Genomic DNA, 56750 nt, shown 5'->3' with positions numbered 1-56750 from the left:
TCCACTCACTGAATGCTTCCATCTCGTACCAAAGGTCTACCAAACTAAGCTCTGCCCTTGCCGATGGTTGCCGGCCTGAGGATATGGAGCGAGAGAAGGGAATCGTCTTGATGCTTCCTGGAAGGCAGTCGAGCCAGAACGTTTTTGCTTTGCCGAACAGCCGCTCAACCTCACATCCGAACCTTCCGTTTCCCGGTGGGCGAAACATGATGGACATGTTCAGTTGCGCCGCCATTGTCGAGTAATGAACAGATGTGAAGTCTGATCCGTTGTCACTGATGATCGTTTCGGGAAGCCGCTCGTGCCTGCGTGCACAGTCGCGCAGCACTTGTGAGCTGGTGCCTTTATTGGGAGCGCGTAGTGACATCACGAATGCGAGGACACATTGGGTGTAGCAGTCGATGAGGACCGTGATCCAGGGACGCGCGGTGTAGTTCTTGCCGTTGGCCCTCCCGACCACCACTTCGATGTCTGCTAGATAGTGGTCACATTGAGCGAGCTCGAAGGGACGCATGGCTTTCAGTGCTCTCACTTCTACCGAGGACGGCGATGACGTTGAATTCACTAGGCGTTTGCCGCCTCTGGATTCAGCCGTTTCCTGTTCAAGCTCGGCAATGATCTTCCGAGCCGTCGTCTTTCCGACAGGACGGTAACCCGGATGGTGAAGTTCCGCGTGAACCTGGTAGCGGCGGTACACCGAAAGTGGACCAGGGTTGCTATCACTTTCAAGGCAACGCTTGAGTTCCTCGCGAGCAAACTGCAGGACCGACGCTGGCCGCTTGAGCGTCCTGTTTCCGCTTGATGCGTAACGAGGTGTCAACGCCGCGATTGCAGATTTTCCCTGTGATTCACCATCTGCACGGCGGAGTCGGAGCCGTCTTGCGTGCTCCTTCTCACTTCTTGTGCGGATCTCGCCTTGAAGGAAGTTCAGGTTTGCGAGTCCCCTCAACAGGTGCGAGCTGCTCGGTACGAGGTCTCTGCTCGCCGTGCCTTCGCTGGAAGGAACTATGTGCCTTGAGCGCTCGATCTCCTCGACTAGCTCAGTAGTCAGAAGCTCTGGTGACGCTGCGAGCAGACAAGTGGAGGGACTGCTTAGCGAATGATTGGAAAGATCAGCAAAGATTCTTCCAGACGCAACAAGATGTAACAGTGATGTGCAATCTTGAGTGTGAATCTTCTGCATCACCTCGGACATCGTCACGACTCTTCTCTGAAGAACATGCGACAGGGCAGCCCGCTCTACCGCCGGATCTGCAGCGGCCAACTCGACCCGACGGAGCGTTAGAAGGTTCTGGGTAACTTGCTTGCAAAGGCTGCTGGACGGGATGACGACATGGCGGATACCGAACGACGCGAAGAGGTCTCGAGCTGCCAGGTCAACATAGTTGTTGTCACATTTCTTCCAGGAAAGGCGGGTCTCCACCAAATCTTCGAGCTCGGAGGTGTCCTTGACCTGTGCGACGAATAGCCCTGTCTTCCCCAGCACAATGAAGTCAGGCGTGTAGGGATACGGGCGTTTCCCCTTCGGGGTATCACGCACGCACTCCACCGTTGGAGGCTGCTCGTAATAGGCTAGGACGTCTCGGTCGCGCTCTAGCTCTACGGCGTAACAGTGTTCATGCCGACTCTCCAGATTTATCGTGCAGCCCATCTTGAACGACGGGAACTCCACGAGCATAGATGGTCGATTCGGGGCGGTACCGATGTTCCGGCTCACTCCGATGCTCGCCCTCTCGACATAGTCGGCTGCGGCAAATGTCAGCTGATGAGTAGCTGCGTAAGCCTTTCGGTCTTCTTCAGTGAACTTCATAGCACCCCGGCCCACAGCAGCTAGCTGTAAGGGTTCTTGGGATCAGGCACGGTGATACAGGCCCGTGGGGGACGAGACTTGCGGCCTGATGCGTTGGGGGCTAAAGTTGGACCAGCTTCGCTAGAAGTGCTGTTCCCAGAGATGCCTCGGTTCCTGCCGGGGCATTTCCTTTTTTAGCCAATGATTTTTCAATGGCTATGTCATTGCTTGGTCTCCTCGGTCGCTGTCTCCTCTGCCGCGGGATGACTGGCGCCAAGACTCTCCACCCATGACGCAACGTCAGCCGAGGTGGCGAAGAGACCCTTTCGACCCGGAATGCTGAAGAGCGCTATTGGTAGCGCATCCCTTCTGCGTGCCTTCATCAGCGCATCTTTGCTCTTAAACCTGAGCACGCGCGCGACTTCTTCTGAGGTAAGAAGAGCGCCGTAGCGTGTGAGAAGGTCTTGTCGTAGCGCCGAAATAGCGGCCATGGGAGGCGTAGGGCTTGGGTCAGGTAGGCCTACAGTAAGGCGCGCGCTTTGTGTTCGCAAGCGGCTGATATTAAAGAAAAAAAAGAATCAAATGTCTTGGCAAATCGGAAGGATTGCGGGTGGTTGGTTCTAATCCACGATCCGGTTTATTCGATTCGATTGGGATGCTCACAGGTGCTCTGACTTAGGCGCACGCCGCCTTCTCGACCCTCGTGGTGCTCCTAGGTAAAGACCGACCACCATCTATGGCGACCGGTCCGGTCTCTCACTAACTATGCTGAGCCGCACAGAAACCTTGGATGCGTTGGCGGAGGAGCCTGGCCAGCTTGCACTCAACGCGGAGACGTTCCGGCCGGCTCCAGGCACGCGCTCACTGATGAACAGGTGGCTGGTGCAAGAGAACTGATGGACTCGATCCTGTAGCACAACATCAGCGGGTAGGCGCATTGTGGGGAGGGGGCTGGATAATGAACCCAACGCGGACCGTGATCGTCCGCTGACAGTCTCTACACCATCAGTGTTGGGAATCAGAGGGACAGGCCGCCGTAGCGAGCGGGCAAGGAGTTTGAATTGGCTTGGAGAGATTTCTGGCACAACGGAACGTGCTACGGCTTGACCCATCTCAACGACGTGGAATGCGTGATCGACCTAGACGGCACGCCTGTAACGGTGCGCTATACGTTCGGCCCGCACACTTTTACCGATGAGAAGGAGAACGGGCCGCACTTCTACCCCGTAAGGCACGAGCGGCGGTATATCTGCCGCCGGCGACACGCCTTGAGCTTCGAGGTGGCGCCCTTCATGCAACAGCAGTTCCTGGAGGGCCACGTTCGGCAGCACTTCAGCCGCAACGGCGAGCAGTGGTTCACCACCGAGCTGGACGGAGCGGCGGTCTTCACGGCCATCCAAAAATCGGTGGATGCAGATTCGGAAATCAAGGTCCGAGTGATCTCGTCCTACCCGCTCGATCGGGGCCTTCAAACCGTGCCTACCCACGGAGCGCTCTACAAGGTGCGCACCCTGTTCAAGCGCAAGTTGGTAGGGAGATAAAAAAAGGGCGCCCCGGTAGGGCGCCCTCGGTATTTCAATATCGGTAAGCTCTTCGGCAGTTATACCTGCCTATCCCGCACCAGGCTGGGGATGGATCTAAAGATCCCTCGATGCACCACTCCTGTTTCCAGGCTCCGGTCGGTGGTGCCTTGCTATTGTCCGCCTCCCGAGCGGCTGGCATGCAGGTCATGGATAGAACAATGTGTTGCGCATGCGCAACGGCTGCGTAACGCCTGTGCCGCCACTTCGTTGGCACCGTGGAGCACTGCCGCCATGTACACGATCGGCCAGCAACGGAACACGCGTCGGCGGGAACCTTTCGTCCGGCCAGTTAGTAATTGTGCTAACACTATCTATCTCTCGCCGGGAGACTACGCCCAGCCAGAGTCCCCGCCATGCAAGCCTTTCACTAATCCCCACACGATCGCCACCTTAATCGGCGCCGCCGCCATTGAGGGGCCAGCGCATTTCGTTCCCTTGGCCGGCGCAACGCTTGGGCTTCCCCTCCCCCCGCTGACGACTTCATGGACGAAGCAGTCGATCTGCACCGTCTCTTGGTCCGGCGGCAACCTTCCTGTACCGCGCAGGCGGTTGGTCCATGCTGGGCGTCGGCATCAGCGACGGCGACCTTCTTGTGGTTGACCGATCCGTCCAACCGCTACCCGGCGACTTGGTAATTGCCATCTGGGACGGCACTCAGCCTACGTGCAAGGCGCTCCAGATGTTCGAGCACCAACTGGAGCTGCATTCCACCAACTCAGAATTTCCGCCCATCGTGCTCGAACAAAACACTGAGGTAGAGGTGTTTGCCGTAATCGATGTCGCTCGCCAGATTCAGGGAGGCGCACCAGATGACTGCCTACAGAGCCCTGGTCTATTCAGTTCTATCCACGCTCCGGTTTGATCGATTCGATTGGGGACGTCACTTTGACTTGGCGCCCGACGCCTTCGAGATCCTTGCGGTGCTCCTAGGTAAAGACTGGCCACCATCTATGGTGGCCGGTCTCCCACTAACTATGCTGTGTCGCACACGTCCCCACGGCGGCCGGTCAGGCTGGATCGCTGATGCGCAGTTGGGCGGTCAGCAACCGCGTCAGGTTCTTGCGGGCGAAGTACCCCTGCAGCTGGCGCGCCTTGATGGATTGGGCGCGAAGAAGCGGCTTGCCCTCGGCCGGGTGGTCGATCTGGTAGCAGCGTGAGGCGCCGCAGAGCTCGGCCTGGCTCGCGGTGACCGCGACAACCGTCACCTCCAGTCCGTTGAAGGCGGTTCCGCTGCGGATGGCGGGGTTTTCCGTGCACGCGCGTTCGATCAGGGTCCGGAACCGTCCCAGGTCGCGCTCTCCTCCGCTGCTCAAGGTGCCGACATTGGTCGCGCGACGCGCATCGTCGTCTTCCTCTGGCCCCTCGCTCCATCGCTCGTTCCGCTCCGGGATGACGGCGCGCACCACGTTGCCGTCGGGGTCGATCAGGTCGATCACCACATCCAGCAGGTAGACCGGCTCCAGGCCCAGGTTGGTCACGAAGCAGTGGGCATCCAGGTCCTTCCCCGCGCCGGAGGTGATCAATATCGACGGCCGCTGCTGGCGTCGGTAGCTCTGCAGGAAGACGCTGAGATACACGATCCAGATCAACGCGGTCACGCAGGTCATGGCCGCCGTGATCAAGGGCGCATAGTGGACGAGGTTCTGGATCATCACGCTTCCGCAGTCTGTCGAGCGCTCCGGTACCGGCGCTGCCAGAAGGCATGCGGCACCCGGCTGCTGAGCACCCATCATCGCGTGCGGCGCGCAGGCACGCCGTGAATGCCTGCGCATCGGCTGCAACGTATCGCGCTCAGCGCACCTCGGCGAGCACCGCCCGCACCCGCAACGCCAGTTCCTCCAGCGTGAACGGCTTGCCGATCAGGTGGACATCGGGCTCGAGCACGCCATCGTTCTCCAGCGCATTGCGGCTGTAGCCGGTGGTGAACAGCACTTTCAGCGTCGGCCGCCGCCTGAGCGCCTCATCGGCCAGCTGCCGCCCGTTGACCTCCGGCATCACCACATCGGTGAACAGCAGCGCGATGTCGGGATGGCGGTCGAGCAGGGTCAGCGCCGTGGCGGCTCCCTCGGCCGCGAGCACCGGGTAGCCCAGTTCGGTCAGCGCTTCGATGGAAAACTGCCGTACGCCGGGTTCGTCTTCGACGACCAGGACGAGTTCCCGGCCCCCGCTCAGCGCGCGGTTGTCCTCTCTTCCGGCAGGGGGCGATGGCGCGACATCCACCCTGCGGCGCGGAAGATACAGGGTCACCGTGGTTCCCTGTCCCGGGGTCGAATCGATGTTCACGTGGCCGGCCGATTGTTTGACGAAGCCGTACACCTGGGACAGGCCCAAGCCGGTGCCTTGCCCCACCTTCTTGGTGGTGAAGAACGGATCGAAGGCCTTGGCGATGACCTCGGGCGGCATGCCGCTGCCGTTGTCCGCCACGGTGATCCGGACATACTCGCCCACGGGGACCTCCGCCGCTGCCGCATCGTCATCGGCGGCGATCGTGCAGTTGGCGGTCTCCACCACCAGGCGCCCGCCACCGGGCAGCGCGTCGCGCGCGTTGACCGCCAGGTTGAGGATCACGTTCTCCAGTTGGTTGGCATCGGCGAAGGTGCACCACACCTGCGCGGCCAGCACGGTTTCCAGGCGGATGCTGCTGCCCAGCGAATGCACGAGCAGGTCCGACATCCCGGCCACCAACCGGTTCACATCCAACGGCACCGGCTGCAACGGCTGCTGCCGGGAGAACGCAAGCAGGCGCTGGGTGAGCTGCGCGGCGCGGGTCGCGCCATCGATGGCCATGTCGATGTAGCGCTTGGCGCGCGGATCGCTGTCGCCCATCCGCATCGCCAGCAGGTCCAGTGGGCCGATCACGGTGGCAAGCATGTTGTTGAAGTCGTGCGCGATGCCGCCGGTCAGCTGGCCCACCGCCTCCATCTTCTGGCTCTGGCGCAGGGCATCTTCCACGCGCGTGCGCTGTGCCACTTCTTCCAGCACCCGGCTCTCCAGGTGCTCGTTCAATTCCTGCAGCCGGGCATCGGCCAGTTTGCGTGCGGTGATCTCGATCGCCACGCCCACGACCCGCACGCAGCGGTCGCCCTCGAAATGCCCGCGTCCCTTCGCCGCGACCCAGCGCACCACGCCGTCTTCCTTGCCGACGGTGCGGTATTCCACGTCGTAGAGCGCGCGCCGCGCCGGGTCGGCGGCCGCCGCAAACGCGGCGACAGTGGCGGCGCGGTCGTCGGGATGCAGCCCGTCATGGAAGTCGCGCATCGACACCGCCACCTCGGGCGAGATGCCGAACATCGCCTTTGTCCGCGGCGGCCAGATCAGCGCATCGCGCACGAGGTCGACATCCCAGAAGCCCATGTCACCGGCCTCGGTCGCAAAGCGCAGGCGCTCTTCGCTCTGGGCCAGCGCGGCTTCGGCCGCCTGGCGGACGGTCAGGTCCAGCATCGCGCCGATCATCCGCAGCGGCTCGCCCACGCCGCCCCGCAGCACGGTCCCGCGGTCGAGCACGGAGGCGAAGCTGCCGTCGGCGCGACGGAACCGGTACTCGCTGTTCCACGCGGTTCCGCCGCCCTCGATCACGGCATGGATGTCCCGGTCCACGCGCGCCCGGTCGTCCGGATGGATGTGATCCAGCCACCACTGCGCGCTGGTCTCGCGCAGCGCATGGCCGAACAGCGTGGTCAGTGCCTCGTTCCAGATCACTTGGCCATCGGAGATGCGCCAGTCCCAGATCGCATCATTGGTGGCCTGGGCGGCCAGCCGATAACGTTCCTCTGCTTCCAGATGGCGGGCCTCGGCGGCTTTGCGGTCGGTGATGTCCAGTGACGTGCCGACCAGCCCCACCACCACGCCGTCGGCGTCGCGCAGGGGCGATTTGGTCGACAGCCAATGCGCACGCCGGCCATCGGGGAAACTCACTTCTTCTTCGAGCTGCTCGGTCTGCCCGCTGGCCATGACGCGCTCGTCGGTGGCCATCACGATGGCTGCCTGGGCAGGGTCGCCGAGCAGCTCGGCGTCGGTGCGGCCGACGTAGATCTCCGGCGGCAGGCCGATCAGCTCGGTGGTGCCGCGGTTGCCGATCAGCATCCGGCCCTGCCGGTCCTTGGCGTACACCACGCCGGGCGCGGCTTCGACGAAGGAACGCAGCAGGGTCTGGGCCTGGTCGCGCTCCGCTTCGACCCGGCGGCGCTCATCGATATCGATCAGTACCCCGGGGAAGCCGACGGCCTGCCCGTGGGCGTCGAGGTCCACCCGGCCGATCGCCTCGATCCAGCGATAGGCGCCGTCGGCGCCGCGGGTTCGATACTGGTGGGCATAGCGGCCACCGCGGCGGACCGCTTCGGCAATCGCCTCGGCCAGGCCGGCGCGGTCGTCGGGGTGGACGGCGGACACGACCTGTTCCAGGCGCAGTTCGGTGCGGGCCAGGGCCGGGTCAAGGCCGTGGGCCAGGGCGAGGGCGTCGTCGACGGTCAGGCTGTCCTGGGCCACATCCCAGAACCAGGTACCAACGATCGCCCCGGCGGCCAGTGCCATCCTGACGCGCTCGGCATCACGCTCGCCGTGGGAACCGGGGGAAGGTGAAGAGCTCAAGCTGTACTCGCGGTCGGCAGGGGGTCGGATGCACCGGCCTCGGGACGGCAGGCGGCGCGGGGCGGACACCATAGGGTATCGGCGCGAGGCGAACTGTGAAGCCGTCAGGCGGGCAGCTTGCCGGGGGACGCCGGCAAGCTGCAGCGCAGCCCGCGCAGCAGCAGCTCCAGCGCAACCCCGCTCTGTGCCAGCCGCGCATCGCCATCGTCGCCGTCGGCGATCCAGAACGCCGCCTCGGCGAGGCTGCCGTACACGAGGGAGGCGAGGGCCTGCGGATGGGCCTCGGCGACCACACCCAGATCGATCAGGTGCGCCAGCAGGCGCTGCATGGAATCGATGCAGTGGCGCTGCGATTCCGGCGAGGCACCGCCCAGCACGGCGCGCGCATCGCGCAGCACGATGCGCTGGATGGTGGGCTCCCGGGCCATCTCCAGGTACCCGATGCAGCGCAGCCGGAATCCCTCCCACGGGTCCACGGCGGCGTCGGAGATCGCCTTCAGGCGTGCGTCCATCTCTGCGTCGAGCTCATCGACGACCGCCGCGAGCAGCCCCTGCTTGTCACCGAAGTGGTGGTAGAGCGCGCCACGGGTGAGGCCGGCCTGCGCGGTGAGATCGTCCATCGAGGTATCGGCGTAGCCGCGCTCGCTGAAGACCGCGCGGGCGGTCGCCAGCAGGGTGGCGCGGGTCTGCTCCATCTCGGCGCGGGTACGACGGGCCATCGGCCTCTCCTTGGATGCGGGGGCGGACGCTGGTTTACATCCGGAGCGTATGTATATAGGATTTTAAACATACGATGTGTATGTAAAATGGAAGAGACCGGGTGAACCACCCCATGAGCCACCCTTACCGCGCGCTGTTCGCGGCCCCGGGCAGCACCGGCTTCGCCTTGGCGGGCCTGCTGGCACGGCTGCCCTTGCCGATGACCGGCATCGGCATCATCACGCTGCTCGCCCAGGTGCGCGGCAGCTATGCGCTGGCCGGCGCGGTGGCGGCCACGTTCGTGCTGACCTACGCGCTGCTGTCACCGCAGGTCTCCCGTCTGGTGGACCGGCACGGGCAGCGCCGGGTGTTGCCGGTGGCTACCGGCGTCAGTGTGCTCGGCCTGCTGCTCCTGCTCGGCGCATCGTGGTGGGCGGCACCGGCCGCACTGCTGTTCTTCGGCGCAGTGCTGGCCGGTGCCATGCCCAGCATGTCGGCGATGGTGCGGGCGCGCTGGACCGCGATCTACCGCGGGCAACCGCAGCTGCAGACGGCGTACGCGCTGGAAACCGTGTTCGATGAAGTCACCTTCATCGCCGGGCCGCCGCTGTCGGTCGGCCTGGCGGTCGCGGTGCTGCCGCAGGCAGGTGTGCTTGCCGCGGCCGTGCTGCTGCCGATCGGCGTGTTTGCGCTGATCGCGCAGCGCAGGACCGAGCCCCCCGTCGAGGCGGCACGACGGAATGCCGCGCCTGCTGCGTCCGTCATCCGTCTGCCCGGCGTGCGGTGGCTGGCCGTGCTGATGGTCGCCATGGGCGTGATCGTCGGCACCGTCGATATCGTCAGCGTCGCCTTCGCCGCACACCTGGGGCAGCCCGCTGCCGCCAGCATCGTGCTGTGCGCGTATGCCGCCGGCTCCTGCCTGTCCGGCGTGCTGTTCGGTGCGCTCACCCTGCAGACGCCGCTGCGCCGCCTGTTGCTGCTGGGCGGGATCGCGACTGCGGTGACCACGTTGCCGCTGCTGCTGGTGGGAAGCATCGGCGCATTGGCCGTGACGGTCTTCGTGGCGGGCGTGTTCTTCGCCCCGACCATGATCGTGGCGATGTCGTTGACCGAGCAGCAGGTGCCGCCGCGCCAGCTCACCGAGGGCATGACCTGGCTGCTGGCGGCGCTGAACGTGGGCGTGGCGCTGGGCGCCGCGATCTCCGGCTACGGGGTGGATGCACACGGGCCGCGTGCTGGGTACCGGGTGGCGCTGTGTGCAGGCGGCGCGGTGCTGCTGGCGGCCGCGATCGCGCACGGCGCGTTGCGTCCGCGCGATCCACGCAACCTGGAGGTCTGCTGATGCAGGTGCACGCGCCATCGACACCCCGCCACCCGTGGTGGGCGGTCACCGCGGTCAGTCTGGCGACCTTCTCGGTCGTCACCACGGAGATGCTGCCGGTCGGCCTGCTGACCCCGATCGCCGAAGCGCTGGCCACGAGCACCGGCACCGCGGGCCTGATGATCTCGCTGCCCGCCCTGCTGGCCGCGCTGTTCGCCCCGCTGGTGGTGATCAGCGCGGGCGGACTGGATCGGCGCGCGCTGCTGTGCGCGCTACTGGGCCTGCTGGTGATCGCGAATCTGGGCGCAGCCTTCGCACCCACCTTGGGCTGGATGCTGGCGGCCCGCGTGCTGGTCGGGCTGTGCATGGGAGGGATATGGGCGATTGCCGGCGGGCTGGCGGTGCGGCTGGTGGCGACCCGATCGGTCGGCCTGGCCACATCGCTCATCTTTGGGGGCGTGGCGGCTGCTTCCGTGCTGGGCGTTCCACTCGGCGCGCTGATCGGGGAGCTGTTCGGGTGGCGTTGGGCGTTCGGCAGCATGGCGCTGTTGGGTGCCGCCGTGCTCGCCCTGCATCTGGCCGTCATGCCCGGTCTGCCGCCGTCCGGCACGACTACCCTGCGCCAGTTCGGTCATCAACTGGGCAACCGCGCGCTGCAGCGTGGGTTGATGCTGACCTTCCTGCTGGTCGCGGGACACTTCATCGCCTTTACCTTCGTTCGGCCGCTGCTGCTGTCCGTCCCGGGGTTCGACGCGGGCTGGGTCGGGCCGTTGTTGTTCGGCTACGGCGCTGCAGGCATGGCCGGCAATTTCCTGGCCGGTATCGTGGCGGCACGACGTACCCGACTGACGGTGTCGTTGATCGCAGCGGGTCTGGTACTGGTGCCGTTGCTGTTCCTGTCCATCGGCGAATCGCGCCTGTGCGGTGCCTTGGCGCTGCTGGCGTGGGGGTTGGCCTACGGCGGGGTGTCGGTGGGCTTGATGACGTGGATGATGAAGGCCGCGCCGGGGGCGGTCGAAGTCGCCTCCGCACTGTATGTCGGTGCCTTCAATGTCGGGATCGCATCCGGCGCGTGGCTGGGCGGTCAGGCGCTGGATCGGCTCGGCCTGACCGCCAATCTCTGGCTCACCAGCGGCTTCGCGGTTGCCGCAGTGGCGCTGTGCATTGCTGGCCGCTCAGGCCCTACCTCGTTCCCGTCGGCTCCAGCGCCGCCTTCTCAGCCCCGGTCAACGCGCGATGGCCGTAGCTCAGCACCCGCGTGAGCTGCCATTGCCCGTCCTTGTGCTGCCAGACCATCACGAACTTCGCGCTGCCTTCGCAGTTGCCGGTCGCGACCTCGCAGAAGCGGTGCTCGCCTTCCTCGATCGCGCCGAAATCCTTGATCGGGTACACCTTGAGCGTCCCCGGAACCCGTTCGCGGCGCACCTTGTGGCAAATGTACTTCCGCGTGTTGGATACCACCGTGTCGCGATCGAAGGTGGCCCCGCCGCTGTCGTGATAGAACTCGACGGTCGGCGAAAAGTAGCCGGCGAAGGCATCCAGGTCGCAGCGGTTGTAAGCGTCGAAGACCTGATCATCCAGCGCGGTGACGGTGCGCGTGAGGGCGGCTGCGTCCACGGCTTCCTCGCCAGCGTGCGCTGACACGGGCGCGAGCATGCCGGCAGCCACGAGCACGACGGCGAACGCAGCGGGGGAGTGCCTCATCGGGGTGCCTGCTTCCATCGGGCCAGAGTGGGCACCACTTTTCGCACGGGGCGGGGGGCCCTTCAAGTGTCATTCGGAAGGATGACGTACGGGGCACGGCAGAGTGCCCATGGCCCCGGCCGGTTACAGCGTGCTGGAGTCCACCCGCTGGCGGCCGGCCTGGGTCAGGTCGATGTCGCCATCTTCCGCCTGGGCCGCATAGCCGGCCTTGACGGCCCAGTTGGCCGCTTCATCGCTGACCGGACGCGTGGCGTTGATGTCGCGGAGGATCTGCCGCTGTGCTTCGGTCAGGTGGGTTGCCGCGTTCGTACCGGTGCCGCCGCTCATGGCGCGCGGGCCTCGACGCTGACCACGCCCTGGGCCAATCGGGCGCGCTTCGCCCGCCGATGGTTCACCCACCACACCAGCCCCGGCAGGCCGTACAGCAGTGCGCCGGCGAGCAGAAAGATCTTGAAGGCGGCATTCATGGCGGTCTCTCTCCGTGCGGTATGGCGTCAAGCGTCGTGATCAACCTGATGTGCGGTAGAGGGCACACCCGGTCCTGCAGCGGCCCCGGCCGCGATCCCAGTGCTAGTTCAACGCAATCGCCGTGAAGGTGTTGTCCCTTCGTTCACTGTCGCGCGTTCATGCGTCGCGGACCGCCGCGCGCCCCGCCAAGGTCGCCAGCCGTAGTACCGCGCTTGTCGCCTGATCGTCATCACGTCGTCGCCTGGTCCCCTTACAACGGGGAGCCTCCGGGGAGGGCCAAGGGCGCGCGTCGAAATCGGCGCTAAAGTTCACCGCGCGCCCGCCGATACCGATGCGTCCTTCCGCCTGGAGTACGTGATGTCGGCCGTCCCCCGCCGCCTGTCGTTGTTCGTCACCCGCCTGGGTGACCGCTATCGAATCCGCTTGTCCCCCCTGCGCCGGCTTGCCGCCCTCGGCCGTCTCAGCGTTGCACGGAAACTCACGGCCAGCCTGCTGGTCTGCTGCCTGGGCCTGTTCGCGGTCGCGATGATGTACGGCTGGACGCGCCATGATACCGAGCGCGCGGCCGAGGCGTTCGCGGCGCACCAGCAGGAGGCGGCGCTGGCCGCGACGCTGGCCACCGAGATCGCCGATGCACGGCGGCTGCAGACCCGCTATGCCGCCACCTTCGATGACGCCGACCGCGAGGCGTTGCAGGCGGCGCAGCAGCGCCTGCAGGCGACCCTGGCCCAGCTGCAGCGCGATCCCCATGATGCCGGCAGCGCCGATGCGCTGCGTGAGGTGGCTGCGCGGGCGGGTGATTTCGCGGAAGGCATCGCAGCCCTCAACACCCGTGTGGACGAAATGGGGCGCGGCGATGCCGGCCTGCGCGCGCAACTGGAAGCGGCGGCTGCAACGCTGGAAGCCAGCGTGGAGGCAAGCGCGCGTCCCGTGCTGATCGCACAGCTGCAGAAGATGCGCCGCGAGGAGAGCCTGCTGCTGCTCACCGGGGAGTCGGCGCATACCGATCGCGCCAGCGAGCAGAAGCTGCCGTTCGATCTGTCCTTGGCCGATGCGCGGCTGGGCGTAGAAGCGCAGGACACGTTGCGGACGCAGATGGATGCCTATCAGGGCGCGCTGCTGGCCTACACCGCCGCCCGTATCGGGCTGGATGTGGAGGCGCAGTCACTGGCCGAGACCGCCGCCCAGATCGGTCCCGGTCTGCAGGCGCTGCAGCAGGCACAGGCGCAGGCCCTGGCGGCGGCGCGCGAGCGGCAGGCCGCACGTGCCAGCACCATGGGCATCGTGTTCGCGCTGACCCTGCTGCTGGTGGCGGTGGTGTTGATCGCAACGCTGCTGCTGGTGCTGCGCGCGGTCCGTCGGCCGATCGCCGATACGCTGCGTTTCGCCGAGGACATCGCCGAGGATCGTCTCGACACCGTGCTGACCATCCACAATCCGCACGACGAGATCGGCCAGCTCGCCGCGCGCCTGCGCCACATGCAGCAGCGCCTGCGCGAGCGGATCGAGGCCGAGCGCGCCGTGGCGCGCGACAACACCCGCGCCCGCCAGGCGCTGGACAGCGCCCAGACCGGGGTGATGGTGCTCGATGGCGAAGGGCGGATCGGCTTCCTCAACCAGGCGTTGCTCACCGAACTGCAGATGGTGCACGAGGACTGCAGCGGCCAACCCGCTGCCGCCCTGCATCCGGCCTTCGCCAGCTTGCTGCCCACGCTGCAGGGCGGCCAGCGTGCCAGCCGGGAGATCGAGCACGCGGGCATCCGCTACCAGCTGGTGATCACCCCGATCGTGGAGCACGACCACCTGCTCGGTGCTGCCGTGGAGTGGCGCAGCCGCGCGCTGGAAACCACGGTGGAGAATGAAGTGGCCGCGCTGGTCGATGCGGCCGCCCGCGGCGAACTGCACGGGCGGATCGCAGTGGAGGGCAAACAGGGTTTCGTGAAGACCCTGGCGCTGAGCATCAACCACCTGCTCGATACCTTCCAGAGCAACCTGTCCGGCGTGCAGGGCCTGCTCTCGGCGCTGGCGCAGGGGGATCTGCGCGTGCGCATGCAGGGCGACTTCCACGGCGTGTTCGCGCGGTTGCGCGACGATGCCAACGCCACGGTCATCCAGCTCACCGACATCGTCGCGCGCATCCAGCAGGCCTCGCTGGCGATCAACGCCGCTTCCGGTGAGATCGTCGCGGGCAACCATGATCTGTCCGACCGCACCGAGCGCCAGGCGGCACACCTGGAAGAGACCGCCTCCTCGATGGAAGAACTCTCCGCCACCGTGCGGCAGAACGCGGACTCGGCGCAGCAGGCGAACCTGCTGGCGATCCGCGCTGCCGAGGTCGCGGCCCGCGGCGGCGAATCGGTCGCGCAGGTGGTGACCACCATGGCCGACATCGCGCTGTCCTCGCGCCGGATCGGAGAGATCACCGGGGTCATCGACGGGATCGCGTTCCAGACCAACATCCTGGCCCTGAACGCCGCCGTGGAAGCCGCGCGGGCGGGCGAACAGGGGCGCAGCTTCGCCGTGGTGGCCAGCGAAGTGCGCCTGCTCGCACAGCGCAGCGCCGATGCCGCGCGCCAGATCAAGCAGCTGATCGACGCGTCGGTCGAGAAGGTCGACGCTGGGACCCGGCAGGTCGACAGCGCGGGCGCGACCATGGGCGAGATCGTCGGCAGCGTGCAGCGGGTCACCGCGATCATGGCCAGCATTTCAGCGGCGTCGCAGCAGCAGACGGTGGGCATCGAGCAGGTGAGCCAGACCCTGCTGCAGATGGATGGGAGCACCCAGCAGAATGCCGCGCTGGTCGAAGAGGCCTCCGCCTCGGCCCGCGCGCTGGAACGGCAGGCGACCGTGCTGGGCGACGCCGTCGATGCGTTCGTGGTGATCCCGACCCCAGGGGCGCGCATGTCGGCGGCGGCATGACCGTCGCGTCAACGCGGCGCTCACCGGTCTTCACCGGCGGTGAGCCGGCGCTGTGGTTCGCTATTCTTCATCCATGAAGACTTCCACGCGCACGCGCCGCCCGTCGCCCAGCACTGCCCCGGATGCCTTCGTGCGGGTCCGGGGCGCACGCGAACACAACCTCAAGAACGTGGATGTCCACATTCCACGCGATGCGCTGGTGGTGTTCTCCGGCATCTCCGGTTCGGGGAAATCCTCGCTGGCCTTCGGCACGCTCTACGCCGAGGCGCAGCGGCGTTACCTGGAATCCTTGTCGCCCTACGCACGTCGCTTGATCGACCAGGTCGGCGTGCCCGATGTGGATGCCATCGAAGGCCTGCCGCCGGCGGTGGCCCTGCAGCAGCAGCGCGGTACCGCCAGCGTGCGCTCCAGCGTCGGCAGCGTCACCACCCTGTCCAGCCTGCTGCGGATGCTGTACTCGCGTGCCGGTACCTATCCGGCACGGCAGCCCATGTTGTACGCCGAGGATTTCTCGCCGAACACGCCGCAGGGGGCGTGCCCGAACTGTCATGGCCTGGGCTACGTCTATGAAGTCACCGAACAGTCGATGGTGCCCGATCCGTCGCTGAGCATCCGCGAACGCGCCATCGCCGCATGGCCGCCGGCGTGGCACGGGCAGAACCAGCGCGACATCCTGGTGACCCTCGGCTACGACGTGGATGTTCCCTGGCGCGATCTGCCCAAAAAGCAGCGCGACTGGATCCTGTTCACCGAGGAACAACCGGTGGTACCGGTCTACGCCGGCTTTACGCCGGCCGAGACCCGCGCTGCCCTCCGCCGCAAGGAAGAGCCCAGTTACATGGGCACCTTCAGCGGGGCGCGCCGCTACGTGCTGCATACGTTTGCGACCACGCAGAGCGCGATGATGAAAAAGCGCGTGGCGCGCTACATGATCGGCGCGCAGTGCCCGGTCTGCGATGGCCGTCGACTGAAGCGCGAGGCACTGTCGGTGACGTTCGCCGGCATGGACATCGGCACCCTGTCACAGCTGCCGCTGAGCGCCATGGCGCAGGCACTGCGCCCAGCCGCCGAAGGCCACTTCGACGCGCCCAAGGCCACGGCCACGCGCAGCCGCAGCGCCGGCCGCGTTGCCACCGCCAAGCGCGTGGCGGCCGGCGGCAACGCGCATGCCGGCGGCAGCGACGTGCGCCGCACGCCGGATCTGTCCGAGGAGAAACGCATCGCCGCCCAGCGCATCGCGCATGATCTGGTCGAGCGGATCGGCACGCTGCAGTCGCTCGGCCTGGGCTATCTGTCGATGGATCGCGCCACCCCGACATTGTCGCCGGGCGAGCTGCAGCGCCTGCGCCTGGCGACGCAGATCCGCTCCAGCCTGTTCGGCGTGGTGTACGTGCTGGATGAGCCGACTGCCGGCCTGCATCCGGCCGACGGCGAGGCCCTGTACGACGCACTGGCGCAGCTCAAGGCCGGCGGCAATACCTTGTTCGTGGTCGAGCATGATCTGGAGATGCTGCGCCGCGCGGACTGGCTGGTGGACGTCGGCCCGGGCGCAGGCCAGCACGGCGGCCATGTGCTCTACAGCGGGCCCCCCGAAGGCCTGCGCGCCATCAAGGCCTCGGTGACCGCGCCGTATCTGTTCGAGGACGATCACGGACCACGCCGCACGCCGCGGGCGCCGTCCGGTTGGCTGGGCCTGCAGGGCATCCATCGCAACAATCTGCATGGCGTGGACGCGCGCTTTCCGCTGGGCGCGTTCACGGCGGTGACCGGCGTGTCCGGCTCGGGCAAGTCCAGCCTGGTGAGCCAGGCCCTGGTCGAGCTGGTCGGCGAACACCTGGGGCAGGAGCCGGTGATCGAGGAAAACGACAGCGAACTGCCGCAGCCCAGCCGCATCGAACGTACCCGCGGCCGGTTGAACGGCGCCAAGGCGATCAAGCGTCTGGTCAACGTCGACCAGAAGCCGATCGGGCGCACGCCGCGCTCCAACCTGGCCACCTATACGGGCCTGTTCGATCATGTGCGCAAGCTGTTCGCCGGCACGCGCGCGGCCAAGGCGCGCCGCTACAGCGTGGGTCGTTTCTCGTTCAACGTCGCCGCCGGGCGCTGCGAGACCTGCGAGGGCGAAGGCTTCGTCCATGTCGAGCTGCTGTTCATGCCCAGCGTCTACGCGCCATGCCCCACCTGTCATGGCCAGCGCTACAACGCCAAGACGCTGGAGGTGCAGTGGAACGGCCGCAACATCGCGCAGGTGCTGGCGATGACGGTGGAGGAGGCGTTGGACTTCTTCGCCGATGAGCCGCCGGTGCAGCGCCCGCTGCAGCTGCTGCGGGATATCGGCCTCGGCTATCTGCGCCTGGGCCAGCCGGCGACGGAACTGTCCGGTGGCGAGGCGCAGCGCATCAAACTGGCCACCGAGCTGCAGCGCAGCCAGCACGGCAACAGCCTGTATGTGCTGGACGAGCCGACCACCGGCCTGCATCCGGCCGACGTGGACAAGTTGATGACGCAGCTGCACGGGCTGGTCGATGCCGGCAACACGGTCGTGGTGGTGGAGCATGACCTGCGCGTGGTCGCCGACGCGGACTGGGTGATCGATGTGGGACCGGGTGCGGGCGAAGAGGGCGGCCGGATCGTGGCCGAAGGCATCCCCGCGCAGGTCAGCCGTGCCGCGCAGGGCGCGACCGCGCGCTATCTGCGTCGCTGGTTCGGGTAAGCCGGCCGACAGCAAAGAAACGTGCACGCGGGGACTGTGGATCGTCCCCGCGCTGCCGTCAGTGCCTCGCCCAGGCCTCGATCTCACCGGCCGCGAACGGCCCCAGCTTCTGTTTCACGATCCGTCCCCGCGCATCGATCAGCACCGAGTACGGCAGCAGGCCCTGCGCGTTGCCCAGCCGCACGCTGGCATCGGTCGGCCCGGGCGTCTCGAGCAGGATCGGGTAGGTGACCGGAATGCGGGTCAGGAAGTCGCGCACGCCCTCGGGCGTATCCAGCGCCAGCCCGAGCACCTGCACCCCGCCGGTGCCCTGGCCGGCGGCAAACGCGGTCAGCGCGGGCATTTCTTCCACGCACGGGCCGCACCAGCTGGCCCAGACGTTGATCAGCAGCGGCCGCCCGCGGAAGCGGGCCAGATCCACCGGTTGGCCGTGGAGATCGGGCAGGATGATCGCCGGCAGCGGGTCGCCGGGCCGGGCCGGGGCCACCACCGGGCGCGGCGGTGGCGGGGCGGAGGCCGGACCGGTTTCCCGTCCCGGGAGCCACACGCCGGCGCCGATACCGAGCACGGCGGCGATCACGACCACCACGACCATCCGGCGTGGTGGCCGCGTCCTCATCGCGCGGTCCGCAGCAGGGCTTCTTCCACCAGCGCCTGGGTCAGCACGGTCGGCAGCACGGTCGGCGGTGCGCCGGGGCCGTAGACCACGTACAGCGGCACGCCGACGGCCTTGTGTTCATCCAGGAACGCGGTGATCTGCGGGTCGACATTGGTGTAGTCGCCCCGCATGTAGACCGCGTTGGTCCGGCGCAGGGTGTCGCGGAAGGCGTTGGTGCCGAGCACGGCGCGTTCGTTGGCCTTGCAGGTCACGCACCAGTCGGCGGTCATGTTGACGAACACCACGCGGTTGTCCTGGCGCAGGCGATCAAGCATCTGCGGCGAGTACTCGACCACGTTGTCGCTGGCCGGTTGTGCGGCCTTGGCCGGTGGATCCAGGCGGGTCACGCCCCAGATCGGATACAGCGCGGCGAGGATCAGCAGCGTGGCCAGGAGGCCGGCCACGCGCTGGCTGCGCCAGCGGCTGCGTTCGAACCACCACAGCGCCAGCGACAGGATCACCAGGCCGCCCAGCACCAGCGCCATCGCATCCACGCCGCGCTGCTTGCCCAGCACCCACAGCAGCCAGATCGCGGTGCCGTACATCGGGAAGGCCAGCACCAGCTTGAGGGTCTCCATCCACGCGCCCGGCCGCGGCAGGCGACGGGCCAGCGAGGGCACGAAGCCGATCAGCAGGAACGGCAGCGCCAGGCCCAGGCCGAGCGCCAGGAACACCAGCATCGCCTGCAGGCCCGGGGCGGCGAAGGCATACGCCAGCGCCGGGCCCATGAACGGGGCCACGCACGGGCTGGCGACCACGCAGGCGAGCACGCCGGTGAAGAAATCACCGACCGGGCCGCTGCGCGAGGCCAGCGACTGGCCGACACCGCCCATGCTGCCGCCGAGGGTGAACACGCCCGACAGGCTCAGGCCGACGGCGAACATCAGGTAGACCAGCGCGGCGATGAACCACGGGTGCTGCAGCTGGAAGCCCCAGCCTGCGGCCTGGCCAGCCGCACGCAGCGCGATCACCAGCGCGCCGATGGCGGCGAAGGCCACCAGCACGCCGGCGGTGTACCAGAGCGCATGGCTGCGCGCGCGCTGGCGGCTCTCGCCGCTCTGCGCCACGCCCAGCACCTTCAGCGACAGGATCGGCAGCACGCACGGCATCAGGTTGAGGATCAGGCCACCGGCCACGGCGAACAGCAGCAGCACCAGCAGGTTGCCCGGTGCGGCCGTCGGGGCGACCGGCGGCGGCGTGCGCTGCGCGTTGTCCGCGCTCGCATCGGGCGTGGCGGCGGTGTCGCCCGGCACGGCCAGGGCAGGTTCGTTCGGGCGGATCAGCATCGGCTGGCTGCCGGCGTCGCCGCGGGCCAGGGCACGCTTGTCACGCGTGGGCAGCGGTGCGATGACCTCGGTCTTCTGCGCGACCTCATCGGCCTTGGCGTTGGTCGTGCCTGCCGGCAGCGCCAGCTTTACCCGGCGCGTCATCGGCGGGTAGCAGATGCCGTCGGTCTGGCAGCCCTGGAAGGTGATCACCAGGGTGGCATCGGAGGCACCGGCGGTGCTGCGGCGCAGGGGCAGCGGCACGTCGACCTGGTCGAAATACACCGCCACATCGCCGAAGTGCTCATCGCGGTGGGATTGGGCGGCCGGCCACTTCGGCTTGTCCGCGCGGATGCCCGGGGCACCTTCCAGTGCCAGCGAGGTGCGGTCGCGATACAGGTAGTAACCCGGCGCGGGGGTGAAGCGCAGCAGCACGGTATTGCCATCGCCGACGATCGCATCGAAGCCGAACGCGCGCTCGGACGGCAGCGGCAACGCCTGGGTGTTGCTGGTGCCCGGCAGGCGCAGCCCGGTGCCGGTGTTGCCGGCCAGCGGGTTGTTGAACGGGGAGGCGGCAGCGCCGGCGGCGGCCGGCGTGGTGCTGGCCGCGGCGCTGCCGCCGGCCGGCAGCTTCACCTGCAGCGTGCGCTTCTGCGGCGGGTAGCACACGCCCGCATCGGCGCAGCCCTGGTAGCGCACTTCCAGCGTGACGGTGTCGGTGCCGTCGGCGGCCTTGCCCGGCAGCACGCCGGTCAGGCGTTCGCGGTAGGTCTCCACCTCGCCGAAGAAATCATCGTGGTGCTTCTTGCCGGCGGGCAGCTGCAGCGCCTCGGCATCGAAGCCGGCAGCGGCCTTCACCGTGGTGCGATGGCGATACAGGTAATAGCCCGGGGCGATCTTCCAGCTGATCTCCACCCGGTCGCGATCGCGCGCCTGTGCGGTGAGCCCGAAAGCCTCATCGACCGGGAGCAGGTCCTTTTCGCTGACTGCCCAGGCCGGCAGGGAGAGCACGAGCAACGCGCACAGCGCGGCAACACGACGAAACAGCGTCATCAATCACTTTCCTCACGGGTCTGGGCCCGAATCCAATCCAGGTACGCCGGCAGGCCGGCGCGGGTTTCGACCGCGATGCACTCGGGGAGTTCATACGGATGCAGGGCCTGCACGCGCGCGATCGCGGCCTCCAGGCGGCTGCCGGTGGTCTTGATCAGCAGTTGGACCTCATGGTCCTCGGTGACCTCGCCCTGCCAGCGGTAGGTCGAGTGCGCCCCGTCCAGGCGCGTGACGCAGGCGGCCAGGCGTTCGTCCACCAGCGCATGCGCCAGCCGCGTGGCGCAGGCCACGTCGGGGCAGGTGGTGAACAGCAGGAAGACGGGATCGGCGATCGACATGACCGCCGAGTATAGGACCGTGCGAGGCCAATGGTCCGACCGGCGCCGCGAGGGGGCGCCGGTCGGCCGGGCTCAGTTGGCCAGCTGGCAGGTCGCCGGCTGGGCCGAGGTGAACAGCGCCGGGGTGGCCCACTCCGGGTGGTCGATGAACGGATTGCGGTTGCCCTGGAAACTGAAGATGACCTCGTTGCGGGCGCGTTCTGCCGCGTCCGGTGGGTCGGACAGGTGCCAGTCGATCAGGGTCGAGAGCAGGCCCATGTAGGCCGGCGAGGCCGAGGTCTTGACGATCCGGCTGCGGTCGTCGGTCAGCTCCAGGTCCGGCTCGGACTGCCCGGTTTTGGCATCTTTACCGCCTTCATAACGGATCGCCATGTACATCACCGCACGCGCCATATCGCCCTTGCGGTGGCCCCACACTTCGAACGAGCCGCCATTGCCATCCGGCGTGCGCACCCAGTTGGACGTGCCGGGGTAGCCGCCGCTGCCGCCGCCGAACCCGTTGTTGGCTTCGGTCGCGCGTTCCCCGCAGTTGCTGTCGCATTTGGCAAAGGGCTTGTTGCCGCGGTCCGCATTCCACTGCGCATCGGTCAGATACAGCATGTGGGTGTCGGTATAGGGCGCGTAGGGCAGGCCCTTGTCGCCGGTGGTGCTGGCAAAGCCCAGCGAGTTCGGCCAGGTGTGCTCGCGGTTGTAGGTCAGCCCGCTGCCGGTGCCCGCACGGCCGCTGACCTTGGTGTAGCTGCGGTTGCGGTAGGCATCGAGGATGTTGCCGCTGTTGTTGGGATCTTCGTCGGCGATCTCCAGGATGGTCCAGGTGCTGGTGCCCGAGCCGCTGTATGGATAGGCGGTGTGGCCCTTGATGGTTTCGTGCAGCGAGCAGCGCAGCTGGCTGGGGGTGGAGGTGTTGACCCTGCCGTAGTACTCCCCGGGCGTGCCGGGATTGCCCGGATCGGGCGTGGTGGCGGTGGCCACGGTGAAGGCGATGCGCGTATCGGCGGCCGGGCGCGCGCCCTGGGCATCCTTCACGCGGGTGGCGCGGATGTCGAAGCGGCAGGCTTCACCCGCCACCAGCGCCGTGTTGGTGGCCAGGGTGAAGCGGGTGCCGGTGGTCGGGTGGCTCAGCGCCACGGTGCCGGACTGGCCGCAGCTCAGCGCGAAGGCGCCGCTGGACAGCGTGACCGGCTCACTGAAGGTGACGCTGAGGTCGGCGGCGGCGGGGAAGGTGCTGGCGCCCTGCTCGGGGGTGGTGGCGGTGACCGAGGGCGCCGTGTTCGGGCCGGTCGGGCCGCCGCCGCTGAAGGTCTGCCCGTGGTTGCAGCCGCCGAAGGTCTGCGCGGCCGAGGCGGTCCAGGTGAAATGCGCGTACTGGCTGCCGGCACCGGTCAGCTGCAGGGAGGTCCCCGGCGCGGTGCCGTTGGTCTCGCTGACCGGGATGTTCTGGCTGGTCAGGCCTGCGGCAGGCCCCCCGGCGGCGGTGATGGTGCCCTCGTAGCTGAGGAACTGGACCACCCTGCCACTGGCATCGACCAGGGCGATGCCGTCGTTGGGACCGTTCTGGATGCCGTTGGTCGGGTAGCTGACCGTGGCCAGCCGCGCGCTGCCGCAGCTGGCGGTGCCGGCCGGGACTGCGTTCTCGGCGTAGACCGCGGCGGCCGCAGGGTTGCTGCCGTTGTAGAGGTAGAGCCGGTAGCCGGACAGGTCTTCACCGGCCGTGGCGACCACCTCGATCGCCTCGCCGACGTCCCCGGCGGGGGTGCTGTCGTCGTAATGCAGTTCATTGATGAATACATCGGCCCGGGCCGGGCTGGTGGCCAGCGCCAGCAGGCAGGCCAGGGATAGCGGCGTCAGCAACCTCATCTACGGCTCCTTGTGATTGGTCAGTGCCGCTCGAATCTACGCAATCCAGATGACACATCGATTGGACTGTCGTGTTCGACCTTTCGCATTGAGAACTGCGTCAAACATTCACATCCAGGGGTGGTCCGGCAAAAAAATCCGACCGGCTGCCCTTGAAAGGGGAGGGGCCAGCACCATCTCTGCTCTGTCCCGCACCGTCGGGTTTTTTCGTGAGCGTGGCTGGCAGTCGCCCTGTGCGAGTGCTAACATCGCCAGACTTTCCTAGACCAATCAACAACTTAAAAGGGTCTCACATGAGCATCAAGCCGCTTCATGACCGCGTCGTAGTCAAGCCGATCGAAGCCGACGAAATCTCGTCCGGCGGCATCGTGATTCCGGATTCCGCCAAGGAAAAGTCGACCAAGGGTGAAGTCGTGGCCGTCGGCCCGGGCAAGCCCCTGGACAACGGCAGCGTGCGCGCGCCGTCGCTGAAGGTCGGTGACAAGGTCATCTACGGTCAGTACGCCGGCAGCAGCTACAAGTCCGAAGGCGTCGAGTTCAAGGTCCTGCGCGAAGACGACATCCTCGCCATCGTCGGCTGAGTGGGCGTCGCCGGGCCTGGCCTGGCGCTGCCGGATGTTGCTTCGTTCCGTCATTCATGACGCCGGGCATGGCCCGGCTCTACATAAAAGGTAATCGCAATGGCTGCCAAAGATATTCGTTTCGGTGAAGATGCCCGCGCCCGCATGGTGCGCGGCGTCAACGTTCTCGCCAATGCCGTCAAGGCCACCCTGGGCCCCAAAGGCCGCAACGTCGTGCTCGAAAAGAGCTTCGGCGCGCCGACCATCACCAAGGACGGCGTCTCCGTCGCCAAGGAAATCGAACTGGCTGACAAGTTCGAGAACATGGGCGCGCAGATGGTGAAGGAAGTCGCGTCGCGCACCAACGATGACGCCGGCGACGGCACCACCACCGCCACCGTGCTGGCCCAGGCCCTGATCCGCGAAGGCGCCAAGGCCGTCGCGGCCGGCATGAACCCGATGGACCTCAAGCGCGGTATCGACAAGGCCGTGATCGCCGCCGTCGCCGAGCTGAAGAACATCTCCAAGCCGACCGCTGACGACAAGGCGATCGCCCAGGTCGGCACGATCTCGGCCAACTCGGACGAGTCGATCGGCAACATCATCGCCGAAGCGATGCGCCGCGTGACCAAGGAAGGCGTCATCACCGTTGAAGAAGGCTCGGGCCTGGACAACGAGCTGGACGTCGTCGAAGGCATGCAGTTCGACCGTGGCTACCTGTCCCCGTACTTCATCAACAACCAGCAGTCGCAGACCGCTGACCTGGACGATCCGTACGTGCTGCTGCACGACAAGAAGATCTCCAACGTGCGCGACCTGCTGCCCGTGCTGGAAGGCGTCGCCAAGGCCGGCAAGCCGCTGCTGATCATCGCCGAAGACATCGAAGGCGAAGCGCTGGCGACCCTGGTGGTCAACACCATCCGTGGCATCGTGAAGGTCGTGGCCGTCAAGGCTCCGGGCTTCGGCGATCGTCGCAAGGCGATGCTGGAAGACATGGCCGTGCTGACCGGCGGCACCGTGATTTCCGAGGAAATCGGTCTGTCGCTGGAAAAGGCGACGATCAAGGACCTGGGCCGCGCCAAGAAGGTGCAGGTCTCCAAGGAAAACACCACGATCATCGATGGCGCCGGCGAGAAGGCCAACATCGAAGCGCGTGTCACCCAGATCAAGACCCAGATCGAAGACACCTCGTCGGATTACGACCGCGAGAAGCTGCAGGAACGCGTGGCCAAGCTGGCCGGCGGCGTTGCCGTGATCAAGGTCGGCGCCTCGACCGAAATCGAAATGAAGGAAAAGAAGGATCGCGTCGACGACGCCCTGCACGCTACCCGTGCAGCCGTTGAAGAAGGCGTGGTCCCGGGCGGCGGCGTTGCGCTGGTCCGTGCGGTCACCGCGCTGAGCGGCCTGAAGGGTGCCAACGAAGACCAGAACCACGGCATCCAGATCGCCCTGCGCGCGATGGAAGCCCCGCTGCGCGAAATCGTGGCCAACGCTGGCGAAGAGCCGTCCGTGATCGTCAACAAGGTCAAGGAAGGCACCGGCAGCTTCGGCTACAACGCGGCCACCGGCGAATTCGGCGACATGCTGGAATTCGGCATCCTGGACCCGACCAAGGTCACCCGTTCGGCGCTGCAGAACGCTGCCTCGATCGCTGGCCTGATGATCACCACCGAAGCCATGGTTGCCGACGCCCCGAAGAAGGATGACGGCGCTGGCGCAGCTGGCGGCGGCATGGGCGGCATGGGTGGCATGGGCGGCATGGACTTCTAAGTCCACCGCGCGGCAGCGGCCGATCCTCCGGGGCCGGCACGCTGCCAGCACCGTTGCTTACAGGAAAACCCCGCCGATCGGCGGGGTTTTTTCATGCGCGCGTTCCTCAGGGGGCAGCGCCGCGCAGGCAGACCCATTGCGCGCCACTGCCAACCTGCACCTGCGTATCGGCCATGGCATCGGCCCCCAGGATCAATGCCGGCCGTTCCTTCAATCCCAGCGAGGCGAACACCGGCAGTTCGCTGATCCGCACCTCCAGCGCGTGGTGCTGCCAACGGCCCATGCGCAGGCCCGGCAGCGTGGCCAGCCAGGTCTCCATCACGCGGTCGCCCAGCCCGCGGGTGCCCTTTTCGCGTACCCGCACGCGCGCATCGCTACCATCGGTGCGCAGGCCCAGCGCAGTGGCGGCGGCGCTGTTGAGCACGGTCTGCGCCGCGCCGGTGTCCACCAGCGCGACGGCCTCCACCGCCGGTGAGCCCAGCTGGACCGGGATGAAGCCGAACCGCTGCATGCTCGCATCGCGGACCGGTACGGCATTGGGTACGCACCCGGGGTCCGCCGGCATCTGCCCCGGTGGCTGCAGCAGCACGCGCTGGCCGGCGATATCGAAGGTTGTATCGAAGCGGTCGGTGACATCGTTGCCGAGAATGCCGTCGATGCGCCGGCCGTCCTTGCCCAACCGGCTCAGGTCGGTCTGCATGGCTGCGGCCTCGAACGACAGGGTGCCCACCTGCCAGCGGGTGCTGCGGGTGCGGCGCAGCACCGCACGGCTGTCGGTCGCGCCTTCCACCTCCACGCCTGCCGCAGCCGGGTCATCCAGCCCCAGTCGTCGCGCCGTGGCCTGGTCCATCACGGTGGCCCCGGCCGCACTGTCGATCACGAAGTGCAGCGGCTCCACGCGGTCACCCAACTGCACCGCGACGGTGGGATGACCGCCCTGCATCCACATCGGGATCTCGTGGGTGGCAGGCGCAGCGTGCGCGGGCAGGGGGGGCAGGCAGGCCAGGGCGAGCAGGGGCGTGATGCGCATGGGGCGGTCTCCGTTGGGGAAGGCCAGTGCAACCGGTGGCTGTATCGGCGTGATGTCGGCGCGGTACGCGTGCCGATACAGTCCCGATACAAACCCACGCCATAATCGGCCCATGCCTGCAGCAACCGACATCGTGGTGGTGGACGACGACGCCAGCATCCGCGACGCCATCGCCGACTGCCTGCGCCAGCACGGCTACCAGGTGCGGGTGGCGGCCGATGCGGCCATGCTGGATGCACTGCTGGCCCAGCAGCGCAGCGCCCTCATCGTGCTCGACTGGATGATGCCCGGCGAAGACGGCCTGTCGGTCTGCCGCCGCTTGCAGGCCAGCGGCATCCCGATCCTGATGCTCAGCGCGATGGGCAGCACCCCCGACCGGGTGATCGGGTTGGAGATGGGCGCCGATGACTACCTGGCCAAGCCATTCGACCCGCGCGAGCTGCTGGCCCGCGTGCGCGCGCTGTTGCGCCGCGCGCAAAAGGGGGAGACGGTCGCGCCGTCCACCACGCTGCATTTCGAGGGCTGGGAACTGCAGGTGGAGCAGCATCGCCTGCTTACGCCGGAGGCCAATGAGATCGCCCTCACCCGCGGCGAGTTCGCGCTGCTGCGCGTATTGGTCGAACGCGCCGGCCGCGTGCTCAGCCGCGAGCAGCTGCTGCGACTCACGCGGGGCGAGGACAGCGAACCGTTCGACCGTGCCATCGACCTGGCGGTCAGCCGCCTGCGCCGCAAGCTTGCCCAGGCGTCGGCGGGCGGCGACGCGTTGGTGCAGACCCTGCGCGGGGAGGGCTATCGCTTCGCAGTCCCGGTTGTCCGCCGATGAGCCGCCCCTGGCGCACCGCCACCTGGGTGGCGCTGCTGACCCTGGCCACGCTGCTGGTGGCACAGGGGGTCAGCTTCGCGGTGGTGTGGGCGTTGCCCAGCCCGGCCGCGCCGCAGATGAACCTGTACCAGGCGTTGCAGGTGATGACCGGCGAGCGTGCCGCCGCCGACCTGGGCCTGCGCCGCTGGCGGCAGGCGCAGCCGCCGGCGGGCAACGACAATGACTGGATGAGCAGCGTGGTGGCAGCCCGCCTGGATGTGCCGCGCGCGCGGGTACGCACAGTCTGGCAGCGCAGCACCGATCCCGCCGCCGTGCAGGTACAGGTGATCAAGCAGGGGCAGCTGCTGGCCAGCGGACCCGAGCAGCGTGCCACGGTGGAGGACGCATTGCTGTTGCCCGGCCTGCTGTGGCCGACGTTCGAACTGGCGGTGCAGCGCCCTGATGGCCAATGGACGGTGGTCGGCGCCGACTACAGCGCACTGCTGCAATGGCGGCGCCAGGTGCTGCTGGCCCTGTTGGCTGGCGCGCTGCTGCTGGCGCCGCTGGCGGCCTGGCTTGCACTGCGGGTGACCAGGCCACTGCGCCGTCTGGCCGATGCCAGCGCGGATCTCTCGCTGCAGTCCACCGCGCGCCTGCCTGTCGAGGGGCCGCGCGAAGTGCAGGTCATGGCCGAGGCGATGAACGCCGCGCGCGAACGCCTGCGTGATCAGGCGCATGAGGTGACCCGCATGCTGGCCGCCGTCGCCCACGACCTGCGTACGCCTCTTACCGGCCTGCGCCTGCGCGCCGACAGCGCACCGCCGGCCCAGGCCGAACGCATGGTGGCCGACATCGCACGCATGACCAGCATGATCGACCAGGTGCTGGACTATGCACGGGGCGAACTGCATGCCGCGCAGCACCATCCCACCCCGCTGCATCTGCTGCTGGAAGAGTGCGCCCAACATGCGCAGGCACGTGGCGCGGACGTGCGGCTCGCGCATGCCGACCCGGTCACCCTGGCCGTCGACGCGCTGCAGCTGCGGCGCGCGGTGGACAACCTCATCGACAACGCCCTCCGCTATGCCGGCACAGCCGAGGTGCGCCTCGACATGGGTGATGGCGTGATCCATCTCGAGGTGGCCGACCGCGGTCCCGGCATCGCCGACACCGACAAGGCGCGGGTGCTGCAGCCGTTCCAGCGCCACGAAGGTTCACGCAACCGCAGCACCGGCGGCATTGGCCTGGGCCTGGCCGTGGCGCAGGGCGCGGCACGCCAGCATGGCGGCGAGCTGCACCTGCTGGCGCGCGAGGGCGGTGGCCTGATCGCCCGCATCTGCCTGCCATCCATGCCCCCTGGCTGGCGTGCGCCTGCGTAGCCGGGGCCGACGGCGGACGCCGGCCGCCCGTATCCACGCCGCGCCTGAATCCGGCTATGATTAGGTGCCTAATCATCTGTCCGGAACACGCATGCTGGCCCTGAAGCACCAGGCATTCCTGGCCGAAATGCAACGCCGTGGCCAAGCGCAGCCGGACGGGCTGGCACAGTGCTTTCAGCTGCTTTCACTGGCCGCCGCGATTGACCAGGACTGCGCGCAGCGGCTGGCCCCGTTGGGGCTGAGCGAAGGTCGATTTGTTCTGCTCTTCCTGCTGCAAGGCGCCGAGGCGCCGTTGTCGCCGCATCAGCTCGCCGAGCGCGCCGGGGTCACCCGTGCCACCGTCAGCGGCCTGCTGGATGGGCTGGAGCGCGACGGGTTGCTGGAGCGGCATGTGGATCCAGGCGACAAGCGCCGCATCAACGTGCGCCTGACCACGGCCGGCGAGGCCTTGGCACTCTCACTCTTCGACCACCACACCCAGTGGATACGCGACCTGTTCGCCGACCTCGATCAAGCAGAGCGCACCCTGCTCAGCGGCATGCTGTGCCGCATCTGGGCGCGCACCGATGCGGGAAGGGCGGCATGAAGAAGCAGGCGCTCTCACGCGAACGCCGCGGCCAGCTCGATGGGGGCGAGGCCGAAGCGACCCATCTGGCCGAAGTGCTGGCAGTGGACTTCGCCAGGCTCATGGCCAATATCGCGCCCGGCCTGCCAGCCTCGGCGATCACCCCGATGCGCAACGCAGCCAAGCGCGGCATCACCCTGCGCATGCAGGGCGCGGCCACTCTGCTGCGCGTGCATGGTCACGGCGACCACGCGCACTGGGCGCGGCATGCCAGTGACACAGTGCGTGGCTGGGCCTGCTATCTGATCGGCAGCGATCCCGCCTTGTCTCTGGAGCGCAAGCTGGATGCGCTGCGCCCGCTGGCCGACGACGCGCACTTTGGTGTGCGTGAGTGGGCGTGGCTGGCCGTGCGACCGCATATCGTCTCCGAACCGCTGCGCGTGCTGACGCACCTGCACGGCTGGAGCACCGACCCCTCGCCCAACGTACGCCGCTTCGCCTGCGAAGCGCTGCGTCCGCGGGGTGTCTGGGCAGCCCACATCACGCTGTTCAAGCAGGAACCACACCACGCCCTGCCGCTGCTGCAGGCACTGCGCTGCGACGCTTCGCGCTACGTGCAGGACTCGGTGGGCAACTGGCTCAACGACGCCGGCAAGACCCAGCCGGACTGGGTCCGCGCGCTGTGCGGCGAATGGCAGCAACAGCACGCCGACGATCCGGCCAACACCTACATCCGCAAGCGCGCGCTGCGCTCGCTCTGACCTCAAGGAATGCCATGTCGCACATGTTGATCGAGCTGTACACCGCCACCCCTGCCTGGACCGCACTGGATCCGGTATCGCGCGGTGCGTTCTTCGCCCGCATCGGGGCCGGCATGCAGCACGTGGACCCGGCCCGGATCACGCCGGTGGCGATGGGCCGCATCGAACAGGACGTGCCGCACACCACGGCCGAGCAGTTCTATGCAGTGTGGAAGTGCGCCGAGCGGCTGGATGCCGATGCCCTGCTGGCGGCAATCGGCGCCACCGGCTGGCATGAGTATTTCACCACCACCCATGCGCTGGGTGCCGCGGGAACCCTGCAGCAGCACCTGGCCGAGCTGGCGGCACTGCCGCGCGGGTGATCGGGCAGTGGGACGGATGACGGCTGAACGCGCATCGCAGTTGCGAATGAAACAGTTGGCACCTCCAAACCCCTGTGTTATCAATACTCCCCAATGAACGCACGCCCTGCCAACGCTTACTTTTGGTATTACTTTCCGAAGCCACCGGCGGAGGAAGGCATGCGCTCACCCTGAAGAAACCTTCAGACGCATTCCCGAAAGCCGCCAGCGCATCTGGCGGCTTTTTTGTTGCCGCTGCGCTGGGGACCCCCACTTCCAAGGAGTTACCCCATGCCCCCCCATACCGACGACCTGCGCATCCGCAAGATCGAACCGTTGACCCCGCCGGCACAGCTGCTGGCGATGCTGCCCTGCGACGATGAAGCCTCCGATACGGTCAGCGCCTCGCGCGCGGCCCTGCACGAGATCCTGCACGGCCGCGATGACCGCTTGGCCGTGGTGATCGGCCCGTGCTCGATCCATGACCCGGTGGCCGCCATCGAATACGCTCAGCGCCTCAAGCCGCTGCGCGATGCCTACGCCGACGAGCTGGAAATCGTCATGCGCGTGTACTTCGAGAAGCCCCGCACCACGGTCGGCTGGAAGGGCCTGATCAACGATCCGGACCTGGACGGCAGCTTCAACATCAACAAGGGCCTGCGCGTGGCGCGCGGTCTGCTGCGCGACATCAACAAGCTCGGCCTGCCGGCCGGCGTTGAATTCCTCGACGTGATCTCGCCGCAGTACATCGCCGACCTGGTCGCCTGGGGCGCGATCGGCGCGCGGACCACCGAAAGCCAGGTGCATCGCGAACTTGCCTCGGGGCTGTCCTGCCCGGTAGGGTTCAAGAACGGCACCGACGGCAACATCAAGATCGCTGCCGATGCGATTGGTGCGGCCTCCAATCCGCATCACTTCCTGTCGGTGACCAAGGAGGGCGGCACCGCCATCGTCGCCACCGCCGGCAACCCGGATTGCCACGTGATCCTGCGCGGCGGCAAGACCCCGAACTACGATGCCGACCACGTTGAAGCGACCAGCCAGACCCTGGCCAGGTCGCACCTGGCCGCGCGCATCATGATCGATGCCAGCCACGCCAACAGCAGCAAGAATCCGGAGAACCAGCCGAAGGTCATCGCGGACATCAACGCCCAGCTGGCCAATGGCGAAGAGCGCATCGTCGGTGTCATGGTGGAGAGCCATCTGGTGGCCGGCCGGCAGGACCTGGTCGACGGCCAGCCGCTGACCTACGGCCAGAGCATCACCGATGGCTGCATCGGCTGGGACAGCTCGCTGGCGGTGCTGGAAAGCCTGGCCGAAGCGGTGCGTGCGCGGCGGGCGGTGCGGATCAGCGAAGCGGCATAAGCGGGCGTTGATCCGGGGGTAGAGCCACCCCATGGGTGGCTACGCGCAGTACCGCAGCGCCGTATGCAGAAGCAGCCACGCATGGCGTGGCTCTACCCTGGGGTGTCGCGCGTTCGATGATCACGCGGCACGCCTCAGCTTCGCCAACGCCAGATAGATCGCCGGCGTGGTGTACAGGGTCAGCCACTGGCTGACCAGCAGGCCGCCGACAATCGCAATGCCCAACGGCTGACGCATCTCCCAGCCCTCACCGGTCGCCAGCATCAGCGGCAACGTGCCCAGCAGGGCCGCCACGCTGGTCATCAGGATCGGTCGGAACCGCAGCCGTGCGGCTTCGCAGATGGCGTCATATGACGACAGGCCACGCTCGCGTTCGGCCGACAGTGCGAAGTCGATGATCAGGATGGTGTTCTTCATCACCACGCCCACCAGCAGGAACAGGCCGAGCAGCGAGATCAGGTTCAACTCGTTGCCGAACGCCATCAGCGCCAGCAATGCGCCCACGCCCGCCGAGGGCAGGGTGGAGAGGATCGCGAGGGGCTGTACGAAGCTCTCGTACAGCACGCCCAGCACCAGATACACCGCCAGCATCGCGCCGAGGATCAGCCACAGCTGGCGCTCGCGCAGCGTCTCGAAGCCACCGGCCTCGCCACTGAGCCGCGCCTGCACATGGGTGGGCAGCATGATCCTGGCCATGGCCTGGTCCACCGCTTTCACCGCCTGGTCGAGGGTGACGCCGGGCGCCAGCGCGAACTCGATCCAGACCGAGGCGAACTGCTGGCTGTGATAGATCCGGTCCGGTGCCATGCCGTACGCCCACCGCGCGATGGACGACAGCGGCAGGCGCTGGCCGTCCTTGCCGATCACATGGATCTGCTCCAGCGTGGAGGGATCCTGGGTGTAGCGCGGGTCCAGCTCCATCACCACGCGGTACTGGTTGAGGGTGTCGTACAGCGTGGCGACCTGGCGCTGGCTGAAGGCGTTGTTGAGCACCGAGGCGATCATGCGCATGTCCACGCCCAGGCGTGCCGCGACATCGCGGTCGATGTCGAGCACCACCTGGCGCATGCCTTCATCGCCCTTGGATTCCACATCGACCAGCTCGGGCAGGGCGCGCAGTGCATCGGCCACCCTGGGCGTCCATTGCCGCAGCGGTTCCAGTTCGCCGGAGAGCAGCTGGAACTCGTACTGGCCGCTGTCGCCGCTGCCTTCCAGCTTGATGTCCTGGTCCACCCAGAGGAACATGCCGCCGCCCGGAATCTTCGGCATGTTGGCGCGCAGGCGGTCGATCACCTGCTGGCTGGAGACCTTGCGCTCGGCCAGCGGCTTCATCTTGATCATGATGAAGGCGTTGTTGACCCCGCTGCGGCCACCGATGTACCCGATGATGTCGCTGATCGCCGGGTCCGCCAGCAGCAGTTTGCGGTAGGCCTCGATCTTGGGCTGCATGACCTGGAACGAGAGGCCGTCGTCGCCGCGCGCGAAGCCACGCAGCTGGGCAGTGTCCTGCTTGGGCACGATGCCCTTGGGCACCTGCTGGAACAGCCACACGTTCAACGCGATCACGCCAGCGAACAGCAGCAGCGGCAGCGCGAGCCAGCGCAGCATCGTCTGCAGGCTGCCCACGTAGGCGCCGCGCAGGCGCTCGAACAGCGCGGTGCCTGCGCGCTGCAGCCCATTGCCGGGGCCGGGCCGTGCCTGACCGAGCAGGCGCGCGCACAGCATCGGGGTCAGGCTGAGCGAGACCAGCAGCGAGACGCCCATCGCTGCCACCAGGGTCAGCGAGAACTCGCGGAACAGCCTCTCGACGAAGTCATCCAGGAACAGGATCGAGATGAACACCACGGCCAGCGCGATGTTCATCGACAGCAGCGTGGCACCGACTTCACCCGCGCCGCGCAGCGCGGCGGTCATCGGCGAGGCGCCTTCCTCGCGATGGCGGGCGATGTTCTCCAGGACCACGATCGCATCGTCGACCACCAGCACCGCCGCCACGATCAGGGCCATCAGCGAGAGCGTGTTGAGCGAGAACCCGAGCAGGGCGATGATCGCCAGCGCGCCCAGCAGCGAGACCGGGATCGCCACGGTCGGCACCAGCGCCGCGCGCCAGTGGCCGAGGAACGCCAGCACCACCAGCACCACCAGGGCGATCGCCAGCAGCAGGGTCAGTTCGGCCTCGCGCAGGGTGGCGCGGATCACCGGCGAGCGGTCCATCACCACCTGCATGTCGATGTTGGCCGGCAGCAGCGCCTGCAGCGTGTCCATCTGCGCCTGGATGGCGTCGACGGTCTCGATGATGTTGGCGTCCGGCTGGCGGCTGACGATCAGCAGCACCGCCGGGCGCTCGTTGTGGAAGCCGCTGGCGTAGCGGTCCTCGACCCCTTCGCTGATCCCGGCCACGTCCTCCAGGTAGACCGGGCGGCCATCGCGCATCGCCACGATCAGGCGGCGGTACTCGGCGGCGGTGCGCAGCTGCAGCGTGGCTTCCAGCTGCCACTGTTGCGTCTGGCTGGCCACCGTCCCCAGCGGCTTGAGCGCGTTGGCATTGCGGATCGCCGCGGCGATGTCGTCCAGCGCGATGCGATGGTGGTTCAGCGCATTGGGATCCAGCGACACGCGCACCGCCGGCAGCGAACTGCCGCCCACCTGCACCTCGCCGACGCCGGGAATCTGCGCCAGTTTCTGCGCGATCACGGTGGAGGCCACGTCGTAGATCTGCCCCGGCGCGAGGCTGTCCGAGCTCAACGCCAGCGCCATGATCGGCGCCTGCGAGGGATTCACCTTGCGGTACTGCGGCATCCCCGGCATGCCGCTGGGCAGCTGCGCGCGCGCCGCGTTGATCGCGGCCTGCACGTCGCGTGCGGCATCGTCCACGTTGCGGCCGAGCGCGAACTTCAACTCGACCTGCGTCGAGCCCTGGGTACTGGCCGAGTCGATCCCGGTCAGCCCCGGGATGGTGCCCAGGGCACGTTCCAGCGGCGTGGCGACGTTGGCCGCCATCGATTCTGGGCTCGCGCCGGGCAGGCTGGTACTGACGTTGATCGCCGGGTAGTCGACCTGCGGCAGCGGCGCGACCGGCAGCAGGCGCAGGCCGAGCAGGCCGGCCAGCACCACCGCCACCGCCAGCAGCACGGTGGCCACCGGATGCTGGACGAACCAGCCGATCGCCCGCGACAGCGGACTCACGCCAGCGCCTCGTCAGCCTCGTCGGTCACCGGCGCGGGGCGCTGGCGGAAGCGGTCGAAGAACAGATAGATCACCGGCGTGGTGAACAGGGTCAACACCTGGCTGACGATCAGCCCGCCGACCATCACCAGGCCCAGCGGCTGGCGCAGCTCCGCGCCCGAGCCGCTGGCGAACATCAGCGGAATCGCGCCGAACAACGCGGCCAGCGTGGTCATCAGGATCGGGCGGAAGCGCAGCAACGCGGCCTGATGGATGGCCTGACGCGGCGCCATGCCGTGCTCGCGCTCGGCTTCCAGCGCGAAGTCGATCATCATGATCGCGTTCTTCTTGACCAGCCCGATCAGCAGCACGATGCCGATCACCGCGATCAGGTCCAGGCTGCGCCCGCTGACCAGCAGGGCAAGCAACGCCCCCACGGTGGCCGAGGGCAGTGTGGAGAGGATGGTGATCGGGTGGATGAAGCTCTCATAGAGCACGCCCAGCACCAGGTACATCACCACCACCGCCGCCAGCACCAGCCACAAGGTGCTCGACAGCGACGCGCGGAATGCATCGGCCGCACCCTGCAGGCGCAGCTCCACGCTGGTCGGCAGTCCGATCGCCGCGCGTGCGCCCTCGATCGCCTCCACCGCTTCGCCCAGCGACGCCTCCGGGGCGAGATTGAACGAGAACGTCACCGCCGGGAACTGGCCGACGTGGTTGATCAGCAGCTGCGCGGGGCGCTGCTCGATCCGCGCGATGCCGCCCAGCGGCACCTGCCGTCCGTCCGGACCGGTGACGTGCAGGCGTGCGATCGCATCCGGGCCGAAGGCCACGTCCGGGCGCGCTTCCAGCACGACGCGGTACTGGTTGGCCTGGGTGAAGATGGTCGAGATCTGGCGCTGCCCGAACGCGTCGTACAGTGCGTCGGCGATGGTCTCCACGCTGATCCCCAGGCGCGCGGCAGCCACGCGGTCGATCACCACGTGCGCCTGCAGACCCTGGTTCTGCAGATCGCTGGCGACGTCGGCCAACGCCGGCGACTGCTGCAGATGCGCGAGCAGGCGCGGTGTCCACGTGTCCAGCTGCGCGATGTCCGGGCTGGTCAGGGTGAACTGGTACTGGGTCCGGCTGATCCGGTCCTCGATGCCCAGCTCCTGCACCGGCTGCAGGTACAGCCTGATGCCCGGCACATGCGCCACGCGCTGCTGCAGCCGCGCGATGATCGCCTGCGCATCGGCGTCGCGCTGCGCGTGCGGTTTCAATTCGATCAGCAGGCGCCCGCTGTTGAGCGTGGCGTTGTTGCCATCCACGCCGATGAACGAGGACAGGCTGGCCACATCCTCGTCGTCCAGCAGCGCCGCCGACAGTGCCTGCTGGCGCTGCGACATCGCCTGGAAGGAGATCGACTGCGGCGCCTCGCTGATGCCCTGGATCAGCCCGGCATCCTGCACCGGGAAGAAGCCCTTGGGCACCCACACGTACAACAGCGCCGTCAGCACCAGCGTGGCCACGGTCGCGGCCAGCATCAGCGGCTGGCGCTGCAGCACCCAGTCCAGCTGGCGGTCGTAGACCGCCACGACGCGGTCGAACGGGTCGCCCTGCTGCGCCGATTCGTGCCCGTCGGCATCGCGACGGGTGGCGTGGCCGGCCTTGAGCAGGCGCGCGCACATCATCGGCGTCAGCGTCAGCGAGACCAGCAGCGAGATGCCGATCGCGACCGCGAGCGTGATCGCGAACTCATGGAACAGCTTGCCGACCACGTCGGCCATGAACAGCAGCGGGATCAGCACCGCGATCAGCGACAGGGTCAGCGAGATCAGGGTGAAGCCGATCTGCCTGGCGCCCTTGAGTGCCGCCTGCATCGGCGTCGCGCCGCGCTCTAGGTGACGGGCGATGTTCTCCAGCATCACGATCGCATCGTCCACCACGAAGCCGGTGGCAATGGTCAGCGCCATCAGGGTGAGATTGTTGAGCGAGAAGCCGGCCAGCAGCATCACCCCGAACGTGCCCACCAGCGACAGCGGGACCGCAATGCTGGGAATGATCGTGGCCGGGATGTTGCGCAGGAACAGGAAGGTGACCATCACCACCAGTGCGATCGCGATCAGCAGCTCGTGCTGCACGCCGCGGATGGATGCGCGGATCGATTCGGTGCGATCGCTCAGGATGGCCACATCCACCCCGGCCGGCAGCGAGGCCTGCAGCTGCGGCAGCAGCGCACGCACCTGGTCGACCACGGCGATCACGTTCGCGCCGGGCTGGCGCTGGATGTTGATCAGCACCGCCGGGGTGGTGCCCGACCACGCGGCCAGCTGGCGGTTCTCGGCGCCATCCTCGATGGTGGCGACGTCGCCCAGGCGCAGCGGTGCGCCGTCCTTCCAGGCCAGGATCAGGGCGCGGTACTCGGCCACCGAGCGCATCTGGTCGTTGGCATCGAGCATGATCGCGCGGGTCGGACCGTCGAAGCTGCCCTTGGGCATGTTGACGTTGGCCGTGCCGATCGCGGCGCGGATGCTGGCCATGCTCAGGCCGTTGGCGGCCAGCGCGGACGGATTGACCTGGATGCGGACTGCCGGACGCTGACCGCCGGCCAGGCTGACCAGCCCGACGCCGGGCAGCTGCGAGAGCCGCTGCGCCATGCGCGTATCGACCAGATCGTGCACCTGCGGCAGCGAGAGCCCCTGCGAGGTTACCGCCAGGGTCAGGATCGGGGTGTCGGCGGGATTGACCTTGCGATACACCGGTGGCACCGGCAGATCGTCGGGCAGGAAGCTGTCGGCGGCGTTGATCGCGGCCTGCACTTCCTGTTCGGCCACGCCGAGCGCGACCTCCAGCGAGAACTGCAGGGTGATCACCGACGCCCCGCCGGAGCTGGTCGAGGACATCTGCTTCAGGCCGGGAATCTGCCCGAGCTGGCGTTCCAGCGGCGCAGTGATCGCGCTGGTGGTGACCTCCGGGCTGGCACCGGGATACAGCGTGGTGATCTGGATGATCGGGTAATCGACCTGCGGCAGCGCCGCGACCGGCAGCAGGCGGTAGGCCATCACGCCGGACAGCAGCAGCGCCACCATCAGCAGCGTGGTCGCGACCGGGCGCTCGATGAAGGGGCGCGAGAGGTTCATGCGCCGGTCCGCGGCGGGTCCTGCTCCACCACCTCGACCTTGGCGCCGTCGCGCAGGCCGTCGATGCCTTCCACCACCACACGCTCGCCGGCGTTGAGTCCTTCGCGCACCGAGACGCGCTCGCCATCGGCCGGGCCGAGCACTACGTTGCGCAGGTGCGAGGTGGCATCGGCGGCGATCACGTAGACGTAGCTGCCCTTGCTGCCGAACTGCACGGCCGCGTTCGGAATGACCACCGCATCGCTGCTGCTGACCTGGAGGCGCACGTTGACGAACTGGTTGGGGAACAGCGACTCATCGGCATTGGCGAACTGCGCGCGCAGCTTCAGCGTGCCGGTGGCGGTGTCGATGCGGTTGTCCAGGCTGGAGAGCACGCCGTCGCCGAGCGCGTTGCGCTCTTCGCGGTCCCAGGCTTCCACGGTCAGCTGCGGATTCGCGCGTGCCGCGGCGACCACCGCCGGCAGGTCCGGCTCGGGCACGGTGAACAGCACGCTGATCGGGATGGTCTGGGTGATGGTGGCCAGCGGTTCGGTATCGCCACTGCGGACCAGGTTGCCGACGTCCACGTTGCGCAGGCCCATGCGCCCGGCCACCGGCGCGGTGATGCGGGTGTACTGCAGTTGCAGGCGTGCTTCATCCACGGCCGCCTGGTCGGTCTGGCGACGGCCCTGCAACTGGCGCACCTTGCTCTGCTGATCACTCAGGTCCTGCGCGGAGACGAAGTGCTTGCTCTGCAGTTCCGTGAAGCGCTTGAGCTGGCTCTCGGCGTTGTCGAGCTCGGCCAGGTTCTGCTGCTGGGTGCCCAGCGCACGCGACAGCTGTACCTGGAACGGGCGCGGATCGATCTCGGCCAGCAGCTCGCCGGCCTTGACGTGCTGGCCCTCGGAGAACGCCAGCCGCAGCAGCTCGCCATCCACGCGGCTGCGGATGCCCACCGTATGCAGCGGCGTCACCGTCCCGAGCGCCTTCAGGCGCACCACCAGGTCTTCCTGCGTTGCGGTGGCCACGCGTACCGGGGTGGCGGTGCTCGCAGGCGCGGCCTCGGCGGTCGGCGCGGGCGACAACACCCGCCAGGCGATCACGGCGGCGGCCAGTACGGCCACGACCAACAGCGGTTTGAACAGACGACGGGAACGCGAGGGGAGCGGGGCAGACATGGGGCATCCTGCGCGTACGCCACACGGCGAACGCGTCCATGGTTTACCGGCCCGTGGGGGCAGGCGGGGCGAAGTGGGGTTGTCTGGCGGGGCCGCTGGTCGAATGCCGCAGCGTGGCTGGATACCGACCCGGGAGGGGCGGGGGCGTCATGGTACCGCGTGTGGGTGCCTGCACTCACATGCCCTTGGTCATGGGGCAGGGCCCGGGTGGATGGGTGCATTGCGTCATCCGACCAAGGTGGTCACGGGAAGGCGCATGCATGCCGTCGGTAGGTACCGACCGTTGGTCGATACACGCCGCCACCCGACCAACGGTCGGGTGCTACCGGTGCATTGAACGTGTGTCAGGCCACCCGACCAACGGTCGGGCGCTACCGGTGCATTGAACGTGTGTCAGGCCACCCGACCAACGGTCGGGTGCTACCGGTGCATTGAACGTTCCGTTCAATGCACCTCGTCGCGGTACACGAACTTCGGCATTTCCCATTTGAAATGGATCGCCAGCAGGCGGAACAGGAAGCCGCCGCCCAGGCACCACAGCGTCGCCGCGTTGAGCGACACGCCGAGTTCCAGCAGCGCCAGGTACGCCGCACCGGTGAGCAGGGTGATCACCGCATACAGTTCTTTCTGGAAGATCAGCGGCACCTCGTTGCACAGCACATCGCGCAGCACGCCGCCGAACGCACCGGTGAGCATGCCGGCGATCAGGATGATCGGCACGGTGTGCCCGCCCTCGCGTGCGACCGCGCAGCCGATCAGGGTGAAGGCGATCAGTCCCAGCCCATCGAGCACCAGGAAGGTCCGGCGGAAATGATGCATCCAGCGGGCGACCCAGGTGGCGATCAGTGCCGCGCAGATGGTGAAGCCCAGGTATTCCGGATGTTTCACCCAGCCCAGCGGGTAGTGGCCGAGCACGATGTCGCGCAGCGAGCCGCCACCGAGCGCGGTGACGCAGGCGATGATGACCACGCCGAACAGGTCCATGCGGCGGCGGCCGGCCGACAGGGCGCCGGTCATGGCTTCGGCCGAGATGGCGATGAGGTAGATCAGGGAGAGCAGCATGGGGGTGGCTCCGGGGACACGGCAGGCGGGGACGGAAAACGCGCACGCGTCACGCCAGCGCTGCTGCACTGTCGTGGGTGGGATTCCGTTGCCGCTCCCGCTGTCCTTTTGCCTGAGAGTTCGGTGGCCAAGGCCACGTGCCCCTTCGGCGGGTCATTGAAGACCTCTCTCCAGATCGGCGTGTCGGATGCATGGTTGGTGGCTGTGCAGCCACCGGCCTGAGCGATTATGGGAGCCTGCGCCTTCGGCGGGCGCCAGCGCGGCGCCTCTCTCCTGCATCCGGGGCGGATTCTAGCAGCCGCCGGGCCCGCTCCGGGCGATAATCCCGGTATGCCCGCTGAACCCGCCCTCTGGTACCTGTACCTGCTCGAATGCCGCAACGGCAGCTATTACGCCGGCATCAGCAACGACGTGGACGCGCGCTTCCAGGCCCACCTCGCCGGTAAAGGGGCGAAATACACGCGGGCGAACCCGCCGGTGAAGGTGCTGGCGATGCGCGCCTACCCGGACCGCGCGGCGGCCTCGAAGGCCGAGTGGCAGCTCAAGCGGCAACCACGGGAGCGCAAGCTGGCGTGGCTGGCGCTGCCCGATCCCACGTAGCGCCGCGCGCGGGTTGTTCGGGGCTCCGCTGGCGGCATACCATCGAGCCATCGTTCGTTGATCCGCTTGCCCAAGCCCTGGAGTGCCATGTCCCGCGATCTGTCGTTGTACCCGGAAGATGAAAATGGCGATGTGCTCTGGAACATGCTGCAGGACGGCGACGATCTGACGATTCCGCGCGAGGTGGATTTCGCGTTGATCTTCCCGACCCAGGACGTGGCGATCGCCTTCGCCGTGCACCTGCTCAAGAACGACCAGAAGGTGTCCTTCGCCGCGTACGAGGGCAACGATGAGTTCCCATGGCAGGTGGTGGTGCATCCGCTGATGCTGCCGACGCACCAGAACATCTCGGGCTTCGAAGGCCTGCTTGCCAGCGAGGCGGTCTCCTACAGCGGCCAGGTCGACGGCTGGGGATGCCTGTCGCAGGGGTGAGCCACCGCAACGCGGCGTGATCCGTTCGAACGTCCCCCTGCCGGAGAGAATCGATGTCGACGTTGTCCCTGATGCTCGCGGTTGCCGCGGCCGCCACACAGGCGGCCCAGGGTCCTGATCCGGCCACGCTGGCCGCCATCGAAGCAACCTGCTTCGACTATGTGGATGGGCAGCTGGAAGGAAATCCCGAGCGCGTGGCGCGCTCGCTGCACCCGGACCTGGCCAAGCGCGCGATCCTGGGCGATACGCCGGACGAGCGGCTTGGCCTGCGCCGGATGTCGAAAGAGGAACTGGTCGGGTTGACCCGGGCCGGCGCGCTGAAGACGCCGAAGGCCGCGTGGAACCGGCAGTGCAAGGTGCTCGATGTCGTTGGCAACGCCGCCTCGGTGCGGCTGGAAACCCCGTGGTTCGTGGATTATTTCCACATGGGGCGGTTCGGCGAGCGCTGGGTGATCGTCAACGCGCTGTGGTACAGCAAGCCGAAGTGAGCGATGGCAGCCAGGTGCGTCCGGCTGCCACTGTTGCGGCACGGACGATCAGGGCGTCGGCGGTCGTTTCGGCCGGCGATCATCCTGCGCATCACCGAAGATGATCCGCGCGCTGCGCTGGTAGCTCCAGTACGCCACCGCCCAGTTCAGCAGCACCACGACGCGGTTGCGGAAGCCGATCAGGAAGAACACGTGCGCGGCCAGCCAGAACCACCAGGCCAGCACGCCGGAGAGCTGCAGGCGTCCGAGGTGGACGATCGCGGCCATGCGGCCGATGGTCGCCAGGTTGCCGAAGTCCTGGTAGTTGAACGGGCCCGGCGCAGGCTTGCCGGCCAGGCGTGCCTGGATCGTGGTCGCCACGTGCTTGCCCATCTGCTTGGCCGCCGGCGCGACGCCGGGCACCGGTTTGCCGTCGGCCTGGGTCAGTGCGGCGAGGTCGCCGGCGACGAAGATCTCCGGGTGGCCGTCCAGCGTGAGATCGGGCTGCACCGGCACGCGGCCGGCGCGATCCAGTGGGACGTCCAGCGTACGCGCCAGCGGTGAGGCGGCGACACCCGCGGCCCAGACCACGGTACGAGCCTCGACGAAGCGGTCGCCGAGCTGGAAGCCTTCGGCATTGATGTCGCTGACGGGGGTGCCGGTGAGCACTTCCACGCCCAGCTTCTCCAGCTGCCGACGCGCCTTGAGCGAGAGCACCTCGGGGAAGGTCGACAGCACGCGCGGGCCGGCCTCGACCAGGCGGACCTTGGCCGAGGCGGGATCGATATGGCGGAACTCATTGCGCAGCGTGTGCCGTGCGATCTCGGCCAGGGTGCCGGCCAGTTCCACGCCGGTGGGGCCACCGCCGACCACGGCGAAACTGAGCCACGCCGCTTTGCGCGCGGGATCGGGTTCGGCTTCGGCGCGCTCGAAGGCGAGCAGCAGCTTGCGGCGCAGCGCGATGGCATCGTCCAGCGTCTTCAGGCCCGGCGCATCGGCGGCCCATTCGTCGTGGCCGAAGTAGGCATGGGTGGCACCGGTGCACAGCATCAGGGTGTCGTAGGCGATCTGCGTGCCATCGGCCAGGGTCGCGGTGCGCGCCGCCTTGTCGATGTCGGTCACTTCGCCCAGCCGCACTTCAACGTTGCGCTGGTCGCCGAGGATGTGGCGCAGCGGCGCGGCGATATCCGGGGCCGACAGGCCCGCCGTGGCCACCTGGTAGAGCAGGGGCTGGAACAGGTGGTGGTTGCGACGGTCCACCAGGGTGATGCGCACGTGCGCCGAGGCGAGGGCGCGGGTGGCCCAGAGGCCGGCAAAACCACCACCGATGATGAGCAGGTGGGGCGTGGGATCGCGGGTCATGCTTCACTCCTTGGCGGGCGCCGGAGGGGGGCGGCGCAGGTCGTCTCGTGATGCGGCCCATGGTCGCACGTGAAGCGCGATGTTCACGTCGATGGCCGATACTGGGTTCAGGGGCCATCGCGCTTGCCCGATGGCCGATCCGATCCCACGCTGGAGACCGAGATGTCCGAACCGGAAAAGCGCATCGCCCTGCTGATCGATGCCGACAACGCGCCCTCGTCCAAGATCGATGCGGTGCTGGCCGAAGTCGCCCGCTACGGCGTGGCCAATGTCCGCCGCGCCTACGGCAACTGGAAGAGCCCGCGCCTGAAAGGGTGGGAATCGGTGTTGCACGAATACGCGATCCGCCCGATCCAGCAGTTCGCCTACAGCCGCGGCAAGAACGCCTCGGACATGGCGATGGTGATCGACGCGATGGACATGCTGTACGCCCGCAATCTGGACGGCTTCGCGATCGTCTCCAGCGACGCGGATTTCACCCCGCTGGTGATGCGCCTGCTGACCGACGGGGTCAAGGTATATGGCTTCGGCGAGAAGAAAACGCCGGAGCCGTTCGTCAACGCCTGCTCGAAGTTCACCTACATCGAAGCCCTGGGTCAGCCGCATGCGGCCGATCAGGAGGTGGAGCAGGACAACGAGGAAACCCGCCCGCGCAAGAGTGGCCCGGAGCTGCGCAACGACACCCGGCTGGTGCAGATGCTGCGGCGCGCGGTGACCTCGGCCGAAGCCGAGGATGGCTGGTCGCACCTGGGCCCGGTCGGCAGCCAGATCGGCAACCAGGCTTCGTTCGATTCGCGCAATTACGGGTACGGCAAACTCAGTGATCTGCTGGCCGCGACCGGCCTGTTCGAGATGAAGAAGGACGGCAAATCGACCTATGTGCGCGCGCTGCCCAAGAAGAGTGCGGCGAAGGCGGCGAAGTAACGGCGTGCGGTTGGGCGTATCGTAGCGGCACCGCGCGACCCCGGTGCCGCGCATCGCCCGCTACGAGAGTCCGACCATGCTGAAAATCTGGGGCCGTCGCAATTCCAGCAACGTGCGCAAAGTGCTGTGGTGTGCCGAGGAGATCGGGGCGCCGTACGAGTCGATCGAGGTCGGCGGTGCATTCGGTGGCACGCAGTCGCCGGAATACCGTGCGATGAATCCCAACGGGCTGGTGCCGGTGATCGAAGACCACGGCCTGCCGCTGTGGGAGTCCAACACGATCGTGCGCTATCTCTCCGCGCGCTACGCGCTGGGCACCTTGTACCCGGAAGACGTGGTGGCGCGCGCACAGTCGGAGAAGTGGATGGACTGGACCACCTCGACCTTCGCCGGGGTGTTCCGCGATCTGTTCTGGGGCACGCTGCGGACGGCCCCGGCCGACCGTGACGAGGCCCGTATCGCGGCGGCGCTGGTGCGCTCCGGCGAGCTGCTGGCGATGACCGATGACGCGCTGTCGCGGCAGCCGTATCTGTCCGGCGAGCAGTTCGCGATGGGCGATATCCCGCTGGGCGCCTTCATCTATGCCTGGTTCGAGATGCCGATCCAGCGCCCGGACCTGCCGCATCTGGCGGCGTGGTACGAGCGGTTGAAGCAGCGGCCGGCGTATCAGCGTGGGGTCATGACGGCGTTGACCTGATCGGGTTGCCGGCCTAATACAGATCCATCGGATCCACATCCAGCGACCAGCGCACCTTGCGTGCCTGGGGCAGCGCGGAGATCTGCGGCGTCACCTGATCCAGCACGCCATGCAGTGGACGCCGGGCGGGTGAGGACAACAGCAGCTGGGTGCGCTGGTAGCCGGCACGGCGGGGCATCGGTGCCGGCATCGGGCCGTAGCGTTCCACGGCGGCATCGTCGGGAATCAGGGCACGCACGGCACTCAGCATCGCGTTGGCATGCTCCACCTGCTGCGCTTCGGCACGCAGCAGCGCCAGGTGCGCGAACGGCGGGAAACCGGCCGCTTCGCGCTGCTGCAGTTCGGCCTCGGCGAAGGCGTGGTAGCCGCCGTTGACCAGCGTCTCCAGCAGGGGATGCCCGGGGTGATGCGTCTGCAGCCAGACCTCACCGGCATCGACCGCGCGCCCGGCGCGGCCGGCGACCTGGATCAGCTGCTGCGCGAGTTTTTCGCTGGCGCGGAAGTCGGCCGAAAACAGGCCTTCATCGATCCCCACCACCACCACCAGGGTCAGCTTCGGCAGGTCGTGGCCCTTGGCCAGGATCTGCGTGCCGACCAGGATGCCCGCGCGATTGCCGAGCGAGGCCAGCTGGGTTTCCAGCGCATCGCGCTTGCCGGTGGTGCCGCGGTCGATGCGGATCACCGGGAAGTCCGGGAAGGCTTCGACCAGGTGTTCTTCCAGCCGTTCGGTCCCGATGCCCTGCGGCTGCAGCGCGAGGCTGCCGCAGTCCGGGCACGCCAGCGGCGCGGACTGGCGTGCGCCACAGTGGTGGCACTGCAGGCGGCGGCCGCCGGCGTGCACGGTCATCGGCGCATCGCAGCGCTGGCACGGTGCGGTCCAGCCGCAGTCGTGGCAGAGCAGCACGGGGGCATAGCCGCGGCGGTTCTTGAAGACGAGCACCTGGTGCCCGGCCTGCAGGTGCTGGGTGATGCCGGCCAGTACTTCCGGCGAGAGCCCATCGCGCAGCGGCCGTTTGCGCACGTCGAGCACGCGGACTACCGGCGGACGCGCCGCGCCCGCGCGCTGCTTCAGGCGCAGGTGGGTGTACCGCCCGGCCTGCGCGTTGTGCAGCGATTCCAGTGACGGCGTGGCGCTGCCGAGCACCACCGCCACGTCCAGCGCCTTGGCGCGTACCAGCGCGAAATCACGCGCGTGGTAGCGGATGCCGTCCTGCTGTTTGTAGCTGCCGTCGTGCTCCTCGTCGACGACGATCAGGCCCGCATTCGGCAGCGGGGTGAACACCGCCGAACGCGTGCCGACGATGACCTGTGCTTCGCCCCGCGCGGCGGCCGCCCAGACGCGGGCACGCTCGTTGTCGTTCAAGCCCGAGTGCAGCACATGCACCGGAATGCCCAGGCGGTTGCGGAAGCGCGACAGCGTCTGCGGGGTCAGCCCGATCTCCGGCACCAGCACCAGCGCCTGCTTGCCCCGCGCCAGGCAGGCGACGATCGCCTGCAGGTAGACCTCGGTCTTGCCGCTGCCGGTCACGCCATCGAGCAGGTAGGCGGCAAAACCGTCGGCGGCGGTGATCGCGGTGATCGCCTCGGCCTGTTCGGCATTCGGGGCAGGGCCGCTGGCCGGCGATGCCACGGCCGGTGCGTGCGCCAGCGCGATCCGTTCGACGAGACCGCGCTTGGCCAGCGACCGGGCAGCGCTGCGCCAGTCGTCCATCAACGTATCCAGCCGGTCTTCGTCCACTACGCCCTCGGCCAGGCATTCGGCCAGGCGCTGCGGGCGGGTACCGCTGCGCAGCCTGGGCTGCGGGTCGCGGCCAGCGTCCGTCAACTGCCAGCCCCACTGATGGGTATCCGGCACGGCCTCCCCGCGCCGCAGCGGGCCAGGCAGGGCGGTGCTGATCACTTCGCCCAGGGGGGCATGGGTGTAGCGCGCCAGCCACTGCAGCGAGCGCCACAGCTCGCCGGTGACCAGCGGGGTGGTGTCGATCCACTCGATCGCCGCCCGCAGGCTGCCCGGGTCCTCCATCTGGCCGATCCCCGCCACCACCCCGACCAGCTCCCGGGAGCCGAACGGCACCCGGACCCGCTGCCCGGTCATCGCCGGATCCGGGGCCGGGCCGGGCGGCGGGGCGTAGTCGAACAAGTGCGGCAGCGGCACCGGGAGGGCGACGCGCAGGGTCGAAGACGAGGAGGTCATCGGGTCAGTGTAGCGGGCGGCGGCGGACCCGATCACGCCCATTCACCGTCTCAACGGGGTGCGCGCCGAATCATAAATCCCACCTAAATATCCGACTTGATTGGAGATTCAGGCTTATCCACATCTTCTGTGGATAAGTCTGTGTGCCGTTGCGTATGTGACCGCCCTGCGTCAGGAACTTCCGACGTTCTTCTCAGGTTGGTCAAAAAATAGCCAAGCGACAATGATCAATGAAAACAACAAGATAGCTGTGAAACAAAGTTGAAACAGACTTGACGCGGGGCTCACGTGTGGTTCTACCCCGGTTTTCCGTGGTGCTGTGCACAACCTTTTGCGCCGGAAGGCTTTGCGGACCGTGGCCGCTCACAGGAAATGAACATCCGCGCGCCGCTGGAGTGACGCAATCGCTATCATTTCCACACAATGATGGAGTTGCTATGACGGCTGCGCCCGCCCCTGTTTCCTCTACCGCAGCCGGCGCGCTGTCGGCGTTTCTCCGTGGCGTTGAACGCCGCGCCCTGGTCGTGGCCGAGCTGCAGTGCGGCGACCCGACCGTCGCCGAGCAGGCCCTGGTCGCGGTCATGCGGGCGTTTGCCGGGATCGCCAGCGACCTGCCCATGGTCCAGTGGCCGGAGCGGTTCTGGTCGCTGCTGGTGCACCGCGCGCCGCTGCGCGCGCCGGCCGCAGGCCGTTGGCCGTCGCCGCTGGAACATCTGGCTGGCCTGACCCCGCCGGCGCGGCTCGCGTTCCTGCTGCGGATCGGTGGCGGTCTGGACGAAGCGGCGGCCGCACAGATCCTGGATCTGCCGATGGCCGATTACCAGCACGCCCTGGCCGATGCCTGCCCCCGCGATGCCCATGGCAACCCGGATGCCGCCGGCTGGCGCGCTCTGGCCGAGCAGGTCCAGCTGCGCATCCGCGATCTGCCCGCCAGCCGGCTGCAGCGCCTGCAGCAACCGGTCGCGGCGCCGGCCAGCCAGCAGCCGGATGCCGCTTCCTGGCGCACCCCGGTCAAGTCCGATGCGCCCGCCCAGCGCCGACCGGTCAGGCGCCCGCGTGGCCGTCGCTTCCCGTGGAAGGGCGTGCTGATCGTGGCTGTCACCGCCGGTGTGCTGCTTGGCGGCGCGGCGTGGTGGAAACACGCGCGCCAGGCCGGCGGGCCCGAGGTGGCGACCCCCGAAGGCGCGGTTGCCGATGCGGGGCCGGTCACCGTGGAAGCGTTGCCTGCCGACGACCTGCCGACCGTGGCCCCGATCGCGTCGCCGTACGCTGCCAGCGATGCGGCAATGCTGGCCGATCCGGACCTGCCGACCGCCCGCGATGCCGATCTGTACGCGTGGTTCGCCGCCGGGGGGCCCGTCCCGGTTGACGAATCCCAGGCCCAGCCCAGCCGCCCCGAACCCGCTACCGCCGGCCTGGAGACGGCTGCCGCCGATGAATAAGCCTGCCTTGCTGCTGATCGCCCTGGGACTGTCGAGCGCCGCCAGCGCCGCCCCCAACCGGGTCGAGGTTCCCCTCGCCGTGCCCGCGCCGACCAGTGCCACCGCGCCGGCCATCCCGGCGACGCCGGCGGCGCTGGACCCGGCCAAGCTGCGCGAGCTGCGCAGCCGCTATGCCGCCTGGCAGGCCATGGGCGAAAGCGAACGTGCCCGCGTCCGTGCCGCCGCGGCGCGGGTTGCGGCGCTGCCCCCGGCCCAGCAGCAGGCGCTGCGCCAGCGTTTCGCCGAGCAGGACCAGCGCTTCCGCGACGGCTGGCTGCTCGGCCCGCAGCTCGGCCACGAGTTCACCAAGCTGCAGGGCCTGTTCGGCTATCTGCCGGCCGAGCAGCGCCCGACCGCGTTGGCGGTGCTGCGCCAGCTCACGCCGTCCCAGCTCACCCAGTTGACTCTGGTCGCCCAGCGCACCCCGCCGCAGGATCGCGACCGCGTCCGCGCCGAGTTCCTCGGGGTGGCCCCGGGTGCGCGCGACAGCTGGCTGCGCGAACACGTCGGCCACTGACGGCATCGCCCCGTTTAGCTGAAAGCGCGGCTTTTCGCCGGCCGCGCGCGTAAGATGTCGGGCCGCAACCCGGTGCCTGTGCCCTCCGCGCGCGACCGCAGTTGCCGTCTGTGACGTCCATGTCTACCGCTTCCTCCACGCCGCGCCTCTCCCGGGAAGTGCGCGCCACCGGTCTGCTCGCGCTGCCGCTGGTTCTGGGCCATGTTTCCACCGGCCTGATCTCCTTCGTCGACAACGTGATCGCCGGTCACCACGGCACCCACACGCTCGCGGCCGTCACCATCGGCACCGCACTGCTGTGGCTGCCGATGCTGATCCCGATCGGCACCCTGATCTCGCTGACCGCCTCGGTCTCGCAGCTGCACGGCGCGGGCCGCGAGCGCGAGATCGGTCCGTTGTTCCGGCAGGCGTTGTGGCTGGCGCTGGGCCTGGGCCTGATCATGTTCACCTTCCTCACGGTGGTGCCGCCGCTGCTTCCGGCGTTCGGCATCGCGCCGGACATCGTGCCCGGCGCGACCGCGTTCCTGCATGCGGTGCGCTGGGGTGGCCCGGCGCTGACGCTGTACTTCTGCATGCGCTACCTGAGCGAGGGCATGCACTGGACGCTGCCGACGATGCTGCTCGGCTTCGGCGGCCTGTTGGTGCTGGCGCCGCTGGGCTACGTGCTCTGCTACGGCAAGCTCGGATTCCCGGAGCTGGGCGCCGAAGGCCTGGGCATGGCCTCGGCGATCATGATGTGGCTGCAGGCGCTGTGCTTCGCCGGGTACCTGTGGAAGACCAAGCGCTTCGCCCACCTGCAGCTGTTCTCGCATTTCGAGGCGCCGCGCTGGAGCGCGATCTGGGACCTGCTGCGGACCGGCCTGCCGATCGGCATCACCGTGCTGATGGAAGGCGGGCTGTTCATCGTCACCGCACTGCTGATCGGTCGCCTCGGCGCCACCGAAGCGGCCTCGCACCAGATCGCGATCAATGTCGCCCAGCTGTGCTTCATGATCCCGATGGGCGTGGCCGAGGCCACCACGGTGCGGGTCGGCCATGCGGTCGGCAGCGGCAACGGGCTGGGCGTGCGCCGGGCGGCGATCGCCGGGTTGCTGATCATCCTGGGCACACAGACGCTGTCGGCGCTGGTGCTGCTGTTCGGCCATGACGCCATCGTCGGCGTCTACACGAACGATCTGGGCGTGGCCGCACTGGCCTCGACCCTGCTGCTGTATGCGGCGGCGTTCCAGTTCCCGGATGGCATCCAGGTGCTCTCGGCCGGCGCGCTGCGCGGGCTCAAGGACACCCGTGTGCCGATGTTCATCGCGATGTTCTCGTACTGGGGGCTGGGCATGCCGCTCGGCGCCGGGCTGGGACTGGGCCTGGGCATGGGCCCGCAGGGCATGTGGCTGGGCCTGATCCTGGGCCTGACCGCCGCTGCCATCCTGATGGCCTGGCGACTGCGCGTGAGCAGCGCCCGCGCCGGGCTCCCTTCGACACCCTGACTTGTGTCCGATGCCGGCGCGCCCGGCACCGGCTATTCTGGCACCACGGCAAGAAGCCACTCTGGAGTTACCCCCATGAACCAACCCGCGCGTCGCAATCCCGTCGCCAGCTTCTTCATCGGGCTGTGGGATGTGATGAACTTTACCCGCCGGCTCATCCTCAACCTGGTGTTCTTCGGCCTGCTGTTCCTGATCCTGATCCTGTTCATCGTCGCGATGGGCAAGAGCGCGACCTCGAAGGCATCGCTGCAGGACCGCACGACCCTGGTGATCGCACCGGAAGGCCGTTTGGTCGAGCAGTTCAGTGCCGATCCGGTCAGCCGCGCGCTGGGCAAGGCGGTCGGTGACAAGGGCGCCGAAGAAATCCAGCTGCGCGATCTGATCCGCGCGCTGGAGGCCGCCAAGACCGACAAGAAGATCGAGCGCGTGGTGCTCGAGCTGGACAAGCTGCAGCCGAGCGGTTTCGCCTCGATGCGCGAAGTGACCGTCGCGCTGCAGGAACTGCGTGCCGCCGGCAAGCAGGTGGTCGCCTTCAGCGAGAACATGAGCCAGTCGCAGTACCTGCTGGCCTCGCAGGCCAATGAGGTCTACCTGGACCCGATGGGCGGCGTGGTGCTCGAGGGCCTGGGCCGCTACCGCCAGTACTTCCGCACCGGCCTGCAGGACAAGCTCGGCGTGGACGTGCACCTGTTCAAGGTGGGCGAGTACAAGTCGGCTGCCGAACCGTACGTGCTGGATGCCGCTTCGCCGCAGGCCAAGGAAGCCGATCTGTTCTGGATGAACGATGTGTGGCAGCGCTACCTGGCCGACATCGCCAAGGCGCGCAAGCTCGACCCGGCACAGTTGGCCGCCGGCATCGACACCATGCCCGAAGGCATCGCCGCCGCCGGTGGCGACCTGGCCAAGTTCGCCCTGCAGCAGAAGCTGGTGGACGGCCTGAAGACGCGCGAGGAAGTGGACACCCTGCTGACCGAACGCGGCATCGCCGACGATGACGCCGACGGTGGCTACCGCAACGTCAACCTCGATGCGTACCTGAGCGTGCTCGACAGCCGTCGCTCGCCGGTGGACTCGCGTCCGCAGGTGGCGGTGATCGTGGCTTCCGGTGAAATCTCCGGCGGCGATCTGCCGGCCGGCCGCATCGGTGGTGAATCGACCTCGGCGCTGCTGCGCGAGGCGCGCGACGACAAGGACGTGAAGGCCGTGGTGCTGCGCGTCAGCTCGCCGGGCGGTGAAGTGTTCGCCTCCGAGCAGATCCGCCGCGAAGTGGTCGCGCTGAAGGAAGCCGGCAAGCCGGTGGTGGTCTCGATGGGCGATCTGGCGGCCTCGGGCGGTTACTGGATCAGCATGAACGCCGATCGCATCTACGCCGACCCGTCCACGATCACCGGTTCGATCGGCATCTTCGGCATGATCCCGAACGTGGCCCGCTCGCTGGACAAGATCGGCGTGCATACCGATGGCGTGGGCACCACCCGCTTCGCCGGTGCGTTCGACATCACCCGCCCGATGGACCCGGCCGTGGGCCAGGTCATCCAGTCGGTGATCAACAAGGGCTACGCCGATTTCACCGGCAAGGTCGCCGCCGCGCGCAACAAGCCGGTGGAAGCGGTCGATGAAGTCGCCCGGGGTCGTGTGTGGAGCGGTGCGCAGGCCAAGGAACGCGGCCTGGTCGATGAGTTCGGTGGTCTGAAGACCGCCGTCGCCGATGCCGCCAGCCGCGCCAAGCTCGGTGAGGCCGGCAAGTTCCGCGTGCGCTACATCGAGAAGGCGGCCACGCCGTTCGCGCAGTTCCTCAGCGGCTTCGCCGGCAGCCATGCCGGTGCCTGGATGCTGGGCGAGTCGGGCATGGCCCGTCTGATGCTGGCCCGTTCGATGCCGGAGCTGGATACCCAGCTGCGCTTCGTCGAAGACGCCGCACGTGACCCGCGCAACAACGCCGCGCCGGTCAAGACGCTGGTGTACTGCTTCTGCGGTCTGTAAGCGGGCTCAGCGGCACCATGTGACACCCGAACGCCCGGCCTGTGCCGGGCGTTCTGCTATCCGGCCGGTGGGGTCACGGGCTGGGCTCGGGCGGTGGCGTGTCACCGCTGGCGCGATCGGCTTCGGCGGCGCGGGCGTCGGCGGACTGCTGCAGGGTGTCGCTGACCGACCGGGCGCGGTCGATCGGTTTCTGGATTGCATCGCGCAGTTCGGTGGCCTGCGGTTCCGGCGGTGTATCCGGTGCCGGCGGCACCGGGCGGTTGCAGGCGCTCAGCGCGATCATCGCGAGCAGCGGCAGGGCAATACGGATCGTCATGGCAACCTCCCTCGTTGAGCCGGTAGCGGAGGACCAGTGTCCCACCGCCTCGCGCATCGCGCGTGATGGCCGCCGGTGCGCGGGCCATCGCGCGTTATCCTATCCGGGCAGCACCGTGGGTGCCGCATTCCATGGATCACTGCAGGAGAAGGGCGTGAGCGCGCAACGTTGGCGACTGGATGGACAGACCGCATTGATCACCGGCGCCAGTGCCGGCATCGGCTTGGCGATCGCACGCGAACTGCTGGGCTTCGGTGCGGACCTGCTGATCGTCGGCCGCGATGCCGATGCCCTGGAAATGGCCCGCGACGAACTGGCCGACGCCTTCCCTGACCGGGAGATCCACGGCCTGGCCGCCGACGTCTCCGATGACGAGGATCGTCGCGAGATCCTGGACTGGGTGGAAGACCACAGCGATGGCCTGCACATCCTGGTCAACAACGCCGGGGGCAACATCAGCAAGCCGGCCACCGAATACACCGAAGACGAATGGCGCGGGATCTTCGAGACCAATCTGTTCTCGGCGTTCGAGCTGTCGCGCTACGCGCACCCGCTGCTGGCCCGGCACGCGGCCTCGGCGATCGTCAATGTGGGCAGCGTCTCCGGCCTGACCCATGTACGCAGTGGTGCGGTGTACGGCATGACCAAGGCCGCGATGCACCAGATGACCCGCAACCTGGCCGTGGAATGGGCCGAGGACGGCATCCGCGTGAACGCCGTGGCGCCGTGGTACATCCGCACCCGGCGCACCTCCGGGCCGTTGTCCGATCCGGATTACTACGAGCAGGTGATCGATCGCACCCCCATGCGCCGCATCGGCGAACCGGAAGAGGTGGCTGCGGCCGTGGGCTTCCTGTGCCTGCCGGCGTCCAGCTACGTCACCGGCGAGTGCATCGCGGTGGATGGCGGGTTCCTGCGCTACGGGTTCTGAGCCGGCCAGCGGCCGGCACTACCGGTCACAGGGTGCGCGGCAGTACGCGGTCATGGCATACGGTGGATCCAGTCACGGCAGCGGGCAATCGCTCTCGGCCAACACCGCTTCCAGGCGCGCGCGCTCGGCGGTCGCGGCGGCCTGATTCTCGGGCGCGGCGAAACGCTCGCGGCCGCGCGCATCGCGGAAGCGCTGCTGCCAGCTGCTGCAGCGCTGGGCCTCCGCCACCGGCGCGCAGACATCGCGCACGACTTCGCAGCTGGCCGCATTGCTCGGCGCGCTGCTGCCGCCCAGGCCGGTGATGGCCAGCGACTCGCAGCGCGACGGCGCCGGTTCGCGTTCGTGCAGGTAGCGGTTGCCCTCGGCGGAGACGCACTGATAGATCTCCGGCAATGGGGGCTTCGCCGGCACGGTGTCGTCGGGCCCGGCCGTCGGCGCTTCCGGGCGCAGCGCGGCGCTGTCGAGCAGGCCGCTGTCCTCGTCACCTTCCTGCGGCAACGGCGGCATGGTGTGACGGGAGGGGGGTGCGACCGGCGCGGACGGCACGTCGGCCGGTGCGCGGGCCGGTGCGCTGATCCGCTGGATGCGCTGCTCGCTCCCGGCCGGGCAGGCCACGCTCTGGATGGTCAGGTTGCCGCCCGCATCGGTGCAGCGGAAGAACACCGCATCGTCGGCAGCCGCCGGCAGGGGCACGAGCAACAAGAGCAGCAGGAACCGTCGTTTCATCGCATCAGTGTAGAGCGCAGCGCGCTCAGTGGCCGCCGCAGTCCTGGTCAAGGCGTGCATCGATCCCGCGCTGCTCGCGGGTGAGCGCGTCGCGCTCGCCCTGCAGCGCGCTGTTGTAGCGGCGGATCAGGTCCCAGCGCCGGTCCTTCAGCCGCGAGCAGACTTCCTGCGCGGGCAGCGCATGGCATTCGTCGCGGACCAGCACGTTGCCGGCCGGTACCACCACGTTGGTGCCCAGCCCCGGATGCGGATAGCCACCGCCCTGCCAGTGCGAACTGCCCCCGCCGATGCTGATGCTGCCGCCGCCCCGCGTGCCGCCGCCGGTCACCGACACCGCGCCACCGCTGCTGCTGACCGAGCCACTGCCCATCGGTGCGATGGGGGGCAGCGGACGCGGTGGCGGGTAGCCGCCCGGGGGCGGCCGCGGTCCGGATGGATAGGGCAGATAGGCATTGGTCCAGATCGGCACCCAGCGCGGATTGCCCTCGCTGCTGTCGCTGACGTAAGTGTCGCCCTCGCTGGTCGTGCATTCGTACATCGGCTGCGGCGGCTGTACATGCACGTAGCGCACTTCGCGTTCGGGCGCGCGCGGGGCCGGCGCCGGGTCGGGCGTACGGTCGCTGCGCACCACCTGCGGCGCCGGGTCGCGCGGGCGCTGCAGGTCGCGGACTTCCTGCCGGCCTTCGCGACACGGTGCGTCCTGCAGCGAGACGGCGCCGTTGCTGCCCACGCAGCGGTAGACGCGCACATTGTCGGTCTGCGCCGCGGCGGGCACGACAGGGCTCAGCAGTGCGAGCAGGGACAACCACAGGGCAGGGCGCAGGGTCATGCGCGCAGTGTGCGGGTTTGGCCGCCGCGGCGCAAAAGCCGGCTCAGCTGCGCAACACCTGGCCGCTGAGCGCATCGCGGATCGGCGTGGGTTGCGCCAGGCCACCGGTGTGGCCGTCGATCAGGCCATCGAGCAGGGCCAGCAGGCGCGGGTCCAGCTCTTCGCGGGTGCGGGCCGGTGGCTCGCCGGCGAGGTTGGCGCTGGTGGAGACCAGTGGCCCGCCCCAGGCCCGGCACAGCGCGGCAACCAGCGGGTGTGCGCTGATCCGCACCGCGATGCCGCTGTGCTCGCCGGTGATCCAGCGTGGCGCACGTGTGCCGGCCGGCAGGATCCAGGTGTTGGCGCCGGGCCAGCTGGCCAGCACCACGTCCTGGCGGTCCCGCGGCAGGGCATCCATGCGCACCCAGCCGTCCAGCTGGGCCGGATCGGCGGCGACCAGGATCATGCCCTTCTCGACCGGGCGCTGTTTGAGCTGCAGCAGCTTCATCACCGCCGCCTCGTGCGCGGGATCGCAGCCCAGGCCCCAGACCGCTTCGGTGGGATAGGCGATCACCCCGCCGGCGCGCAGCGCAGGCAGGGCGGTGTCCACTGTGAGTTCGTTCATGACAGGCGGGCCGGATGCATGGCCCGCATTATCCTCCCGCCGTGGCGGGAAGGGTCAACCAGGCTCAGGGAGCCGCGACCTTCTTGACGGCCTTCTTCACGGTCTTCTTGGCCGCTTTCTTGGTGGCCTTCTTCGCCGTGGCCTTCTTCGCGACCTTCTTCACCGCGGCCTTCTTGGTGGCGGTCTTCTTGGTCGCTTCGCCCGCGGCGGCTTTCTTGGCCGGTGCCTTCTTGGCCACGACCTTCTTCGCGGCCTTCTTGCCGAAGCCCTTGCGCACCGGCTTGCCGGTGTCTTCCATCAGCTTCTGCACTTCCGCCAGGGTCAGCGACGCGGGTTCGCGATCCTTCGGAATCTTGCCGTTCATCTTGCCGTCGCTGATGTACGGGCCGAAGCGGCCGTTGAGGACCTGGATCTCGCTGCCCTCGAACTCCTTGATGATCCGGTTGCGCGCGATCTCTTCCTTCTCTTCGATCAGGAACACGGCGCGGGCCAGGTCGATGGTGTACGGGTCGTCTTCCTTCTTCAGCGAGGCATAGGTGCTGCCGCGCTTGGCGAACGGACCGAAGCGACCGATGCCGACGCTGACATCCTCATCTTTGTCCTGGCCGAGCGCGCGCGGCATCAGGAACAGCTCCAGCGCGTCTTCCAGGGAGATGGTGTGCATCGACTGGCCCGGGCGCAGCGAGGCGAACTTGGGCTTGTCCTCGGCGTCCTCGGCAGTGCTGCCGATTGCCGCGTACGGCCCGAAACGGCCCAGGCGCACGCTGACCGGCTTGCCGGTCTTGGGGTCGGTACCGAGCTCGCGCGCGCCACTGGCTTCGGCGCGGTCGACCGATTCGTTCTTTTCGCCGACCAGCTTGTGGAACGGTTCCCAGAACCGTGCCATCAGCGGGATCCAGTCTTCCTCGCCCCGCGACACCGCATCGAGCTCGTCTTCGAGCTTGGCGGTGAAGTCGTAATCCACGTACTGGGTGAAGTGGCTGGACAGGAACTTGGACACCGCACGGCCCACGTCGGACGGGCGGAAGCTGCGGCCTTCCATTTCCACGTATTTGCGGAACAGCAGGGTCTGGATGATCGAGGCGTAGGTCGAGGGACGGCCGATGCCGTACTCCTCGAGCGCCTTGACCAGCGCCGCTTCGGTGAAGCGCGGCGGCGGCTGGGTGA

Annotated in this window: 47 protein-coding genes and 2 riboswitches (2 of these 49 only partly in view); of the genes, 24 read left to right on the top strand and 23 right to left on the bottom strand. The window is 68.0% G+C overall.

Annotation, left to right across the window (positions count from 1 at the left end; all coding sequences use genetic code 11):
- On the bottom strand, window positions 1-1540 hold the 5' portion of the coding sequence (locus tag ABE424_RS09900) for a DDE-type integrase/transposase/recombinase (protein WP_346490688.1). 578 nt of this gene lie to the left of the window's left edge; the window shows 1540 of its 2118 coding nt (coding positions 1-1540); its start codon is at window positions 1538-1540; the stop codon falls past the left edge of the window.
- A gap of 1352 nt (window positions 1541-2892) precedes the next feature.
- Between ABE424_RS09900 and ABE424_RS09895 the strand changes: the two genes are divergently transcribed.
- Entirely contained in the window at window positions 2893-3330 is a 438-nt protein-coding gene (locus tag ABE424_RS09895; protein ID WP_346490689.1) for a hypothetical protein, read from the top strand.
- Window positions 3331-3928: 598 nt separating this feature from the next.
- A complete protein-coding gene (locus tag ABE424_RS09890) occupies window positions 3929-4234 on the top strand; it encodes a S24 family peptidase (RefSeq protein ID WP_346490690.1) in 306 nt (101 codons plus the stop codon).
- 145 nt (window positions 4235-4379) lie between these two features.
- Here ABE424_RS09890 and ABE424_RS09885 read toward each other — a convergent pair whose 3' ends face one another.
- The 3 genes from ABE424_RS09885 to ABE424_RS09875 all read right to left on the bottom strand — a co-directional run bounded on the left by ABE424_RS09885 (window position 4380) and on the right by ABE424_RS09875 (window position 8678).
- Complete coding sequence (locus tag ABE424_RS09885) at window positions 4380-5024, bottom strand: hypothetical protein (RefSeq protein WP_176988016.1); 645 nt, start codon at window positions 5022-5024, stop codon at window positions 4380-4382.
- A 139-nt stretch (window positions 5025-5163) separates the two neighbouring features.
- A complete protein-coding gene (locus tag ABE424_RS09880; protein WP_346490691.1) occupies window positions 5164-7959 on the bottom strand; it encodes a PAS domain-containing protein in 2796 nt (931 codons plus the stop codon).
- A 104-nt stretch (window positions 7960-8063) separates the two neighbouring features.
- Window positions 8064-8678 carry a TetR family transcriptional regulator gene (locus ABE424_RS09875; protein ID WP_346490692.1) on the bottom strand — a complete coding sequence of 205 codons (615 nt, stop codon included), beginning with the start codon at window positions 8676-8678 and terminating at the stop codon, window positions 8064-8066.
- 113 nt (window positions 8679-8791) lie between these two features.
- Between ABE424_RS09875 and ABE424_RS09870 the strand changes: the two genes are divergently transcribed.
- Both ABE424_RS09870 and ABE424_RS09865 read left to right on the top strand, forming a co-directional pair.
- Entirely contained in the window at window positions 8792-10000 is a 1209-nt protein-coding gene (locus ABE424_RS09870; protein ID WP_346490693.1) for an MFS transporter, read from the top strand.
- Complete coding sequence (locus tag ABE424_RS09865) at window positions 10000-11241, top strand: MFS transporter (protein WP_346490694.1); 1242 nt, start codon at window positions 10000-10002, stop codon at window positions 11239-11241. Before ABE424_RS09870 ends, ABE424_RS09865 begins: the two co-directional genes overlap by 1 nt.
- Here the strand turns inward: ABE424_RS09865 and ABE424_RS09860 are convergent.
- From ABE424_RS09860 to ABE424_RS09850, 3 genes are all read right to left on the bottom strand, one after another.
- Window positions 11162-11683, bottom strand: coding sequence for a nuclear transport factor 2 family protein (locus ABE424_RS09860; RefSeq protein ID WP_346490695.1), 522 nt, complete (start codon window positions 11681-11683; stop codon window positions 11162-11164). The genes ABE424_RS09865 and ABE424_RS09860 overlap by 80 nt on opposite strands.
- Before the next feature lie 123 nt (window positions 11684-11806).
- A complete protein-coding gene (locus ABE424_RS09855) occupies window positions 11807-12010 on the bottom strand; it encodes a hypothetical protein (RefSeq protein ID WP_346490696.1) in 204 nt (67 codons plus the stop codon).
- The gene (locus tag ABE424_RS09850) at window positions 12007-12150 is read right to left on the bottom strand and encodes a hypothetical protein (RefSeq protein WP_179459899.1); all 144 of its coding nucleotides are present in this window, start codon (window positions 12148-12150) and stop codon (window positions 12007-12009) included. The genes ABE424_RS09855 and ABE424_RS09850 overlap by 4 nt, the downstream gene beginning before the upstream one ends.
- Before the next feature lie 358 nt (window positions 12151-12508).
- Between ABE424_RS09850 and ABE424_RS09845 the strand changes: the two genes are divergently transcribed.
- A complete protein-coding gene (locus tag ABE424_RS09845; RefSeq protein ID WP_346490697.1) occupies window positions 12509-15070 on the top strand; it encodes a methyl-accepting chemotaxis protein in 2562 nt (853 codons plus the stop codon).
- Window positions 15071-15143: 73 nt separating this feature from the next.
- Window positions 15144-17783 (top strand): excinuclease ABC subunit UvrA, encoded by a 2640-nt coding sequence (locus ABE424_RS09840; RefSeq protein WP_346490698.1) that lies wholly within the window; start codon window positions 15144-15146, stop codon window positions 17781-17783.
- Window positions 17784-17841: 58 nt separating this feature from the next.
- On the opposite strand, the gene ABE424_RS09835 is transcribed toward ABE424_RS09840, so the two are convergent.
- The 4 genes from ABE424_RS09835 to ABE424_RS09820 all read right to left on the bottom strand — a co-directional run bounded on the left by ABE424_RS09835 (window position 17842) and on the right by ABE424_RS09820 (window position 22954).
- Window positions 17842-18402 (bottom strand): TlpA disulfide reductase family protein, encoded by a 561-nt coding sequence (locus tag ABE424_RS09835; RefSeq protein WP_346490699.1) that lies wholly within the window; start codon window positions 18400-18402, stop codon window positions 17842-17844.
- Window positions 18399-20759 carry a protein-disulfide reductase DsbD gene (locus tag ABE424_RS09830; RefSeq protein ID WP_346490700.1) on the bottom strand — a complete coding sequence of 787 codons (2361 nt, stop codon included), beginning with the start codon at window positions 20757-20759 and terminating at the stop codon, window positions 18399-18401. The genes ABE424_RS09835 and ABE424_RS09830 overlap by 4 nt, the downstream gene beginning before the upstream one ends.
- Window positions 20759-21097 (bottom strand): divalent-cation tolerance protein CutA, encoded by a 339-nt coding sequence (gene cutA / locus ABE424_RS09825; RefSeq protein WP_176988038.1) that lies wholly within the window; start codon window positions 21095-21097, stop codon window positions 20759-20761. The genes ABE424_RS09830 and cutA overlap by 1 nt, the downstream gene beginning before the upstream one ends.
- A 72-nt stretch (window positions 21098-21169) precedes the next feature.
- The gene (locus ABE424_RS09820; protein WP_346490701.1) at window positions 21170-22954 is read right to left on the bottom strand and encodes an endonuclease; all 1785 of its coding nucleotides are present in this window, start codon (window positions 22952-22954) and stop codon (window positions 21170-21172) included.
- A gap of 293 nt (window positions 22955-23247) precedes the next feature.
- Between ABE424_RS09820 and ABE424_RS09815 the strand changes: the two genes are divergently transcribed.
- Together ABE424_RS09815 and groL are read left to right on the top strand one after the other, a co-directional pair.
- Window positions 23248-23535, top strand: coding sequence for a co-chaperone GroES (locus ABE424_RS09815; protein WP_019183551.1), 288 nt, complete (start codon window positions 23248-23250; stop codon window positions 23533-23535).
- Window positions 23536-23634: 99 nt separating this feature from the next.
- Window positions 23635-25284, top strand: a complete 1650-nt coding sequence (groL, locus tag ABE424_RS09810; RefSeq protein WP_176988040.1) for a chaperonin GroEL — start codon at window positions 23635-23637, stop codon at window positions 25282-25284.
- Window positions 25285-25390: 106 nt separating this feature from the next.
- Here the strand turns inward: groL and ABE424_RS09805 are convergent, their stop codons facing one another.
- Window positions 25391-26314 carry a pepsin/retropepsin-like aspartic protease family protein gene (locus tag ABE424_RS09805; protein WP_346490702.1) on the bottom strand — a complete coding sequence of 308 codons (924 nt, stop codon included), beginning with the start codon at window positions 26312-26314 and terminating at the stop codon, window positions 25391-25393.
- Window positions 26315-26426: 112 nt separating this feature from the next.
- Here ABE424_RS09805 and ABE424_RS09800 point away from each other — a divergent pair, with 112 nt between their 5' ends.
- From ABE424_RS09800 to aroG, 6 genes are all read left to right on the top strand, one after another.
- Window positions 26427-27137: a response regulator transcription factor gene (locus tag ABE424_RS09800; RefSeq protein ID WP_346490703.1), complete on the top strand. Its 711-nt coding sequence runs from the start codon at window positions 26427-26429 to the stop codon at window positions 27135-27137.
- A complete protein-coding gene (locus ABE424_RS09795; protein WP_346490704.1) occupies window positions 27134-28495 on the top strand; it encodes a HAMP domain-containing sensor histidine kinase in 1362 nt (453 codons plus the stop codon). The genes ABE424_RS09800 and ABE424_RS09795 overlap by 4 nt, the downstream gene beginning before the upstream one ends.
- Before the next feature lie 91 nt (window positions 28496-28586).
- The gene (locus ABE424_RS09790) at window positions 28587-29081 is read left to right on the top strand and encodes a MarR family transcriptional regulator (RefSeq protein WP_346490705.1); all 495 of its coding nucleotides are present in this window, start codon (window positions 28587-28589) and stop codon (window positions 29079-29081) included.
- Window positions 29078-29821 (top strand): DNA alkylation repair protein, encoded by a 744-nt coding sequence (locus ABE424_RS09785; RefSeq protein WP_346490706.1) that lies wholly within the window; start codon window positions 29078-29080, stop codon window positions 29819-29821. The genes ABE424_RS09790 and ABE424_RS09785 overlap by 4 nt, the downstream gene beginning before the upstream one ends.
- A gap of 14 nt (window positions 29822-29835) precedes the next feature.
- Window positions 29836-30183, top strand: a complete 348-nt coding sequence (locus ABE424_RS09780) for a DUF6616 family protein (RefSeq protein WP_346490707.1) — start codon at window positions 29836-29838, stop codon at window positions 30181-30183.
- Between the two features lie 270 nt (window positions 30184-30453).
- Window positions 30454-31527 (top strand): 3-deoxy-7-phosphoheptulonate synthase AroG, encoded by a 1074-nt coding sequence (gene aroG / locus ABE424_RS09775; protein ID WP_176988046.1) that lies wholly within the window; start codon window positions 30454-30456, stop codon window positions 31525-31527.
- Window positions 31528-31647: 120 nt separating this feature from the next.
- Here aroG and ABE424_RS09770 read toward each other — a convergent pair whose 3' ends face one another.
- The 4 genes from ABE424_RS09770 to ABE424_RS09755 form a co-directional block, all read right to left on the bottom strand.
- The gene (locus ABE424_RS09770; protein ID WP_346490708.1) at window positions 31648-34713 is read right to left on the bottom strand and encodes an efflux RND transporter permease subunit; all 3066 of its coding nucleotides are present in this window, start codon (window positions 34711-34713) and stop codon (window positions 31648-31650) included.
- A complete protein-coding gene (locus ABE424_RS09765; RefSeq protein WP_346490709.1) occupies window positions 34710-37817 on the bottom strand; it encodes an MdtB/MuxB family multidrug efflux RND transporter permease subunit in 3108 nt (1035 codons plus the stop codon). Before ABE424_RS09765 ends, ABE424_RS09770 begins: the two co-directional genes overlap by 4 nt.
- Window positions 37814-38974: an MdtA/MuxA family multidrug efflux RND transporter periplasmic adaptor subunit gene (locus ABE424_RS09760; RefSeq protein WP_346490710.1), complete on the bottom strand. Its 1161-nt coding sequence runs from the start codon at window positions 38972-38974 to the stop codon at window positions 37814-37816. The genes ABE424_RS09765 and ABE424_RS09760 overlap by 4 nt, the downstream gene beginning before the upstream one ends.
- A 444-nt stretch (window positions 38975-39418) precedes the next feature.
- On the bottom strand, window positions 39419-40036 hold the full coding sequence (locus ABE424_RS09755; protein WP_121040317.1) for a trimeric intracellular cation channel family protein: 618 nt from the start codon (window positions 40034-40036) through the stop codon (window positions 39419-39421).
- A 92-nt stretch (window positions 40037-40128) separates the two neighbouring features.
- Window positions 40129-40220: riboswitch (glycine riboswitch) on the bottom strand.
- An 8-nt stretch (window positions 40221-40228) separates the two neighbouring features.
- Window positions 40229-40322, bottom strand: a riboswitch (glycine riboswitch).
- A 44-nt stretch (window positions 40323-40366) separates the two neighbouring features.
- On the opposite strand from ABE424_RS09755, the gene ABE424_RS09750 reads away from it, so the two are divergent.
- The 3 genes from ABE424_RS09750 to ABE424_RS09740 all read left to right on the top strand — a co-directional run bounded on the left by ABE424_RS09750 (window position 40367) and on the right by ABE424_RS09740 (window position 41556).
- Window positions 40367-40636 carry a GIY-YIG nuclease family protein gene (locus tag ABE424_RS09750; RefSeq protein ID WP_121040315.1) on the top strand — a complete coding sequence of 90 codons (270 nt, stop codon included), beginning with the start codon at window positions 40367-40369 and terminating at the stop codon, window positions 40634-40636.
- Between the two features lie 87 nt (window positions 40637-40723).
- Entirely contained in the window at window positions 40724-41068 is a 345-nt protein-coding gene (locus ABE424_RS09745) for a ribonuclease E inhibitor RraB (protein ID WP_176988052.1), read from the top strand.
- A 53-nt stretch (window positions 41069-41121) separates the two neighbouring features.
- Window positions 41122-41556, top strand: a complete 435-nt coding sequence (locus ABE424_RS09740) for a nuclear transport factor 2 family protein (protein WP_346490711.1) — start codon at window positions 41122-41124, stop codon at window positions 41554-41556.
- 48 nt (window positions 41557-41604) lie between these two features.
- On the opposite strand, the gene ABE424_RS09735 is transcribed toward ABE424_RS09740, so the two are convergent.
- Window positions 41605-42897, bottom strand: a complete 1293-nt coding sequence (locus ABE424_RS09735; protein ID WP_346477809.1) for an NAD(P)/FAD-dependent oxidoreductase — start codon at window positions 42895-42897, stop codon at window positions 41605-41607.
- 162 nt (window positions 42898-43059) lie between these two features.
- On the opposite strand from ABE424_RS09735, the gene ABE424_RS09730 reads away from it, so the two are divergent.
- Together ABE424_RS09730 and ABE424_RS09725 are read left to right on the top strand one after the other, a co-directional pair.
- Complete coding sequence (locus ABE424_RS09730; protein ID WP_123730048.1) at window positions 43060-43821, top strand: NYN domain-containing protein; 762 nt, start codon at window positions 43060-43062, stop codon at window positions 43819-43821.
- Between the two features lie 76 nt (window positions 43822-43897).
- A complete protein-coding gene (locus tag ABE424_RS09725) occupies window positions 43898-44518 on the top strand; it encodes a glutathione S-transferase (RefSeq protein ID WP_346490712.1) in 621 nt (206 codons plus the stop codon).
- Between the two features lie 13 nt (window positions 44519-44531).
- Here ABE424_RS09725 and ABE424_RS09720 read toward each other — a convergent pair whose 3' ends face one another.
- Entirely contained in the window at window positions 44532-46712 is a 2181-nt protein-coding gene (locus ABE424_RS09720; protein ID WP_346490759.1) for a primosomal protein N', read from the bottom strand.
- 437 nt (window positions 46713-47149) lie between these two features.
- Here ABE424_RS09720 and ABE424_RS09715 point away from each other — a divergent pair, with 437 nt between their 5' ends.
- The 4 genes from ABE424_RS09715 to sppA all read left to right on the top strand — a co-directional run bounded on the left by ABE424_RS09715 (window position 47150) and on the right by sppA (window position 52177).
- Entirely contained in the window at window positions 47150-48154 is a 1005-nt protein-coding gene (locus ABE424_RS09715; protein WP_346490713.1) for a hypothetical protein, read from the top strand.
- Window positions 48147-48710 carry a DUF3106 domain-containing protein gene (locus ABE424_RS09710; protein WP_346490714.1) on the top strand — a complete coding sequence of 188 codons (564 nt, stop codon included), beginning with the start codon at window positions 48147-48149 and terminating at the stop codon, window positions 48708-48710. The genes ABE424_RS09715 and ABE424_RS09710 overlap by 8 nt, the downstream gene beginning before the upstream one ends.
- A 119-nt stretch (window positions 48711-48829) precedes the next feature.
- Window positions 48830-50194, top strand: a complete 1365-nt coding sequence (locus ABE424_RS09705; RefSeq protein WP_346490715.1) for an MATE family efflux transporter — start codon at window positions 48830-48832, stop codon at window positions 50192-50194.
- Window positions 50195-50269: 75 nt separating this feature from the next.
- The gene (gene sppA, locus ABE424_RS09700; protein ID WP_176988060.1) at window positions 50270-52177 is read left to right on the top strand and encodes a signal peptide peptidase SppA; all 1908 of its coding nucleotides are present in this window, start codon (window positions 50270-50272) and stop codon (window positions 52175-52177) included.
- 73 nt (window positions 52178-52250) lie between these two features.
- Here the strand turns inward: sppA and ABE424_RS09695 are convergent, their stop codons facing one another.
- A complete protein-coding gene (locus tag ABE424_RS09695; protein ID WP_346477803.1) occupies window positions 52251-52493 on the bottom strand; it encodes a hypothetical protein in 243 nt (80 codons plus the stop codon).
- Between the two features lie 154 nt (window positions 52494-52647).
- Here ABE424_RS09695 and ABE424_RS09690 point away from each other — a divergent pair, with 154 nt between their 5' ends.
- Window positions 52648-53424, top strand: coding sequence for an SDR family oxidoreductase (locus ABE424_RS09690; RefSeq protein WP_019183576.1), 777 nt, complete (start codon window positions 52648-52650; stop codon window positions 53422-53424).
- 72 nt (window positions 53425-53496) lie between these two features.
- Here the strand turns inward: ABE424_RS09690 and ABE424_RS09685 are convergent, their stop codons facing one another.
- The 4 genes from ABE424_RS09685 to ABE424_RS09670 form a co-directional block, all read right to left on the bottom strand.
- A complete protein-coding gene (locus tag ABE424_RS09685) occupies window positions 53497-54150 on the bottom strand; it encodes a DUF4124 domain-containing protein (RefSeq protein WP_346490716.1) in 654 nt (217 codons plus the stop codon).
- Window positions 54151-54175: 25 nt separating this feature from the next.
- A complete protein-coding gene (locus tag ABE424_RS09680) occupies window positions 54176-54979 on the bottom strand; it encodes a DUF4124 domain-containing protein (protein ID WP_346490717.1) in 804 nt (267 codons plus the stop codon).
- A gap of 43 nt (window positions 54980-55022) precedes the next feature.
- Window positions 55023-55583 (bottom strand): Sua5/YciO/YrdC/YwlC family protein, encoded by a 561-nt coding sequence (locus tag ABE424_RS09675; RefSeq protein ID WP_346490718.1) that lies wholly within the window; start codon window positions 55581-55583, stop codon window positions 55023-55025.
- Window positions 55584-55647: 64 nt separating this feature from the next.
- Window positions 55648-56750: the final stretch of a DNA topoisomerase I gene (locus ABE424_RS09670; protein ID WP_346490719.1), read on the bottom strand. Its footprint extends 1405 nt past the window's final position; 1103 of the gene's 2508 nt are visible here — the last part of the coding sequence; the start codon falls outside the window, past its right edge; the stop codon is at window positions 55648-55650.

This window comes from Stenotrophomonas sp. TWI1149, assembly GCF_039673155.1.
Classification (GTDB): domain Bacteria; phylum Pseudomonadota; class Gammaproteobacteria; order Xanthomonadales; family Xanthomonadaceae; genus Stenotrophomonas; species Stenotrophomonas maltophilia_AA.
This window is presented reverse-complemented; position numbering and strand designations above follow the sequence as displayed.

Coding starts and splice junctions, on each gene's coding strand:
- ABE424_RS09855 (WP_346490696.1), bottom strand. CDS start 12,010: ATGAGCGGCGGCACCGGTACGAACGCGGCAACCCACCTGACCGAAGCA.
- ABE424_RS09725 (WP_346490712.1), top strand. CDS start 43,898: ATGCTGAAAATCTGGGGCCGTCGCAATTCCAGCAACGTGCGCAAAGTG.
- ABE424_RS09765 (WP_346490709.1), bottom strand. CDS start 37,817: ATGAACCTCTCGCGCCCCTTCATCGAGCGCCCGGTCGCGACCACGCTG.
- ABE424_RS09785 (WP_346490706.1), top strand. CDS start 29,078: ATGAAGAAGCAGGCGCTCTCACGCGAACGCCGCGGCCAGCTCGATGGG.
- ABE424_RS09875 (WP_346490692.1), bottom strand. CDS start 8,678: ATGGCCCGTCGTACCCGCGCCGAGATGGAGCAGACCCGCGCCACCCTG.
- ABE424_RS09830 (WP_346490700.1), bottom strand. CDS start 20,759: ATGACGCTGTTTCGTCGTGTTGCCGCGCTGTGCGCGTTGCTCGTGCTC.
- ABE424_RS09745 (WP_176988052.1), top strand. CDS start 40,724: ATGTCCCGCGATCTGTCGTTGTACCCGGAAGATGAAAATGGCGATGTG.
- ABE424_RS09865 (WP_346490694.1), top strand. CDS start 10,000: ATGCAGGTGCACGCGCCATCGACACCCCGCCACCCGTGGTGGGCGGTC.
- ABE424_RS09885 (WP_176988016.1), bottom strand. CDS start 5,024: ATGATCCAGAACCTCGTCCACTATGCGCCCTTGATCACGGCGGCCATG.
- ABE424_RS09790 (WP_346490705.1), top strand. CDS start 28,587: ATGCTGGCCCTGAAGCACCAGGCATTCCTGGCCGAAATGCAACGCCGT.
- cutA (WP_176988038.1), bottom strand. CDS start 21,097: ATGTCGATCGCCGATCCCGTCTTCCTGCTGTTCACCACCTGCCCCGAC.
- ABE424_RS09760 (WP_346490710.1), bottom strand. CDS start 38,974: ATGTCTGCCCCGCTCCCCTCGCGTTCCCGTCGTCTGTTCAAACCGCTG.
- ABE424_RS09680 (WP_346490717.1), bottom strand. CDS start 54,979: ATGACCCTGCGCCCTGCCCTGTGGTTGTCCCTGCTCGCACTGCTGAGC.
- ABE424_RS09815 (WP_019183551.1), top strand. CDS start 23,248: ATGAGCATCAAGCCGCTTCATGACCGCGTCGTAGTCAAGCCGATCGAA.
- ABE424_RS09750 (WP_121040315.1), top strand. CDS start 40,367: ATGCCCGCTGAACCCGCCCTCTGGTACCTGTACCTGCTCGAATGCCGC.
- ABE424_RS09805 (WP_346490702.1), bottom strand. CDS start 26,314: ATGCGCATCACGCCCCTGCTCGCCCTGGCCTGCCTGCCCCCCCTGCCC.
- ABE424_RS09695 (WP_346477803.1), bottom strand. CDS start 52,493: ATGACGATCCGTATTGCCCTGCCGCTGCTCGCGATGATCGCGCTGAGC.
- ABE424_RS09890 (WP_346490690.1), top strand. CDS start 3,929: ATGCTGGGCGTCGGCATCAGCGACGGCGACCTTCTTGTGGTTGACCGA.
- ABE424_RS09780 (WP_346490707.1), top strand. CDS start 29,836: ATGTCGCACATGTTGATCGAGCTGTACACCGCCACCCCTGCCTGGACC.
- groL (WP_176988040.1), top strand. CDS start 23,635: ATGGCTGCCAAAGATATTCGTTTCGGTGAAGATGCCCGCGCCCGCATG.
- ABE424_RS09845 (WP_346490697.1), top strand. CDS start 12,509: ATGTCGGCCGTCCCCCGCCGCCTGTCGTTGTTCGTCACCCGCCTGGGT.
- ABE424_RS09870 (WP_346490693.1), top strand. CDS start 8,792: ATGAGCCACCCTTACCGCGCGCTGTTCGCGGCCCCGGGCAGCACCGGC.
- ABE424_RS09710 (WP_346490714.1), top strand. CDS start 48,147: ATGAATAAGCCTGCCTTGCTGCTGATCGCCCTGGGACTGTCGAGCGCC.
- ABE424_RS09800 (WP_346490703.1), top strand. CDS start 26,427: ATGCCTGCAGCAACCGACATCGTGGTGGTGGACGACGACGCCAGCATC.
- ABE424_RS09675 (WP_346490718.1), bottom strand. CDS start 55,583: ATGAACGAACTCACAGTGGACACCGCCCTGCCTGCGCTGCGCGCCGGC.
- ABE424_RS09735 (WP_346477809.1), bottom strand. CDS start 42,897: ATGACCCGCGATCCCACGCCCCACCTGCTCATCATCGGTGGTGGTTTT.
- aroG (WP_176988046.1), top strand. CDS start 30,454: ATGCCCCCCCATACCGACGACCTGCGCATCCGCAAGATCGAACCGTTG.
- ABE424_RS09840 (WP_346490698.1), top strand. CDS start 15,144: ATGAAGACTTCCACGCGCACGCGCCGCCCGTCGCCCAGCACTGCCCCG.
- ABE424_RS09730 (WP_123730048.1), top strand. CDS start 43,060: ATGTCCGAACCGGAAAAGCGCATCGCCCTGCTGATCGATGCCGACAAC.
- sppA (WP_176988060.1), top strand. CDS start 50,270: ATGAACCAACCCGCGCGTCGCAATCCCGTCGCCAGCTTCTTCATCGGG.
- ABE424_RS09705 (WP_346490715.1), top strand. CDS start 48,830: ATGTCTACCGCTTCCTCCACGCCGCGCCTCTCCCGGGAAGTGCGCGCC.
- ABE424_RS09820 (WP_346490701.1), bottom strand. CDS start 22,954: ATGAGGTTGCTGACGCCGCTATCCCTGGCCTGCCTGCTGGCGCTGGCC.
- ABE424_RS09860 (WP_346490695.1), bottom strand. CDS start 11,683: ATGAGGCACTCCCCCGCTGCGTTCGCCGTCGTGCTCGTGGCTGCCGGC.
- ABE424_RS09755 (WP_121040317.1), bottom strand. CDS start 40,036: ATGCTGCTCTCCCTGATCTACCTCATCGCCATCTCGGCCGAAGCCATG.
- ABE424_RS09715 (WP_346490713.1), top strand. CDS start 47,150: ATGACGGCTGCGCCCGCCCCTGTTTCCTCTACCGCAGCCGGCGCGCTG.
- ABE424_RS09740 (WP_346490711.1), top strand. CDS start 41,122: ATGTCGACGTTGTCCCTGATGCTCGCGGTTGCCGCGGCCGCCACACAG.
- ABE424_RS09685 (WP_346490716.1), bottom strand. CDS start 54,150: ATGAAACGACGGTTCCTGCTGCTCTTGTTGCTCGTGCCCCTGCCGGCG.
- ABE424_RS09835 (WP_346490699.1), bottom strand. CDS start 18,402: ATGAGGACGCGGCCACCACGCCGGATGGTCGTGGTGGTCGTGATCGCC.
- ABE424_RS09720 (WP_346490759.1), bottom strand. CDS start 46,712: ATGACCTCCTCGTCTTCGACCCTGCGCGTCGCCCTCCCGGTGCCGCTG.
- ABE424_RS09850 (WP_179459899.1), bottom strand. CDS start 12,150: ATGAATGCCGCCTTCAAGATCTTTCTGCTCGCCGGCGCACTGCTGTAC.
- ABE424_RS09795 (WP_346490704.1), top strand. CDS start 27,134: ATGAGCCGCCCCTGGCGCACCGCCACCTGGGTGGCGCTGCTGACCCTG.